The sequence below is a fragment of the Arthrobacter sp. UYEF21 genome, assembly GCF_040546085.1.
Lineage (GTDB): Bacteria > Actinomycetota > Actinomycetes > Actinomycetales > Micrococcaceae > Arthrobacter.
Genome location: NZ_JBEPNF010000014.1, coordinates 57,672 through 106,878 on the forward strand (window position 1 = coordinate 57,672; position 49,207 = coordinate 106,878).

41 protein-coding genes, 1 tRNA gene, 2 pseudogenes and 1 riboswitch are annotated in these 49,207 nt (G+C 61.3%); of the genes and pseudogenes, 24 read left to right on the forward strand and 20 right to left on the reverse strand.

What is annotated here, in order from left to right:
* Positions 1 to 51 precede the first annotated feature (51 nt).
* The 3 genes from ABIB27_RS14600 to ABIB27_RS14610 are packed head-to-tail and all read left to right on the forward strand — an operon-like array spanning position 52 to position 3,538.
* On the forward strand, positions 52 to 783 hold the full coding sequence (locus ABIB27_RS14600; RefSeq protein WP_354216611.1) for an ABC transporter ATP-binding protein: 732 nt from the start codon (positions 52 to 54) through the stop codon (positions 781 to 783).
* Positions 780 to 2,801 (forward strand): YhgE/Pip family protein, encoded by a 2,022-nt coding sequence (locus ABIB27_RS14605; RefSeq protein WP_354216566.1) that lies wholly within the window; start codon positions 780 to 782, stop codon positions 2,799 to 2,801. Before ABIB27_RS14600 ends, ABIB27_RS14605 begins: the two co-directional genes overlap by 4 nt.
* On the forward strand, positions 2,798 to 3,538 hold the full coding sequence (locus ABIB27_RS14610; protein ID WP_354216565.1) for a TetR/AcrR family transcriptional regulator: 741 nt from the start codon (positions 2,798 to 2,800) through the stop codon (positions 3,536 to 3,538). Before ABIB27_RS14605 ends, ABIB27_RS14610 begins: the two co-directional genes overlap by 4 nt.
* A 592-nt stretch (positions 3,539 to 4,130) precedes the next feature.
* Here the strand turns inward: ABIB27_RS14610 and ABIB27_RS14615 are convergent.
* The 3 genes from ABIB27_RS14615 to ABIB27_RS14625 all read right to left on the reverse strand — a co-directional run bounded on the left by ABIB27_RS14615 (position 4,131) and on the right by ABIB27_RS14625 (position 6,754).
* Positions 4,131 to 5,165, reverse strand: coding sequence for an EamA family transporter (locus ABIB27_RS14615; RefSeq protein WP_354216564.1), 1,035 nt, complete (start codon positions 5,163 to 5,165; stop codon positions 4,131 to 4,133).
* Positions 5,166 to 5,251: 86 nt separating this feature from the next.
* Positions 5,252 to 5,776: a SixA phosphatase family protein gene (locus tag ABIB27_RS14620; protein WP_354216563.1), complete on the reverse strand. Its 525-nt coding sequence runs from the start codon at positions 5,774 to 5,776 to the stop codon at positions 5,252 to 5,254.
* Positions 5,777 to 5,887: 111 nt separating this feature from the next.
* Positions 5,888 to 6,754: a winged helix-turn-helix domain-containing protein gene (locus tag ABIB27_RS14625; protein WP_354216562.1), complete on the reverse strand. Its 867-nt coding sequence runs from the start codon at positions 6,752 to 6,754 to the stop codon at positions 5,888 to 5,890.
* 681 nt (positions 6,755 to 7,435) lie between these two features.
* Here ABIB27_RS14625 and ABIB27_RS14630 point away from each other — a divergent pair.
* From ABIB27_RS14630 to ABIB27_RS14645, 4 genes are all read left to right on the forward strand, one after another.
* A complete protein-coding gene (locus tag ABIB27_RS14630) occupies positions 7,436 to 8,176 on the forward strand; it encodes a response regulator transcription factor (RefSeq protein WP_354216561.1) in 741 nt (246 codons plus the stop codon).
* 7 nt (positions 8,177 to 8,183) lie between these two features.
* On the forward strand, positions 8,184 to 9,719 hold the full coding sequence (locus tag ABIB27_RS14635; RefSeq protein ID WP_354216560.1) for a sensor histidine kinase: 1,536 nt from the start codon (positions 8,184 to 8,186) through the stop codon (positions 9,717 to 9,719).
* Between the two features lie 93 nt (positions 9,720 to 9,812).
* Positions 9,813 to 9,967: riboswitch (cyclic di-AMP (ydaO/yuaA leader) on the forward strand.
* Between the two features lie 5 nt (positions 9,968 to 9,972).
* A complete protein-coding gene (locus ABIB27_RS14640) occupies positions 9,973 to 10,677 on the forward strand; it encodes an aggregation-promoting factor C-terminal-like domain-containing protein (RefSeq protein ID WP_354216559.1) in 705 nt (234 codons plus the stop codon).
* A 145-nt stretch (positions 10,678 to 10,822) separates the two neighbouring features.
* Positions 10,823 to 11,266, forward strand: coding sequence for a YdeI/OmpD-associated family protein (locus tag ABIB27_RS14645; protein WP_354216558.1), 444 nt, complete (start codon positions 10,823 to 10,825; stop codon positions 11,264 to 11,266).
* Between the two features lie 210 nt (positions 11,267 to 11,476).
* Here ABIB27_RS14645 and ABIB27_RS14650 read toward each other — a convergent pair.
* The 3 genes and pseudogenes from ABIB27_RS14650 to ABIB27_RS14660 all read right to left on the reverse strand — a co-directional run bounded on the left by ABIB27_RS14650 (position 11,477) and on the right by ABIB27_RS14660 (position 13,273).
* A pseudogene (locus tag ABIB27_RS14650) lies at positions 11,477 to 11,787 on the reverse strand (VOC family protein).
* Between the two features lie 116 nt (positions 11,788 to 11,903).
* Complete coding sequence (gene upp, locus ABIB27_RS14655) at positions 11,904 to 12,539, reverse strand: uracil phosphoribosyltransferase (protein WP_309812175.1); 636 nt, start codon at positions 12,537 to 12,539, stop codon at positions 11,904 to 11,906.
* A 41-nt stretch (positions 12,540 to 12,580) separates the two neighbouring features.
* On the reverse strand, positions 12,581 to 13,273 hold the full coding sequence (locus tag ABIB27_RS14660) for a phosphatase PAP2 family protein (protein WP_354216610.1): 693 nt from the start codon (positions 13,271 to 13,273) through the stop codon (positions 12,581 to 12,583).
* Positions 13,274 to 13,403: 130 nt separating this feature from the next.
* Here ABIB27_RS14660 and ABIB27_RS14665 point away from each other — a divergent pair, with 130 nt between their 5' ends.
* Positions 13,404 to 13,910, forward strand: a complete 507-nt coding sequence (locus ABIB27_RS14665) for a nucleoside deaminase (protein ID WP_354216557.1) — start codon at positions 13,404 to 13,406, stop codon at positions 13,908 to 13,910.
* Between the two features lie 70 nt (positions 13,911 to 13,980).
* Here ABIB27_RS14665 and ABIB27_RS14670 read toward each other — a convergent pair whose 3' ends face one another.
* The 4 genes and pseudogenes from ABIB27_RS14670 to ABIB27_RS14685 form a co-directional block, all read right to left on the reverse strand.
* On the reverse strand, positions 13,981 to 15,051 hold the full coding sequence (locus tag ABIB27_RS14670; protein WP_354216556.1) for a glycosyltransferase family 4 protein: 1,071 nt from the start codon (positions 15,049 to 15,051) through the stop codon (positions 13,981 to 13,983).
* A 2-nt stretch (positions 15,052 to 15,053) separates the two neighbouring features.
* Positions 15,054 to 15,449, reverse strand: a complete 396-nt coding sequence (locus ABIB27_RS14675) for a 6-pyruvoyl trahydropterin synthase family protein (protein ID WP_354216555.1) — start codon at positions 15,447 to 15,449, stop codon at positions 15,054 to 15,056.
* 3 nt (positions 15,450 to 15,452) lie between these two features.
* Positions 15,453 to 16,496: a zinc-dependent alcohol dehydrogenase gene (locus tag ABIB27_RS14680; protein ID WP_354216554.1), complete on the reverse strand. Its 1,044-nt coding sequence runs from the start codon at positions 16,494 to 16,496 to the stop codon at positions 15,453 to 15,455.
* Positions 16,497 to 16,633: 137 nt separating this feature from the next.
* Positions 16,634 to 17,014 (reverse strand): annotated as a pseudogene (locus ABIB27_RS14685) (HNH endonuclease signature motif containing protein); the annotation flags it as partial.
* 522 nt (positions 17,015 to 17,536) lie between these two features.
* Here ABIB27_RS14685 and ABIB27_RS14690 point away from each other — a divergent pair.
* From ABIB27_RS14690 to ABIB27_RS14725, 8 genes are all read left to right on the forward strand, one after another.
* Positions 17,537 to 17,623: transfer RNA gene (locus ABIB27_RS14690), tRNA-Ser, on the forward strand.
* Positions 17,624 to 18,457: 834 nt separating this feature from the next.
* A complete protein-coding gene (locus ABIB27_RS14695; RefSeq protein ID WP_090579349.1) occupies positions 18,458 to 18,643 on the forward strand; it encodes a hypothetical protein in 186 nt (61 codons plus the stop codon).
* 337 nt (positions 18,644 to 18,980) lie between these two features.
* Positions 18,981 to 19,307 (forward strand): DUF6804 family protein, encoded by a 327-nt coding sequence (locus ABIB27_RS14700; protein WP_354254135.1) that lies wholly within the window; start codon positions 18,981 to 18,983, stop codon positions 19,305 to 19,307.
* A 114-nt stretch (positions 19,308 to 19,421) separates the two neighbouring features.
* Complete coding sequence (locus ABIB27_RS14705; protein ID WP_354254137.1) at positions 19,422 to 19,550, forward strand: hypothetical protein; 129 nt, start codon at positions 19,422 to 19,424, stop codon at positions 19,548 to 19,550.
* Positions 19,551 to 19,919: 369 nt separating this feature from the next.
* Positions 19,920 to 21,425 carry a DUF262 domain-containing protein gene (locus tag ABIB27_RS14710; RefSeq protein WP_354254139.1) on the forward strand — a complete coding sequence of 502 codons (1,506 nt, stop codon included), beginning with the start codon at positions 19,920 to 19,922 and terminating at the stop codon, positions 21,423 to 21,425.
* Complete coding sequence (locus tag ABIB27_RS14715; RefSeq protein WP_354254141.1) at positions 21,422 to 23,371, forward strand: DUF262 domain-containing protein; 1,950 nt, start codon at positions 21,422 to 21,424, stop codon at positions 23,369 to 23,371. The genes ABIB27_RS14710 and ABIB27_RS14715 overlap by 4 nt, the downstream gene beginning before the upstream one ends.
* 259 nt (positions 23,372 to 23,630) lie before the next feature.
* On the forward strand, positions 23,631 to 24,056 hold the full coding sequence (locus tag ABIB27_RS14720; RefSeq protein ID WP_354254142.1) for a hypothetical protein: 426 nt from the start codon (positions 23,631 to 23,633) through the stop codon (positions 24,054 to 24,056).
* Between the two features lie 775 nt (positions 24,057 to 24,831).
* Positions 24,832 to 25,203, forward strand: coding sequence for a hypothetical protein (locus ABIB27_RS14725; protein ID WP_354254144.1), 372 nt, complete (start codon positions 24,832 to 24,834; stop codon positions 25,201 to 25,203).
* A 26-nt stretch (positions 25,204 to 25,229) separates the two neighbouring features.
* On the opposite strand, the gene ABIB27_RS14730 is transcribed toward ABIB27_RS14725, so the two are convergent.
* Both ABIB27_RS14730 and ABIB27_RS14735 read right to left on the reverse strand, forming a co-directional pair.
* The gene (locus ABIB27_RS14730; RefSeq protein ID WP_354254145.1) at positions 25,230 to 25,556 is read right to left on the reverse strand and encodes a hypothetical protein; all 327 of its coding nucleotides are present in this window, start codon (positions 25,554 to 25,556) and stop codon (positions 25,230 to 25,232) included.
* A 1,038-nt stretch (positions 25,557 to 26,594) separates the two neighbouring features.
* On the reverse strand, positions 26,595 to 26,960 hold the full coding sequence (locus ABIB27_RS14735; protein WP_354254147.1) for a hypothetical protein: 366 nt from the start codon (positions 26,958 to 26,960) through the stop codon (positions 26,595 to 26,597).
* A 519-nt stretch (positions 26,961 to 27,479) separates the two neighbouring features.
* Between ABIB27_RS14735 and ABIB27_RS14740 the strand changes: the two genes are divergently transcribed.
* On the forward strand, positions 27,480 to 28,724 hold the full coding sequence (locus ABIB27_RS14740; RefSeq protein ID WP_354254149.1) for an AlbA family DNA-binding domain-containing protein: 1,245 nt from the start codon (positions 27,480 to 27,482) through the stop codon (positions 28,722 to 28,724).
* A gap of 152 nt (positions 28,725 to 28,876) precedes the next feature.
* Here the strand turns inward: ABIB27_RS14740 and ABIB27_RS14745 are convergent, their stop codons facing one another.
* The gene (locus ABIB27_RS14745) at positions 28,877 to 29,155 is read right to left on the reverse strand and encodes a hypothetical protein (RefSeq protein WP_354254151.1); all 279 of its coding nucleotides are present in this window, start codon (positions 29,153 to 29,155) and stop codon (positions 28,877 to 28,879) included.
* A 517-nt stretch (positions 29,156 to 29,672) separates the two neighbouring features.
* Between ABIB27_RS14745 and ABIB27_RS14750 the strand changes: the two genes are divergently transcribed.
* The 6 genes from ABIB27_RS14750 (at position 29,673) to ABIB27_RS14775 (ending at position 41,593) form a co-directional block, all read left to right on the forward strand.
* A complete protein-coding gene (locus tag ABIB27_RS14750; RefSeq protein ID WP_354254153.1) occupies positions 29,673 to 33,224 on the forward strand; it encodes a tetratricopeptide repeat protein in 3,552 nt (1,183 codons plus the stop codon).
* A gap of 287 nt (positions 33,225 to 33,511) precedes the next feature.
* Positions 33,512 to 34,462: an IS1595 family transposase gene (locus tag ABIB27_RS14755; protein WP_354254155.1), complete on the forward strand. Its 951-nt coding sequence runs from the start codon at positions 33,512 to 33,514 to the stop codon at positions 34,460 to 34,462.
* A gap of 130 nt (positions 34,463 to 34,592) precedes the next feature.
* Complete coding sequence (locus ABIB27_RS14760) at positions 34,593 to 34,994, forward strand: hypothetical protein (protein ID WP_354254156.1); 402 nt, start codon at positions 34,593 to 34,595, stop codon at positions 34,992 to 34,994.
* 218 nt (positions 34,995 to 35,212) lie between these two features.
* Positions 35,213 to 37,174: a type I restriction-modification system subunit M gene (locus ABIB27_RS14765; RefSeq protein WP_354254158.1), complete on the forward strand. Its 1,962-nt coding sequence runs from the start codon at positions 35,213 to 35,215 to the stop codon at positions 37,172 to 37,174.
* Entirely contained in the window at positions 37,171 to 38,523 is a 1,353-nt protein-coding gene (locus tag ABIB27_RS14770; protein ID WP_354254160.1) for a restriction endonuclease subunit S, read from the forward strand. Before ABIB27_RS14765 ends, ABIB27_RS14770 begins: the two co-directional genes overlap by 4 nt.
* On the forward strand, positions 38,510 to 41,593 hold the full coding sequence (locus ABIB27_RS14775; protein ID WP_354254162.1) for a type I restriction endonuclease subunit R: 3,084 nt from the start codon (positions 38,510 to 38,512) through the stop codon (positions 41,591 to 41,593). The genes ABIB27_RS14770 and ABIB27_RS14775 overlap by 14 nt, the downstream gene beginning before the upstream one ends.
* Positions 41,594 to 42,314: 721 nt before the next feature.
* On the opposite strand, the gene ABIB27_RS14780 is transcribed toward ABIB27_RS14775, so the two are convergent.
* The 4 genes from ABIB27_RS14780 to ABIB27_RS14795 form a co-directional block, all read right to left on the reverse strand.
* Positions 42,315 to 42,875 (reverse strand): hypothetical protein, encoded by a 561-nt coding sequence (locus ABIB27_RS14780; RefSeq protein ID WP_354254164.1) that lies wholly within the window; start codon positions 42,873 to 42,875, stop codon positions 42,315 to 42,317.
* A gap of 559 nt (positions 42,876 to 43,434) precedes the next feature.
* Positions 43,435 to 44,220: a hypothetical protein gene (locus tag ABIB27_RS14785; RefSeq protein ID WP_354254165.1), complete on the reverse strand. Its 786-nt coding sequence runs from the start codon at positions 44,218 to 44,220 to the stop codon at positions 43,435 to 43,437.
* Entirely contained in the window at positions 44,213 to 44,692 is a 480-nt protein-coding gene (locus tag ABIB27_RS14790; protein WP_354254167.1) for a hypothetical protein, read from the reverse strand. The genes ABIB27_RS14785 and ABIB27_RS14790 overlap by 8 nt, the downstream gene beginning before the upstream one ends.
* 413 nt (positions 44,693 to 45,105) lie before the next feature.
* The gene (locus ABIB27_RS14795) at positions 45,106 to 45,549 is read right to left on the reverse strand and encodes a hypothetical protein (RefSeq protein WP_354254169.1); all 444 of its coding nucleotides are present in this window, start codon (positions 45,547 to 45,549) and stop codon (positions 45,106 to 45,108) included.
* 194 nt (positions 45,550 to 45,743) lie between these two features.
* On the opposite strand from ABIB27_RS14795, the gene ABIB27_RS14800 reads away from it, so the two are divergent.
* Complete coding sequence (locus ABIB27_RS14800) at positions 45,744 to 46,022, forward strand: hypothetical protein (protein ID WP_354254171.1); 279 nt, start codon at positions 45,744 to 45,746, stop codon at positions 46,020 to 46,022.
* 441 nt (positions 46,023 to 46,463) lie between these two features.
* Here the strand turns inward: ABIB27_RS14800 and ABIB27_RS14805 are convergent, their stop codons facing one another.
* The 3 genes from ABIB27_RS14805 to ABIB27_RS14815 form a co-directional block, all read right to left on the reverse strand.
* The gene (locus ABIB27_RS14805; protein ID WP_354254172.1) at positions 46,464 to 47,825 is read right to left on the reverse strand and encodes a relaxase/mobilization nuclease domain-containing protein; all 1,362 of its coding nucleotides are present in this window, start codon (positions 47,823 to 47,825) and stop codon (positions 46,464 to 46,466) included.
* Positions 47,816 to 48,265, reverse strand: coding sequence for a hypothetical protein (locus tag ABIB27_RS14810; protein WP_354254174.1), 450 nt, complete (start codon positions 48,263 to 48,265; stop codon positions 47,816 to 47,818). The genes ABIB27_RS14805 and ABIB27_RS14810 overlap by 10 nt, the downstream gene beginning before the upstream one ends.
* 188 nt (positions 48,266 to 48,453) lie before the next feature.
* Positions 48,454 to 48,744 carry a hypothetical protein gene (locus ABIB27_RS14815; RefSeq protein ID WP_354254176.1) on the reverse strand — a complete coding sequence of 97 codons (291 nt, stop codon included), beginning with the start codon at positions 48,742 to 48,744 and terminating at the stop codon, positions 48,454 to 48,456.
* Positions 48,745 to 49,207 lie beyond the last annotated feature (463 nt).

Sequence of the window (49,207 nt, forward strand, 5' to 3'; positions counted from 1 at the left end):
AGTCAGTTCGGTTAGGCTGGGGTGCAGACAGTCATCGTCGAAAGGCCACCCTTGCTCTCCGTACAGCAGATCCATGTGAAAGGCCGGCGCGACGATCTTCTTCCGCCCACCTCTCTGCGCGCCAGCCGGGGCGAGTTGCTCCTGGTGGCAGCCGATCGGCAGGACCAGCGGACCGCGTTGGCCTTGACCATCAGCGGCCGCATGAAGCCCACCGGCGGCCAGATTTCCTGGTACGGGAACCCCCGGATCAAGAACCTCCGGCTCGCCAGCGCGCTGCTTGACGCCCCGGGCGTGAACGAACCGGAGCAGCACCTCAGTGTCCGTGACCTCGTGACAGAGGACCTCGCCCTGGTCCCCCGGCGTTACCGCGGCGCCCTCCTCAGCAAGCCCTGGCTCAAGGTCAACCGGTTCGAGGACATTGCGGATCTCTGGACCGAACAGCTGCCCGCCGGGAAGCGGATGGAGCTGCTGACCGCCCTGGCGCTGGCCAACCCGCACACGGACCTCCTGGTGGTGGATTCCCCGGACAGGCACAGTGCCAGCGCTGCGGACTGGCTCCCGAGGCTTGAAGAGCTGGCGTACAACGGCGGCCGGCCACTCGCCGTCGTCGCTACCGTTACTGCCCTCCCGGACTCGTGGACCGGACCGGCAGCCGTAATCGGCAACGCGGCGGTGCAGCCGGACGACGTGCCCGGGCAGAGCGATGACCCCGCGGGGGCAGAGAACGAAGCAGCCGACGACGAAACAGACGCCTTCCTACTCGAAACCGAGGATGCCAAGTGACAGTGCTGCGGCTGGCCCGTTCCGAACTCAAGCGGATGACCGGCGGACTGCTGCCGAAGCTGACCCTCCTGGCCCTGATCATGGTGCCGCTGCTGTACGGCGCCGGGTACCTGTATGCCAACTGGAATCCATACGGGAACCTGGACCAAATCGACGCCGCCCTGGTGGTGGAAGACGCCGGCGCCACGTCTTCGGACGGAACGGACATCCAGGCGGGTAGGAAAGTAGCAGACGGGCTGATCGACGGCCACGTTTTCAACTGGCAGCCGGTCCCCACCGCTGCAGAGGCGGATGCGGGTGTCAGCAACGGCAAGTACGCCTTTGCGCTGAAGATCCCGAAAGAATTTTCCACCAATCTGGTCTCCCCCGGCAGCTTCGATTCCGCCAGCCAGGCGATGCTCAACGTCACCACGAACGACGCCAACAACTACCTGCTGAGCACCATCGTGGACAAACTGACCACGGCCGTCCACACCACCGTGGCCAAAGAGGTGGGCGAAGAGACGGCAAACCAGCTCCTCACCGGCTTCGGCACCATCCATGCGCAGATGCTCAAGGCCGGCGACGGTGCCGGACAGCTGGCCGACGGCGTCGCCGCGCTCCGCGACGGAGCAGGCACCCTGCACGCGGGAACCACCGAGCTCAGCACCGGGGCCGGGGAGCTCTATGACGGTCAACTGAAATTGCGTGACGGCGCCAACCGGCTGACCGAGGGCGCCGGGCAGCTGAGCAGTGGCCTCACCGTCCTAAAGGACAAGACCGCGACGCTGCCCACCGACACCCAGACGCTGGCTAACGGGGCGGCGAAGGTGGCCGCGGGCAACGCACAGCTCGAGACCACGGTGCAGAACGTTGCCACCCAGCTGGATGCCGCGGACCAGGGGATGCGGGCACGGGTTGAAGCTGCCGCGCTGCAGAGTTTGACCGCTGAGGCAGCGGTAAAGCTGATGAAAGCGTTCGACGATGCAGCCGCTTCCAGCCCGGTGGCCACCGCGAAAACCACCATCCAGGCCGATGCCGCACAGATCCAGCAGCTGGCAGACGGCTCGGAGGCCGTGAGCGTGGGCGCCGCCCAGCTCGCCGCGGCCACGCCCGCGTTAAAAGTCGCTGTGGCCCAGGCCTCCGGGGGCGCGGACCAGCTTCATACCGGGGCGGCCACCTTGGCCACCGGCCAGCAAAGTGCGCTCGACGGCGCCGGGCGTCTTGCGGACGGGGCAAAAACGCTCGACGCCGGTGCGGGGCAGCTTGAGGCGGGTGCCCGCACGGCCGCTGACGGGTCCAGGATGCTGGCGGACGAAATTGCCAAGGGCGCCGGGCAGGTGCCCAACCCGGACGATGCGCATAAGGACAGCTTGGCGCAGGTGATCGCCGACCCCGTTGCGGTCAGTAATGTCTCCGAGGCCAAGGCGGATTCCTACGGCGCCGGCCTGGCACCATTCTTCCTGACCCTCGCTCTCTGGATCGGCATCTTTATGCTGGTCCAGGCCATGCGCCCCATCACCCAGCGGGCCCTGGCGTCGAACGCCCGCGCCTGGAAAATCGCCGTCGGCGGCTGGCTTCCGTTCCTGGCGGTTTCAGCTGTCCAAGCTACCCTCCTGACCCTGGTGGTGAACCTGGCGCTGGGACTCAACCCCGCGCATCCGGTCCTGATGTGGCTCTTCATGCTGGCCGCGGCCATGGCGTTCAGCGCCATCATCCAGGGGGTGGTGGCCTTGCTGGGATCACCCGGCAAGCTGGTGGTGCTGATCCTGCTGGTGCTGCAGCTGGTGTCCTCGGGCGGCACGTTCCCGTGGCAGACCACCCCGCAGCCCCTGCACGTGGTGCACGAGGTCCTCCCCATGGGCTACGTGGTCACCGGCATGCGGCACCTTATCTATGGCGCGGACCTGTCCATGATCGTGCCCACCGTCCTGGGGCTGCTCGGCTACACGTTGCTGGGCGCTGCAATGTCCACGTTTGCCGTCCGGAAGCACAAATACTGGACGCTCAAGACACTCAAGCCTGAGATCGCGGTATGAGCGCCGTGATGCCGGACCGTGGTCCGGTTGAAAAGAAGCTTCGCCCTGCGCGGACCAATGCCACGCGCCAGAAGCTGTTCGACGCGTCCATGGACCTGATCGGTGAGCGGGGTACCGCCGGCGTCACCGTGGATGAGATCGCCGCCGCGGCTGGTGTCTCCAAGGGCACTGTCTATTACAATTTCGGCAGCAAGTCGGATCTGATCGCACAGTTGCTGCGGCATGGCGTGGACATCCTGAAAGCCCGCCTGCTGAGCGCTGCCGCTGGCCCCTGGGCTGCGGGTGATCCAGCAGCTGCGGGTGATCCAGCAGCTGCGGGTGATCCAGCAGCTGTGGGTTACCCCGCGGCTGCGGGTAACTCCGCGGCCTCCGGTGATTCCGCACTGGATCCGCTCGTGGCGATGGAGGCGATGATCGGCCAGGCCATGGACTTCATGGCTGAGTATCCGTCTTTCGCGCGGCTGTGGGTCAGCGAAAACTGGCGCACGCCCAGCGTCTGGCGGGACACCTTTGCAGTGCTCAGGGCCGAACTCCTAGCCATGATCGGGGACGCCGTCGAGTCCGTGGCGGCCGCCTATCCTGTGGACCGAGCCATTTCGCAGGGCAGTCTGGAGACGGCGATCCTGGGTGCCTGCTTTGTGGTGGGCCTGGACCGCCAGACCTATAACCCCGAACGGAGCCGTGACCAAAGTGTTGCAGCTATCATGGCCATTATGCGCGGCTACGTCCTGAAGTAACTCCGCCCTCAGGGATGATTGATCCCATGCGCCACATAGGTATCAGCGGGAAGTTCGCCTTGATCACGGCCGTCGCCGCCCTGGGCATGCTGGTGCTTACGGCCATCACGCTCGAGGAAGCCGTGACGGTCACCTTCCTGGGGCTAGCAGCTGTGGCCTACGTCGCCGCGGTGGCTGAACTGTTGGGGCGTCGCCGGCACCTTGCCCTGCTGGCCACCGGCGTGGGCAGCAGCCTGACCATTGCCTTTTTCCTGGCTTTCCTTAGTACATGGGAGCTTGGGTTCGCGGATCAGTCGACGATCGTGGGTACACCGCTCCCCACCGACGATCCGGACAACTACTTCTTCTGGGCCGCCGCGTCAGCCGTTGCCACGGTGCTGGTTCTGTCCCTGGGTGTGGTGTGGCCTTCGGGAAAACGGCTCGCGGCCGGGGGACGTCTGGTGGCTGGGGGACACAAACCCTCGCCAGCGAGCCGCCGGCCGGCAACCCGGGGTGCGGCCGCACGGAAGCCAGCGGGCCGGGGCGCGGCAACCCGGAGTGCTGCCGCCACTGGCAGTGCCGCCCAGCACGGTACCAGTTCCGGCTCAACCGCTCAGCGCGCCTCCGGCTCGCGCGCACCGGCCCGGCTGCCGGCGGCGGCACGGGTACCAGCAGTGGGAGCCAAGCCGCCGTCGTCGTCCGCTGCACCGGTCCGTAAGACGGCACCCAAACCAGCACCCAAGTCCGGCGCCAAGACGGCATCCCGGCGCTGACGCTGCTTCCCGCCACCGGCGACCACCGCCGTCGCCACCCCTCCCAGCAGGAGCGCCCCGCCAGCCAGTTCAGCCGGCGTCGGCACCTCCGCGAGGATCAGCCATGCGGCGCTCATCCCCACCACGGGGACCAGCAACGTGAAGGGAACCACGGCCGACGACGGATACCGGGCAAGCAGCCTGTTCCAGATTCCGTACCCCACCAGCGATCCGAAAATGGCGGTGTACAGCGCACTGACCATGGTGACCGGCTGAAGGTCGGCCAGCGTGCCGAGCACGGCATCCGGGCCGTCCACCAGGAATGAAAGTCCGGCGAGGGGCAGCGGCACCACGGCACCGGACCAGACCACCAGTCCCAGCCCTGACGCGGCCTTGGCCTGGCGGGCGATGACGTTTCCGGCAGCCCAGGACAGCGCCGCGCCCAGCACGATGATCAGCGGCAGTGTGGGCGCCACGGCACTGCGGCCCACGGCCACCACGGCCAGGCCGGCAACGCCGAGAACAACGCCGAACAACTGGCTTCGGCTGGGCCGCTCCCCCAGGAAACCGGCCGACAGGAGAACCGTCAGCAGCACCTGCGCCTGCAGGACCAAGGAGGCGAGGCCGGCCGGCATGCCCAGGGCCATGGCCAAATACAGGAGGCCAAACTGGCCGGCACTCATAAAGAGCCCGACGCCGATAATCGCCTTCCAGCTGACGTCCGGCTTCCGGATGAAGAAGACTAAGGGGAACACCACCAGGACGAACCGCATGGCCACGAACAGCAGTGGCGGCACCTCACGGCTGTCCGTGTGCAGTCCCATGTCGATGGCCACGAAGTTCAGGCCCCAGAGAACGGCGACCAGCAGTGCCAGGAGGGAGTGTCGGAGGTTCACCGTTCAACTCTGACAGACTGCCCCTTCGATGTACCAAAGCCGAACACAGGCTGGACGCGGGGTCAGCGAAGCGGCGCAGCTCCGGGTCAGTGGCGCGGAACCTTGAATTTGGTGATCCGGGCGTCCTGGCCGTCCAGTTCGGCCCAGGACTTTTCAGTTTCCAGGACGGTGAGTGCACTCGTGGGATAGCGCGTTGCGGCGTCCATGTAGGCGTCGTGGTTTGAGTCCCGCGACGCCAGGTGCATCGCCAGGTCCTGGACTCCGGGCATGTGCGAGATGAGCATCAGGGTGGTGACAGTGTCCGGCACATGGTTGACCACGGTGAGCATCCGCAGTGCGGAGGCGGCGTACAGACCGTCCTCAAGTTTCGGCGTCGGGGCCTTATCCCCCAGTTCGGAGCACACCCAGGTGCACGTCTGGCGGGTGCGCAGCGCACTGGAGCAGAGGATGAAGTCCGGCAGGATGCCGTGTTTGACCAGCCATTTCCCGGCAAGGGGCGCTTCGCGGTGCCCGCGTTCCTCCAGCGGCCGTTCGTGATCCGCCACGTCGCCGGGCCAGTCAGCCTTGGCATGGCGCATGATCACCAGGCGTTTAATGTGGTGGTCGTTCATCTCCCAAGCCTAATGCCCACGCGCCCGGAGCCCCGGCGCCGTCGAGCACCGCCACGGTGACCAGTCGTCACGGACCCTAACGGGCAGGCGCTTTCGTGCGTCGCTAAAGGCCTAGATCGAGTATTCCGGAGCGGCCCAGACCACTACTTCGGGGTGCTCGTAGAAGCGGTAGCCCTGGCCGCGGACCGTGCGCACAGTGTTGGCCAGACGGCCAAGCTTTGAGCGGAGGCGGCGGATGTGGACGTCGATGGTGCGCTCGTTGGGGACTTCCTCGGCGTTGCGCCACAGGCCCTCGAGCAGCTCATCGCGGCCAACGGTGCGAGTGCCGTTTTCCACAAGGTAGTTGAGGAGCTCGAATTCCTTGAAGGTCAGGTTCAATGATTCGCCGTCGAGGTGGACTTCACGGCGGGCCAGGTCAATGAGGACGCCGGACGGACGGGGCTCGGCGGACTGCTGGAGCCGGGCGGTCTCGGTGCGCTTCTGGGCATTGACGGTGGGGTCACCGAACGTGGAGCGGACGACGTCGAGCGCGGAACCCGGGGTGCCGGTCGGGGCCATGGCCACGGCAGCGTAGCTTTCGGCACCGGTCACCAGGGACTGTGCGTAGGCTCGGATTTCCTGGGCGAGCTTGGCGATGGAGGTTCCGGCAGCCGCTGCGGTTTCCTCATCGATGCCCATGTAGAGCACAAAGCCGCGGGCCGCGTTGTCGTTGGCGACGGGCCGCACGGCGTTGGCCCCTGCCACAACTGGCGTCGGCGCGGTGAGCGGCGCGGCCTCGTTGGGCTGGACGGCGCGGAGCTGGCCGTAGGAGTTGGGGTTGTAGCCCTGAGGTACGTAGCCGGGGGCGGGAAAGCTGGTTCCGGGGGCGGCCGGGGCGAACCCCGAACGGGTACCAAAACCTTGGCGGAGACCCGGGGCCTGGCTGGGCTTACCTGCGTTACGGACGGAGATGTGGACGTATCCGGATGCAACTGACATGAATGCTTACCTCAATGTGAATGGCCGTTACGACGGCTCGAATGCTGGGTTTCCCGCACTGAAAATCTGGGAGGGGCACCCGAATCCGGACTGGGGGCGAATGCCTAAGAACTTGGTGGGATCTGAAGGTCAGGCGTGCATTCGACAACAGCGCATGTCGGCAGCAGCGGATGTGCTGGGCCAATATTCTGCGGCTGCAGGTGCCGTTGAGTTCTTGTTCACAATTGAAAGTGTGCAACGTAACAATGAGAACTTGCAAGTAACAAAGGCCCTAATGTTCCGCATTGTGAGACAAGCGGTCCAACTGTGTTGTAGATCACAATTCTGTCAGGACCACAAAATAACAGTCGTTATCTGCGAAAGAAGCCAAAGGGCACCCTCCTCGCGAACATTGTTCGGCAGGTACCCCAGTCCATCTGGTGAAATTCATAAAGGCATGGATTACTGAAATCGCCTATGCCGTTTTGCTCCCTGTCCAACCGCGAAGGCGCCCGGCGGCTGAAAATGCCCCTGCGACTGCCTGTTGCGGATTTGGAGAGTGATTCGTGCCACCGCGGTGACGCTTTCCGCATAGGACCGCCCAGCGGCGCCCCGGTCCGTCCAGCTCGCTAGGCTGGGATTCACAGCTTGCGCACAGGAACGCCGCAGGGTGAACTAACCCACAGATCAGAGAGTTGTCCCATGGCTACTTCGCACTCCATGACCAACAACCTGCCGCAGCTGACGCACCCCGACGGCTCCCCTATCCGCGCTCTCGTAGTCGACGACGAACCCAGCCTTTCCGAACTCATGAGCATGGGGCTGCGGATGGCCGGCTGGTCTGTTGCCGTAGCCGCGGACGGCCCGGAGGCCGTCAAGCTTGCCAAGGAGTTCCGTCCGGACGTGCTGGTACTGGACGTGATGCTGCCAGGGTTCGACGGCGTCGAGGTGCTGGGCAGGATCCGCGCCTTTGCGCCGGAGGTACCTGCGCTCTTCCTGACCGCGAAGGACGCTGTCCACGACCGGATCGCGGGCCTGGCCGCCGGAGGGGACGACTACGTCACCAAGCCCTTCAGCATGGAAGAGGTCCTGCTGCGGCTGCACCGCCTGGTCCAGAGGTCCGGAGTTGCCGCCATGGACACCGCCGAACTGGTGGTGGGTGATCTTGTACTCAACATCGATACGCGGGAAGTCACCAGGGCCGGGGACGAACTCCAGCTCACGGCAACACAGTTCGAGCTTCTCCGCTACCTCATGGAAAACCCCAAACGCGTGATCAGCAAGGCCCAGATCCTGGACCGGGTCTGGAATTATGACTTCGGCGGGCAGGCCAACATTGTGGAGCTTTACATTTCCTACCTGCGCAAAAAGGTGGACGCCGCGCAGCCGCCCATGATCCACACCGTGCGCGGCGCTGGATACGTCATCAAGCCGGCGGAGTAGCAGCTCCATGTCCACTCCGCCACCAACAACCACGGCACCGGCCCGCAGCTGGCTGAAACCGTCCACCTGGCATCTGCGCACCCGCCTGATCCTGCTGGCCATGGCACTGCTGGTGGCCATCTGCGGCGCGGTCGGGCTGTTCAGCTATGCGTCTATGGGCTCTTTTCTGACCAGGCAGCTGGATGACCAGCTGAGCCAGGCTGCGAAACGTTCGAATGATCCTGGCCGCCAGCCCTTGGGTGGCTTCAACGGCAGGCCCGATCCCCTGGACTCCCGTGGGCAGAGTGTGGGGACGCTCAATGCACGCATCCTGAACGGCCAGATCATCAGTGGCGGATACCTGGACTCGGACACCACGCGCCTGGCCCTCGACGCCAAAGACAAGGAAACCCTGCTCGAGCTGACGCACAACGGCAACCCCGTGGACCGCTCCCTGTCCAACGGGGATTACCGGATTCTGGCTGTCCAAACCAGATACGGCGATCTCCTGGTCACCGGACTTCCGCTGGCGGCCAAGGAGGGCACCCTGGCTTCGCTGGTGTGGACTTTCGTGTTCGTTTCCCTGGGCGGACTGTTGCTGATCGGGCTGGCCGGCACGGTTCTGATCCGGCGCACCATGAAGCCCCTCGAGCAGCTCTCTGAAGTAGCCACCCAGGTGGCCAGACTCCCGCTGGACGCTGGCGAGGTGGCACTCGCCGTGCGGATCCCGCCGTCGAACGCCAATCCCGGAACTGAAGTGGGCAGTGTGGGCCACGCCCTGAATCTAATGTTGGACAACGTCGCCAATGCCCTCCAAGCGCGGCAGCGGAGCGAGACCAAGGTGCGGCAGTTCGTAGCCGATGCCTCCCATGAACTGCGCACACCGCTGACCGCCATCCGGGGCTACACAGAGCTGATGCGCATGACCGAGAACTTCACACCGGATGGCAGGAAATCGCTCGCACGGGTGCAGAGCCAGTCCGAACGCATGACCACGCTGGTGGAGGATCTGCTGCTGCTGGCCCGGCTCGACGAGGGGCAGCCCCTGAAACTCAGCGAGGTTGATCTCACCCAGCTCGTCATCGAAACGGTCAGCGATGAAAAGGTGATCGCGCCGGATCACCACTGGCACTTAGAACTTCCGTACGAGCCGCTCTCCGTCAACGGCGACGCGTCCCAGCTGCGCCAGGTACTGGTGAACCTCCTTTCCAACGCACGCAAACACACCACACCAGGGACCACCGTGGTCAGCAGCGTGCGGAAGTCCGCCGATGGCAATGCCGAAATTTCGGTGACGGACGACGGCGGGGGCATCCCGCCGGACTTCGTGGACCACGTTTTCTCGCGGTTTGCCCGCGCAGACGCCGCCCGCAAGGGCACAGCGCCGGAGTCCGGGCCGGGGGCTTCCGAGGGCACCAGTGGACTGGGCTTGTCCATCGTTCAGTCGATTATTGAGGCGCATGGCGGCACCGTGGAGGTGAAGTCGCGCCCCGGACGCACGGAGTTCGTGCTGCGCCTACCCGCCGGGGCCGCTGCGCTGCAAGGCAACGCGCCGTCGCCGTGATTCCTGTTACCAAAATGTGACTTCAGTGCTGAGCTCCTGTACCGTCGATAGAGTGCGGATCCCATTCGGGCCGCATATCCGGATGACGCCAAGCTCTGCCGCTTACCGGATTCCGCTTGACCAGGCAGAGGCGGGGGACCCAGAGTCCCGGGCGTAATGCCCTTGGGGTAAAGCCAGCACTGAATTTCCGTGTGGCCGGATGCCCTCATCCGAACCCGACAGCTAACTCCGCAGGTGTGAGAGGCGATCCATCATGTCTAAATCCAAGGTACAAACACGCCCAGTCGGCGGCGGCACCACGCTTCGCAACAAGTTTCCGTCCCTGGGGAAGCGCGTAGCCGTGCTCACCGCGGCGAGCGCCATGCTCATCGGGTTGGGCGCAGCGGGCCACGCGTCCGAGTCCAACACGATGACAGCAGCCAGCGACACGCAGCAGTTGTCCACTGCGGAAGCCGACTCGAAGCTGAGCATGGAAAAGGCCGAGATGCTGGCGAATCCCGTACCGGCACCTGCAGCGCCCGAGATCAGCGTTGCCCCGCAGGCAGCCGAACCAGCACCTGCGCCGGCTCCCGCACCGGCTCCTGCACCGGAACCCGAGCCAGCCCCCGCTCCCGCTCCGGCACCCGAGCCCGCGCCGGTTGTGGCCGTTAACGATCCCGCCGGAGCCCAGGCTTATGCTGCGGGCCAACTGGCCAGCCGCGGCTGGTCCGCTGACCAGATGCCATGCCTGCAGACGCTGTGGACCAAGGAATCTGACTGGACCACCACCGCCACCAACGCAAGCAGCGGCGCGTACGGCATCGTCCAATCACTGCCCGCCGAGAAGATGGCGAGCGCCGGCGCTGACTACCTCACCAACTACCGCACGCAGATCAACTGGGGCCTGAACTACATCCAGGAGCGCTACCAGTCACCGTGCGGTGCGCTGAACTTCCACCTGTCGCACAACTGGTACTAAGCACGATTCTCCGGAATCCCAACAGCCACAGCAGGCCCTGAATCCCCCGGTTCAGGGCCTGCTGTCCTGCATCCCCGGCTTACTCAGCAGGTTGTCCTCGGGATCCGCGCTTCCCTGGCTTCGGGCGCCGCGGCATACTGGGGCCATGAAATTCACCACCACGGTTCTGGGCAGCGGCAACAAGGCGGGCATTGAAGTTCCCGAGGAGGTCGTCGCGGCGCTCGGTGCAGGCAAGCGTCCGCCGGTGGTGGTGACCATCAACGGCAGGAGTTACCGGAGCAGCATTGCCGTCATGGGCGGGCAGAACCTGGTTGGCGTGAGCGCCGCCAACCGTGAATTCACCGGAGTGGCGTCCGGCGACACCGTCGAGGTGGACGTGGAACTGGACACGCAGCCGCGCATCATTGAGGTCCCTGACGACCTGGCCGCAGCCCTGGCCGCCGAACCGGATGCCCAGGCGTTCTATGCCACGCTGAATTACAGCACCCAGCGGCGGTACGTGGAGCCCATCGCCGATGCCAGGACAGCGGAAACCCGCGCCCGCCGGATCGCGAAGGTTGTAGCCGATCTCAAAGCCGGGAAGAAATGATTTGTTGGCCCTCGCCGTCCGCCTCCAGGGAAGCGTCTACCCAGCCGTAGTCCGGGATATATAGGACTCCGTCAAGCAGTTGACCGGCGTTGGGGCCTATGGCTACCGTCCGAATGCCCGCAGCGCACTCGTTTCCATGTCGAAGAGGGCTGCCCGGCAGGAAAGCGCACGGGCGGCAAAGGGCTGGGTTGTTCATCTCTCCATTTTGCCCTAGGCCTCACGGCCAGGGATGTTACTGCACAGCCCACTTGTTGCCGTCGGGATCCCCGAAAGACACGAAATGGCCCCAGTCCTGAACGTCCACTTCACTCACGGCGACACCCTTGTTTTGGAGGCGGTCATGGGCGGCACGGATGTCGCTGACCACGAGCTGCGGGCTGGGTGCCGTACCTGGCGGCGCGTCTGTGAGTCCCTCGCCGATGCAGATTGCGCACGCGGAGCCGGGGTGTCAGCTGGACAAAGCGGATGGACTCGCTGGGCCGCTCATCGAAGTCCGCATTGAAGCCAACCCTGTCCGTCACCGGCGGGTACTCGCAGTCGGAACCATCGAGCCCGGCACGCGCAGCCGGGGCTGCCGCCCGCACCTACCCTCCTAAACCGCACCGCACCGTGCCGTGCCTTCTGAGGGTCCGCTGCTTTAGCCAGCGATGCCGTACAGCCGGTCCCCTGCGTCGCCGAGTCCCGGCACAATGTAGGACTTCTCGTTGAGCTTCTCGTCGATGGAGGCCAGGACGATGGTCACGTTCGCGTCAGCAAGCTCTTCTTCCAGTTTCGCCAACCCTTCCGGCGCAGCCAGAAGGCAGATGCAGGTCACGTCCGAGGCGCCTCGTTTGAAGAGGAACTTGATGGCTTCGCGCAAGGTGCCGCCGGTGGCCAGCATCGGGTCCAGCACAAAGATCTGCCGGTCCGTGAGGTTCTCCGGGAGACGTTCGGCGTAAGTGATGATGTCCAGGGTTTCCTCGTCGCGGGCCATGCCCAGGAATCCCACTTCAGCTGTGGGGACGAGCTTGGTCATGCCCTCCAGCATGCCCAGGCCCGCGCGGAGGATGGGCACCACCAGGGGTGTGGGCTTGGTGAAGGCGGTTCCCACTGTGGTGCTCACCGGGGTCTCGATGGTCACAGGCTGCGTGCGGACGTCGCGGGTGGCCTCATACGCGAGCAGTGTCACTAACTCTTCCGTCAGCATCCGGAAGACCGGTGACGGTGTGTTCTTGTCCCGCAGGACGGTGAGCTTATGGGCGACCAGCGGGTGGTCCACAACGAGAGTGCGCATGCGTCAAAACTACCATCCGGGCGGGGAGCCCCTGCCAGGAGTCAGCTCGGCTGCTCGTCCCGGATGGCGGGGTGCTCGAACGTTGGCGGCGGCCCTCCGTGCTCCCGTTTCCGCAGCACATGGAACAGCCGATGTGCCAGGATCACTATGCCCACCCAGGCGAACCCCAGGAACCAGCCGGCCATCACGTCCGTCAGCCAGTGGTGACCCAGGAAGACTCGGCTCAGGCCCATGGCGATGATGAACACCAAACCTGCGGCGATCGCCGTGAGGCGGGCCCAAGTTATCTCGAATTGCAGGCACATGATGTACACAATTACGCCGATCACCACAGTGGTGTTCAACGTGTGACCGCTGGGAAAAGAGGGCGACGTCTCGTAAGGCGGGACCGCGTCGGCATGGTCGGGACGGGTGCGGCCAACCAAACGCTTGCCCACTGTGGTGGCCAGGGTGGACACGGCCGCCGCGCCGCCCACCAGGATGATGGGCCGCCAGGTCCTGCTCAGCACGGTGAGCCAGGCGGTCAGGATGCTTGCCAGGATGGGCATGCCGATTCCGCCGCCAATATTAGTAAAGGCTGTGACGCCCGCGTCCAGTGCGGGGGCCCGCAGGCTCTCGGAAAGCTCCAAAGCGGGCTGGTCCAGGGACGTCAGCCCTGCGTCGTCCACCACGCTGTCATAGACCTCGGCACCCAGCAGCGCCATGATCACCACCAGCACGCCGCCCACCAGCATGGTGACCCACAACGCGGCATACGGTCTGAACCACTGGCCGGCACGGGCCCTGAATGTATCGACGTCCACGAGTTCCTCCTGGCATCGGCGGGTGGCAAGGATGGATATCCCTCGAAACTATCATTGAGCCATGGTCCCCGGCGATAAGAAACACAGTGAGTGGATGGGTCTTGCCCTCGACGAAGCCCGGCGTGCACTGGCCACCGAGGACGTGCCCATCGGTGCCGTTGTCATAGGGCCCGACGGCGGCTTGCTGGGTTCCGGACGGAACCAGCGGGAGGAACTGGGTGACCCCACCGCCCACGCGGAGGTGGTCGCCATCCGCCGGGCAGCGGACCGGCTGCGTGCGCTGTCGAAACTGGATGGCGGCACCGGCGACGGCTGGAGGCTGGAAGATTGCACACTGGTTGTCACGCTGGAGCCGTGCGCCATGTGCGCAGGAGCGGTGGTGCTGGCCAGGATTCCCCGAGTGGTTTTCGGCGCCTGGGACGAGAAAGCCGGGGCGGCCGGCTCAGTGTTCGATGTCCTCCGCGAGCGCCGGCTCAATCATTGGGTGGAGGTCTACGGCGGCGTCAGGGAGGACGAGTGCCGGGCCCTGCTGAGGGATTTCTTTGCCGCCCACCGCGGCAAGCTCTAGGTATCGTGGCAAGTTCTAGGCAACAGATAGCGCTTCGCCCGAGAGCCCGGGTCGGTTGTGGCATGTTTGGTCATGCCTGATGGGGCACCTGCGGGAACGCACCGAGGACCGCCGCTACGTTGCGCGCGGTGGATTCCCAGTGGGGCATATGTTTCCGGGCATCAAGCGCTGCGGCTCGCCAATCCGTTCGGAAAGTGCGGTCCGATAGCCACTCCCGGATCGTCCCTGCGAGAATCTCCGGCTCGCCGCTTTCGCTGCCGGCAAGGACGACGGCGCTTCCCGGCAGGACCGGCCGGGCGCCCATGCCCAGTGCTTCCACAGCCCCGGTGCCGGCACGGACGATGACCGGGATTCCCCGGGCCAGCGATTCCGTAACCACCAAACCAAACGCTTCGGCTTTGGAGACAAGCACGCTCAGGTCGGCCCGGTTCCATTCGTCCGTCAGGGCGTGTCCGGCGAGCTGACCGGTTAGCCGGATCCGGCCGTCCAATCCGTGCGAGGATATGGAAGCCTGGAGTTGCGCCGCGTAGGCGGGGTCGGCGTCGTCCGTGCCCACCAGGGATGCCGTCCATGCCAGGTCCTGGAGCTTGGCGAGCGCTTCCACCAGGAGTATCTGGGACTTGTTGGGCAGCAGCGCGGCTACCGAAATAATGTGTACTGGGTCCGAACCCGCCGAAACCGGCGCAGGATCCGTGCCGGGCAGGGCCACCCGGCTGGTCGCAAAGCCGTGTAGTTCCCTGACGTGGTCAGCGGCTGACGTGCTGGAGCAGATCACGCCAGCGGCTGCCTGCAGGGACCGCTGCTCGCCGTCGGTATGGCTGGGGAACGGCATATGGAGCAGCACCCATGCGCTGCGCCCCGCAGCGGCGGCAGCCTCCAGCTCTTCAGGGGCACCGCACGCGATGAGCCCGTCCACCACCGTGACCGCGGCCGACTTGATCTCCGCCTCCGGTTCGCCTGCTCCCAGCAGACTGCCCAGCCGCCGTCGGTCACTCATCCCGGCATCCGGCCACTCCCCCTCCACCGAGAGAACCTCGACGTCGACACCCAAAGTCCTCAACCCCTCGACGAGGCGTGCGTTATAAACGTTGCCGCCTGAGATGTGGCGGACGTTGCCGGGAACCAGGAACCTGACGCGCATGGTCAGGCGGACAGGTCCAGGGAACAGGAAGCCCAGGCGTCAGGATTTTCGCGCAGGGTGACGTCGATACCTGCGAGCTCGCGGCCGTCAGCGTCGTCCTCGACCTGCCCTGCCACGGCCTGGGCGATATATTCGGCCAGCGCCTCGGTGGTGCTCAGCCTGCCGAAGAAGTCCGGGTGCTCGTCGAGGTTGGTGTAATTGAGCCCCGCCAGGACACCTTCAATGATGCCGCCGGCGGCTCCGATATCCAGCACTATCGCATCCTCGTTCAAAGCACGACGCCGGAACGTCACCTCCGCCACGAAGGTGGCCCCGTGCAGGGCCTGGGCGGGGCCGAAGACCTCGCGCGGGAGGCTGTGGGCGATCATGAAATGTCGGCGGATAGTCAGGCTGAACACGGGCTACGTCCTGTCTCCGGGGGCTGGATCACTGTACTTTTCAGCGTTGGGGTATTCGATCACGTGACACAAGGCTTCGAGTTGTCCGGTGGCCAGGTTCTGCACCACGTCCGGCAGGTCTGAGAAGGGAGATGCGCCCGTGAGGAAGGCGTCGAAGACGGGGTCCTTGAGGAGGGATACTGCAAGGTTCAGGCGGTCGGCGGTCGTTCGCCGATGCCGTCGTGCCCGAGCCACAACGCCCACCTGACTGGCCCTGATGGAGAGCCGGCGGGCATGGAAGTCCTCGCCGAGCGGCAAGGTGACGCCGCGGTTGGCGTACCAGGACATTTCGATGACATCGGCCTCGTCGCCGGCCAGTTGCAGGCTGCGTTCCAGACCCTCCTGCGACGCCGAGCAGTGGAATACGACGTCGCAGTCCGCTTCGGCATCATCCGGGTGGGCAAATTCCACGCCGAGCCTGTCCGCCAGCTGCTTCCGTTCCAGGTCCAGGTCCACGAGCTGCAGGCGGGCCAAAGGGAATGTGCGCAGGAGTGTGGCCACCATGCCTCCCACCAGCCCGGCACCGACGACGGCGATCCTGTCCCCGAGCCTCGGTCCGGCTTCCCACAGTGCATTGACGGCTGTCTCCACGGTCCCGGTGAGCACGGCGCGGCGGGCGGGGACGCCGTCGGGAATTCTGGTCAGTGCGGCGGTGTCGATGACGTAGCGGTCTTGGTGGGGACTCAGGCAGAAGACCTTTTGGCCCATCCAGTCTTCCGGGCCCTGTTCAACGATGCCGACAGATAGGTAGCCGAACTTCACTGGAGACGGGAACGATCCCTCCTGGTGTGGCGCACGCATTGCCTCAGCCACCCGAGGCGGGACGGAGCCGGTGTGAACCACAATTTCCGTGCCTTTGCTGATGCCGGAGTAAAGCGTACGTACCAGTGCTTCGCCCGCTCCCGGGGGATGCAACAGCTCGTCCCGGAGTTCACCGTGTTCCGGGCCGGTGGTCCAATACGCCGTTGCCTGAGCTGCCTGAGGGGTTGGTTCATCTGGAGTAGCCATCTTGCTGATGAATCTAGTCCGCTGGAGGTGGCTGGCGGAACCGCGCAACGCTGCTGGCAATGGCGCCACTCGTTAAGGAGTTTCCACCGGATAGGCAGATGATCCCTGGCCGTTGGCATTCGGGATAGCCGTCCGAGGCAGGGCTGGCCAGGGTTCGAGATCCCGGTGGTCCCGCCGTTGGCGCAGGCCAGGTCATGGTCCGCTTCGTTGTCCAGGGACTGGTTATTACAGCCCGGGAAGGGGCATCTCCCGTCCCCCAGCCTGAGCCAGCGTCGTGGGGCTTTGGTGACCCGGTAGCTGGCCCGCCCGATCTCCAGGGGTGCACCGTCACGCGGGTCCATCAGGGCCCGGTGGAAGGAGTCCGCGCCGTCGGCGACCAGCCGCCGGGCCATCGACGGCGGGATCGGACCGTACCCGTCCAACATCGCCGGCTCCTCCCTCGCACCCAGCAAAGCCATCACTGGGACCGTGATCAGCACCTGCGCGCGCGGCGACGGAACACCAGCGCCGGAGCCACCAGGACCGCCGTCGGAACCACCTATAGTCGGAGCTGCCTGGTTCGGGTTCTCTCCGGTGATGGCGTTAACGTCGATGGTGCAGTTACCCCCGAGGAGCCAGGTTGCTCGCGCGAGGGCTTCCGCAGCACGCGAGTAGCCCGCCGCAAGATGGACTCTCAGTGCCGACGTCTTTGCGTCAATCCGGGAAGTCTCAGCTAACCCGTCCAGGAAATCATCCGCCAACATCCGCAGCGGATCAGCTTCGCCACCAGACCCGTTCCGGCAGATCCTGTGCCCCGCAAAGCTACAGCAAGCGCAGTGGCAGAAGCAGCCAAAGCCTCCGCAACCTCCACCGCAGCTCTTCGTTCCATAACTAAATCATCCAGCGAGAGTCCGGCACACGATGTCAGGAAAAACTCGTATGTGGATAACTTTGCGACCGAGGCGCCTGATGTCCTCAATGGCAACCCCGGTACGTGAAACCGAGCCCAATCACCAGCCGTTTTGGGGATGTGAGCCTTGCTCCGGTACCCTAGTCAGGTTGGTGACGTGTCCGAGCGGCCGAAGGTGCAACACTCGAAATGTTGTTTGGTGTCAAAGCCAACGTGGGTTCAAATCCCACCGTCACCGCCGATGAGAAAGGTCCTGCTTCCCTTGTAAACAAAGGGAAGCAGGACCTTTTGCTTTGCCTGGGGCAGGCTCATTGGCAAAGAATTGGCAAAACTTAACTTCTGTGCCCCTGCCAGCCAGCAACTTTCCCCTTCAGCTCGGCCTTCAAACCCCGCGTCCCACGCGCAGCGTCATACACCCGTTACGGACTTACCCGCACAGGGGCGGTCACCCTAACTGAGTTGGAAACGCTCCGATCAGCGAAAAGCATCAAGGGAGAAACTCTCCGAATATGCAAATGAGCCGATTAAGAGTACGGCTATTTCGGGGGTTCTGGGGGCTAGCAGCATCTTCGATAGTCGCAGGGCAGGGCTGTTTTCTGCTGTCATCCGCTTTCGTCGGTAGAATCTGCGGAATAGATGCCGGATTCGGCGACAGTCTCACGGGGCTGGACGAAGGTCGCGGGCACTGTCCGCTCTCATCTGAAAGGCAACAGGGATGACCGTGAGTCTTTGAAGACTGACTGCCACGTTTGTGGGTTCCTTCAATGACCACGTGTTCGAGGTCAATGCGGCCGAGCGGCTCTCGCCCAGTTTGGGACGGTTGGCCTGAGTACCCATCGGCGGCCAGGGATCGCCTCGAACTCGGCGTCGGTCCGGATCTGCCATTTGTTAACTGGTGCGCGGATAAAGACCGTAGTCGGCCCTTCATCGATCTAGTAGATGAACAAAGCGGCTTACGTCTGCCCCACCCACACAGAACCCGCACGCCGTCGTTTCCGTCAGAAAGCATTGGCGTCACTCGCCGATCATATATACTTCCCGCGAGAATTCGACGCGATTTAGGGGGTGCTTGGTGGCAAAAAACACCGGCGAAGGCAAGCGGATTGGTCAGCTGAAGGACCGATATCAGCAGAAAAACGAGCGGAGCGGTCTCTTCGACAAGTATGACGGCCTCGGGAACTTCATAGCGTCGAAAGTGACGCCCGGTCCCTGGAAGAGCGTCGAGACACGGAACCCGAAGAAGCCGCCGCGGGGCTGAGCGGCCACACCGCGCCGGGGAACCACGAGGACCGTACGGGCTTACTGCCGACCTCCCCCTTCACTCAAAGCACTAGTACGCGACATGTCACGCGTGTTCGCGTCCACTTGTCACCTTTGGGAGCCAGCCCGACTCCACGCCGTTAAAAGTTCTGAGCCATCGGCCTCCGGCAAGTTGAACTGGTACCCGGAAGTCAGAACTGAGTTCTCAGCACACCTTCCTGGGACCAGTGGACCAGGACGGTCCCAGGCGGCTTTTTGCAGGTCAAAACCCGCCCGGCCGGGTTTAGCATGATCCGGGGCTCCGCGGAAGGCGCCTGCAGGCCGGGAGGAGCCGCATGGGACACGACAATTTCAGCACGGAACGGTGGCCGCCGGCGCCTGGTTTCTCGGAAGCTCAACTGAACGATGTTCCGCTGATCACAGTGCGGCCGGCAGTGATCCCGACCGTCGTCGGGTCCGTCCTTATGTTTCTCGCGCCGCAGCGCATGTCCTACCACTACTACGAGCTTCTCAGGTGGGCCGCGCCCGCGGCAGCGATCTGGATCATCGTAATCGCCAAAGGCCAGCACAGGACTTTCTGGGTCGTGGTCATGGCCGCTGTGGCCGTGGTGTTCAACCCCTCGTTCCGTTCACGATGCCGCGTGAAAACTGGGGTGCCGTGAATATCTACAGCCTCTTGCTCTTTCTGGGCGCCGGTTACAAACTGCGGGCCTCGCGGCCGGGCGCCGCCACGACCACGTCATAGCACTGGTGCAGTTATCTCTGGAGGCCCCACGTTGGGCACGTTCCTCCCCACGTCCAAGCGACTCCAAAAACACTTCGCCAGCCTTGAGCTGACCAAGCCAGGACACCGGGCCGAGGAGTCCGAGATCATCGACGCCGAAGTTACCATGCCACGGAGCTAATGATCTCAGGACGTCACCCATCCCTTCCAGATCGTGTTCCACATCCGGGTCGGGCGCTCGCGTCCCGCAAGGGCGGCTGGAATTAATGCCCCAGGTCCAGCAAAGGGATCACTTCACTCCGATGCGGCCGGATCTGGCATTAGTTAACTTATGCGCAGACGAAAGCGGTAATGCGTTGCCCGTGCGCACATAGGACCCGCACGCCGTTGTTCCCCCACAACGCATAGCGACGCCCGGCAATCATATATGCTTCCCGCGAGAATGGGACACGATTTAGGGGGTGCTCGGTGCCAAGAAACACCCGCGAAGGTAAGCGGATCGGTCAGCTGAAGGACCGTTATCAGGAGAGCGTGATACGGAGGATAGAAGATGACCGCCGACGTTAGCATCACAAGCCATCACCGCGACGGAGCGCAGAACGCTGCTCTCGACGGCGGCGAGCCTCGCGTCACGGTCTGGAAGGTCCGGGATCTGCTTGCCAACGCGCGCATCCGCATCCCCGACTACCAGCGGCCCTACGCTTGGAGTGCACGCAATGTGGCCGAGCTCGTCGATGACATCAGCCACTTCACGGGGACGGGCGACTACCGCATAGGTACCGTGATCCTACATGCACGCCGAGCTGAGGAAGGCGCGGTGCTCGACATCGTCGATGGGCAGCAACGCCTCACGACGCTGCATATCCTCGCTCGAGCGCTTCGAGATACGGGGCATGACCCGAGGGCGCGAGAACTGGCGCCCCTCACGCTCTCTCCTTTCGGCGCGGAACAAACTGCGCAGCGGGTCCGCGATAATGCGCAGCACCTGCGAGATAGCATCCGCACGTGGAGCGCCGAACATGTGCGCAACTTCGCGGAGGCCCTCTTCTCCCGATGCGAGGTCGTCGTGGTCACGTTGGCGAACCTTGATGAGGCTTTCCAGATGTTCGACTCCCAGAACTCGCGTGGACGGCCCCTCTACCCCACCGACCTGCTGAAGGCGTTCCACCTTCGTGAAATCGGCAGCGGTCTGCACGACGCGGCGGCCAAGCGAGAGCTGATCGAGTCGTGGGAGGAGATCCCCGCAGCCCATGTGAACGCACTCTTCAGCGAGTACCTCTTCAAAATTCGTCGATGGTCGAGCGGTCGTGAAGTGCCTAAGGCGGGATTCACAAACGATTCGATCGGCATGTTCAAAGGCATTCGGGAGCGAGATGTCGCGAACCTCGAGAACCGATGGGCAAGGCCGTTCGTCTACGCCAAGAACTTCACCGACGATTACCGCTCCGAAAATGCCACACTGGTTCAATTCGGCATGCTCGAACCCATCGAATACCCGCATCAGATCGATCAACCGGTCCTAAACGGCGAGACTTTCTTTCGCATGGTGGCGCACTACTACGCGCTCGGCGTGCGACTCGGCCTCTTGTCCTTCAGCGACGACGGTCTGCCCACGGAGCTGCACGACTCACGGGGCGATGCGCGTTCGGCCGTACTCGAAGCCATCGACCAGCATAGTAGACCAGGAGGCGACCAATCGCGGTATGGCTATGTTCGCGGTCTGCTAGACGCCCTGCTGCTGTACTACACCGACAGGTTCGGGAACCAGGATAGGGAGGCCTTCGCCGGGCTCGCAGGGCGCTTCGTGATGGTTCCTCGCGCGCGACTTTTCGCTGTGCGCCGAGAGTCGATCAATGACCACGCCCTCGGAACGAAAAGGGAAGATGGATCGCTCAACTTGTTCCAGGAAATCCGCGACGCACGCACCAGTCGCGAAGTCCTCAACCGTGCGATTCCTCGCCCGAAGCCGTATGGCAGCGACGAGTCACGATACAACAAGCGCGACGTGGCCGCGATCGCCGCTCTCTGGACAGTCCGTTCGGAGCCCGTCGCATGACCGGGCAGCCGCAGTTCGTGACCGTGCGCGAGCTCTTCGACGGCACGAGAGAGTTCCGCGTGCCAATCTATCAACGCGCTTACGCATGGGGGAAACCCGAGATCGAGACTCTCATCCGTGATGTCGTGAGCGTGCTCAAACGCCCGTCGTACTACATCGGTTCTCTCGTTTTGCACGAGGCTCGGGACGTCGAGTCAAATCGCCCGGTGTTTGAGGTCATCGACGGACAGCAACGGCTAACCACACTCTTCATCACGATGACGCACCCCGCGCTTCGTAAAAGGCTGGGCGAGTTGCCGGAGCCATTCGAAATTACGGATCGGTTGCTCTCGTTCGAAGAACGCAAACGATCGAATCTCGACTTGGGCGCCCTCGCCCGTAAGACCCCCGCGGGGCCTGTACTGCTGCAGGAGGACGGCATCAGGGCAGGCGCCGACGCGGTCATGAACCTGCTCGGCGACGAGAAGCGCCTTTTACGCGCGCTCCGGGATCAAGGCATGCATGAGCACGCACAATCCGAGTCCGTCGTCGATCGTGTGCTGTCATTCCTGCTTGACAAGGTTCGGATCGTCTTAACCGAGCTACCCCCTCATACTGACCTCAACCACTACTTCGAGGTGATGAATACTCGAGGAGAACAACTCGAGAAACACGAGATCGTCAAGGCGCACCTGCTTGGAGTCATCGGCGATGATGTCCAGGGCAGGGCCCTGTTCGCGTCGATCTGGGATGCATGCTCGGATTTCTCGCGGCACGTGCAGGCGCGCTTCAGTCCGGCCGATAGGTCCCGGCTGTTTGGCGACCCTGTCCAGATCGGTGACGCCGGTTGGAGCACGTTCCTCCCTGGCAACATCAAGGAGTTCGCAGCCGCCGTCCAACAACACGGCAACGAACCGGGCCACATAGCTGTCGATCTGGACTCTGTCCTCGGCACCTTGGACGGATCCTCCAGCGTCGCAGACCCTTCCAAGTTCGACGACGGTGATGCGGGCCGATATGGGGCCATCATCGACTTCCCGAACTTCCTGCTGCACGTGCTTCGGCTCCATACCAGTGGAAGCGCGAGCGACACGCAGGGGGTCGCGCTTGACGACAAGCGGCTCGTAGTGCAATTCGAACGCAGCATCACGACGGCGCAGGGGGCGCTGAAATTCGCATTCAGGCTGCTTCGAACGAAATTCCTGTTCGACAACTTCGTCATCAAGCCGCTCGACGGGCCCGGGGGCAGCGATGGATCGAACTGGGTGATTCACCACCTGCACCACACGCAACCCGAGATGCGCCGTTCGGCAAAGCTGTCGCCTCGGAACCCGTTCGAGCAGAACCAGCAGGTGCTCATGGCACAAGCAATGTTCCAGGTCACGCATCAGGGCAGGGTCTACAAGGAGTTCCTCTACAATTTGCTCTCGTACCTCGACGGCGAGTGGGCGCACTTTCGAACCATCGACGGCAGCGACTTCATCCGCCACATCCATCGGATGGCTGAGGCTGATCTCGGCGCCCTCGACCTGCGCACAGGAGACGGACTCGACAGCGGCACGGGCGTCCCGCACTTCGCACTGAACCTGCTCGACTACAAGCTGTGGTTGATGCAGCAAAGTCGCCAGGTCCCCGCCGGCCTGCCATCGGTGAACACCACAGGATTCCGGTTCGCATACCGCACATCAATCGAGCACTTCCTCGCGACGAACTTCGCCGAGAGCGACGAGCAACGCTCCGTCGTGAACGACTTGGGAAACCTGTGCCTGATGACGAGGACGGAGAACTCTCGGCGCTCGGACCACACACCGGATTGGAAGGTGGAGAAATACGGCGAGGCCGATCAGAGCCTGAAGCTCCACTACATGTGCGCGCTGCAGCGAATCGACAAGGCGTGGGGGCCCGAGCAGATCACTCGGCAAGGAGCACTCATGCGGGAGGTGCTCTTCACTCCGCTACCTGTGTAGCCCACGGTCGGGTACGAAGCGCAAACTTCTCGAGGGCGAACAAGAGAACGGGGAGCAGGACTGCCAGTCCGGTTGCCGCGAAGAGGATCCCTAAGCCGGAGCAGTCCCAGCGTCCGAAAAATATCCTGTGATTCGGAGCGGTAATTCACAGCGTTGTTCAAGTTCCGCAGCTGATCCTGCGCTTCCTTTTCGGGCTTGCCGGTCGGGTCGGGGCATTGCCTGAAGCATGTGGGAGACTCCTCGGCCAAGAAGGATAACAGTGAAGTTCTGGTATGCAATGCAGGGCGACAACTTCAAAGTCTCGATGAAACAAAAAGCTCTGTGGACGTGGCCTTGGGCTGGAAAGAGAGCACTCAAAGTAACACGCAGCATCATCTTCGAGATGCGGGCGGGAGATGTTGTGTTCCATCATTCAAAAGGCCAACTACGTGCCGTCAGCATGGTCACCGCTAGCCACATCAACTTCGAAAGGCCGCCGGGCTACTTGCGTCGGCAAGGTGAAACCGATTCTAGATGGCTTGTTAGAGTTGGTCCCATCGCGACAGGCCTAACTCTCCCGTACACGAAGCTGCGCAAGTACATCAAGCCCGGCCGTCCGGGACCGTTGAACAACGCGACCAATATGTATTTGGGTTTCCTACACGTCTCACAGAGTCGGACGGGCTTTCCCTACTCGGCGCTTTGAACGTAACGCTGCCCGTCTCCGACGATAGTCTGCTTGGTCGTTCGCCGGACTATTTGGACTGATGAAGAGACTGACGGTGAGGCGCTGGGCGCAGTTCGCACAGAGCAAGGACCCCTGAGGGAACACCTCCTCCAAGGACGTCTGGTAGCTCCATGCTCGGTCTGCGGTAGGGAGTTGCCATCGGGCCTGCTTGTCGCCGGACACATCAAGCCCCGGAGGCACTGCAGCGAGGATGAGCGACGCGACTTCCGCTACGCTGCCATGCTTGTCTGCAGCCTCGGCTGTGACGCGCTCTTTGAATGGGGTTACATCATCGTCGATGCCCACGGCAAGGTTCTGCCCGGAGTACCTGCCGCTACTCAGTCCCTTGCAGATGCCGTCATTCAGTTAGCCGGTCGCACGTGCACGGCGCATAATGAGCACACTGTCAATGGCTTCAACGAACACCGGCGGATGAAGCTCATAGGCATCCGCTAATTCCCGTGCTGCGCAGGTCTCTCCCCGGCGCAGCTAGGTACAAATGGTTCGGGGCACTCGATCACTCCGGGTTAGCTATGCGGCATCTTCCTGCTTGATGTCCCAAACTCGCTCACGAGCTGCCCTGAAATCGAATCTTCCCCCCAAACATCACCGCTGTGGCTTCCTCAAAAGGCCATTCGGTCAGCATGCAGTAACAAGCAGAGAGGATTCCCCAGTCAGATCCTCCGAGTTAGGATGCAGCAAAGTACGAGCCAGAAGCGCTCCCAACCCGCGAGCCTAACCCAGAGAGGACACAGTGGACCGTAACGAGAAGCTGAGGCAGAAGGAATACATCAGCCGGCATGTAAATGTATTGAATACCCGCCTCAAGGACTGGGAAGTTAGCTTCCTGGTGGACTTCATCGAGAGATACGACGCCGACTACCGAGGCCACAGCGAAACTCTCCGGCCGGTTGAAACGAAGGGCTTTGATAGAGGCGACACGTACAGGCGCCTGAGCACCATCAGCTATACCTTTACCGACGACATCGGCATTCACGAGGTCGATGAGGTCCATTATGATGATGGCCAAAACGACACATTCCCGAGCAACATCACGGACGCACGGGGCATCATTGCATGGTTCTGGAAGCGGCGCCCAGCTGAAGTACAGCGGTTCGCCGTGTAGCTACGGGCCGGGTGTGGCTGCCTCGACTACGGAACAATTTCCGCGGATACAACCCTCAGCCAGCCATCCGTGGTCTCGCCCTTCATGGTGGCCTCACCCATTTCCACTACCATGCGGACCTTTTCACCGTCGCGCCAGCCGGCAGTTTTCTTCTTGTCTACGAACACGGACAGATCCTGGGCTCCCCCTTGAGCCTTGAGCATCACTACGAACTCCCCGTTCACACCTGTCATCCAATACTTGGACTCGAACAGCTCACCGGTCAGCTCAAATCGGTCCCCGATCTTCATACCGCCCATCTTGGCTGAGTTGAGCTTGTCCAGCAGCTCATCGACGGTAATCGGTGTAGCCACAGGAGCAGCTGTGACAGTCAACGCTGACGGCGTGCTTGCCTCAGTTGGCGTCACTTGGGACGTAGTCGGCGTAGCTTGGGACGCAGTTGGAGTCGAGGCAGCCTCGGCAGAGCTGGTTGGCTCTTCTCTGCCCCCGAGCGCACTCATAACGAGTGACAGGGTGATAAGCAGACCGACCAGGCCGCCGCCGATCCCGAGCAATTTCCATGACATCGGGGGTTTCAGGCGCCTGAAGGTTAGCTCCGACCGCACCGTGCCCTGGGTCTGGGAGAGGAACTCCCAACCCTCTTGCTCCAACCTTGTTCTGGTCCTGGCCTCCATACCTCGAATGGTCTTCACTGTCTTGGTTATGTACTGCACTCCCGTAGTTGTCGCCACTCTGTTCCCCCTTGACCTAGGACGTCCGCATTCGAACTCCATCTGAGAGCTTAGAGTGGCTCAACTCAGTCTCCAATTCGTGTAAGCGGCATCGGATTGAAGCTGATTGATGTAGTTATCCGCGTCTCGGCTAAATTCCCCGTAAATGCCCAAGTTCTCTATGTTGCGCATAGCGAATTTCCCCTGTTGCTCTACGAGTCGTAGCTGCCCCTAGTTCGTGCTTCACGTCTTCACAGATGTCCTGGACGTGACGCAGAAGTTTTCCTGCCGCGTACAAAGCCTCGCCTAGCCTATCGACTGTGCCGTGGGAGCCCGTGTAGTCGGCTCATCGGTTTACGCAACCGAACAGAATCAGGGTCCTATTGCCCACAAAACCGAAGGACTTGCTCAAGATTCTAGAACTTCATAGAGCGCCGCCTGTACTCATTGGGGCAGCACACTCGGTCTCCGCAGAATGGCGATTACTAGCCTGTCCCCCGCGTCTGCAGAGCAGAGAAGAGGGGCTCCGCTAGCTGGCGGTGCCCCTCTTCTCCAGCTATGCATGGAAACTCAGGGCGTTAGCGCACGCGCGTCACGGAACCAGCCTGAGGAAGTCCTTGAACGTACGTCCGATCAGAAATGAGTAGCTTTTGGCGGTGACAGGACGTCTATCCTCTACTCTTACTGAACTTCCGCTTTTTCCTCACGGTCGATACCCTTGGCGGCAATCTTCATGTCCTCTATTAGGGGCTTCAAGTTTCGAGCCATCAGGTACAGATCTTTCTCCGGAGGTGCAGTAGCGGAACCATTGATGTACTCGGCTGCGCGATCAATGATGTACAGGGCATTTTCTGTCATATCGTTGCCCTCCATTCCGCGTCCGTTTAGCGTTGAGCGGAACTGCTCAATTGCTGGGCGCAATGTGCTCATAGAGGCTAGTGCAACCGCATGGTCGGAACCGGAACCGGTGGCCACCGCCAGCACTTTGTCCACGTGGAATCCAGTATCAGCTGGGAAAAGGCTCGAAACAGAGTTTGTCGAAGTCATGTTATTGAAAGTCCTTTTAGGGTTACAGGAGCAGGTACGTGCTCAGTAACCCTACTATCCGTAAATGCAAAAAAGTTCAAGAAAGTCTCAGAAACAGCTCACTGCCCTGTACTCGAATCGTAAGCGGCGCTTTGCGGTCATGCCGTCATCACCAGGAGGGACAGCGTCTACGATCGCGGGCCAAAGCTGGTTCTTGAGCAAGTCCAGCGGACATGCCAGCCGATTGCGCCCTGAGCATTCAGAAAGGTAGTCCGGCTATAGACCTGACCTCAGTGTCTCCGACAGACGCTGTACGCTGCCATAAAACGCCTTTGCCGCTTGGCGCAGCGTGCAGCGTCTCGCGCGGGACTGAGGCCTGAAGCAAACCTTAGCCTTCCGCAGCGAGCTGGGAACGAACTCGGACACCGACGGGGAAGTTGAGTCCGGTGCCCTATTCATTGCTCATCCGGCGGGCTCAGTGCCGCTTCTGAACGCAGCTCCGGATGTCGGCATGTCCGCGGCGCCGCATATCCTGTGAGGATGGACTTCACTTCCCTCCACCGCGCCATTGGTGCCGCCCCACAACCGTTGACGGATGAGTTGCTAAATGACGCAGTGGAAGCCGGCTCTGTCGAGATGCATGACCTTGACTGGAAGTCTCAGTTGCCACCGGTGAAGGGCTTGCCCCAGACGGACTTCCCCAAAGACGTGGCTGCCATGGCCAACAATGGTGGCGGGTTGATCGTCTACGGTGTGAACGAAACCCAGAAAGCCGCGACTGATCGCGTTGATGTGGGGGACATCGATGAGGGTTACGAAAGAGCCTTGCGTAGCGCTGCCATCACAGCAATCTCTCCGCCGGTATTTGGCCTAAAAGTCCACCGCCTTGGCACGAAGGCTGACCAGAACCGTGCCGTCGTCGTCCAGATAGCCGCCAGTGTTGACGGGCCTCACCTCATCTACAGGAACGAACTCTTCGGCGCTCCTATTCGTAACGACTCCGATACGGTCTGGATGAAAGAACGACAGATCGAAGCGATGTACCGGGCACGGTTCGATGAACGACGGCATGCGACCGACGCCTTGGATGCGCTGTTCAACCATGCAGCATCTGGGCGGAACACCGGTGACAGGGCATGGTTCATCGCCGTTGCTCACCCCCGCGTGCCCAAATTCCTGGAACGCCTGGACCGTGACGAGGCTCGTCTCACTCTGGAGAAGACTGAACGGCTGGCTCTGAGCTTTGCGGGTCCGACAGGCGTCCATCCCCTGCAGAATGTCGATCGACTCAACCCCCGCCCGGGCCTCCGGTGCTGGGTCGCTGCCAACACCGCAACGGGTGAGCGCGAATTGTGGAAGGAGGCATGGGCCAGCATTCACCACGATGGATCCGTAACTCTGGCCGCAGCAGTTGGGGGCCACCGGATGAGCATGAACGGCTACTTCGGTGGACATCAGGTGGAAGCCCGCGCCATTGAATGTGCTGTCGCTGATCTCATGGCACTAACGAGGACTACTGCAGAGTCGACGGGCAACGATGAGTACGACGTTCGAGTCGGGATCGAGTGGACCGGAGCGGAGCCTCTTAGGATTCTCACCATCGACGGCTCGAAATTCGTCTACGACGGGGTGTCCACTCCGTTGCACCGCTTCGTTCCCGTGGAGACAAGCGTGAGCGCCCGGGAATCGGATAGTGGATTCTACCGGGCTGTCTATGATCTGGCACGCGATTGCGTCAACCAAGGCGGCATATCGAACCTTCAACTAATTTCATCCCCCGACTGACCGTGGCGGACTACGGCAGTACGAGGTAAGCCCGCAATAGGCGGGCAGCAACCGTCACCGCTGGCCCATCCCGTCGTCCCCTGGACATCAACCCCCGGAACTGGTGCCGAGCCAGGGGGAACTTACTCTACGCCGCCGGTTCGTTCGGCCCGCTAATCCCTGCCCGGGACCTGCGGCACGATCCGCTGCAGGAGCGCATCGTGTGCCTTTTGCAGGGTCTCTGCCCGCGCCTCGGCCTCTGGCAGCCTGACCCCAGCCTCCGCTGAGTCGGCGCGGGCCTGGAGTTCGGCCGTTCTTGGCTGCTGCAACTGCGCCACCAGTTCCGCGGCCTGGTTTTCCAGCGAGGCCTTCCTGGCCCTGAGCTCGTTGACGGCTGCGTCCTTCTCGGCTGTGACCTTGTCCAGGTCAGCGACGAGTTCGGAGATCTCCACGCCCAGATCCTTCTTCTCCTGGACCAGACCCCTTCCGTTGCCACGTGCCGCTCGTCGGCGGCTGCGGACGCTTCGGCCCAGCAGGCTCCCGCCAGGCGCGCTGGCTGCTCCAGCAGCACGGCCGGCGTCGCGGCTGGTTTCCCGCGGCCTGCTTCTCCTCCATCCACTCCCTCAGGTAGCGGGTAGCGTCGCCGTTGCTGACCTCGGCGGCTGCGCGAACCGTCGAGACGGTAGGTCGGCGCTCAGCACTGATATGGGACGTCACGGAGGAATTGAGCCACACAACTGTTGGCGGTCCAGACCAACCTGTGGCGGGAGCCGTGGGTCCAACGAAAGCAGATTGCGCGGCGATGGGTAGAGATACCGACCGATTCGACGCAATTCTCGCGGAACCTGCGCGGCAACACATGCGTGGAGACCCACAGTGACGCGGGGCCGGGCGATAGCCTTGTGGTTAGCATGATTTGGCTATAGCAAGCTGGCCTCGCCCTGTTTGCGAGACTCTGGAGGGCGTGCCATGGAGTGGGCAATCGTATTCAAAGCTCTGGGACCGCTCGCCGGTCGCGCTGTAGCTGCTGCCGCGCCAAGTCTCTTTAGGTCATGGCAGGTCGCCTTCGAAACGAAAAAAAGAGCAAAGAAATCGGGAATCCGCGTCAAGTATTTCGCGCTTCGCAGCTTCATAGACGATCGGCGGATTTTCGAGCTCTTCGACAAACCGTCGTCCGAGGGCATGGATGCCGTGGCTCCAGCACTTCGAAACTGCATCCGACAGCACAGTCAAGGTGAACCGGAAACTGTAACCGCGTTGCTCGCCATCATGGCGACTGCCTACGTGCACAGTCTGCCGCCATCCCAGGCGTCACGCTTTGAGGGTGAAACCACACGAAGGCATGTCACCAGCGAGGTGTCGAAGCTCCATGAGCGCAACGCCGAGACCCGAGACTTCGAAGCCAAGTGCGACCAACTGAATCCCTTTCGAGCAGAAGAGGCGCGGCGGATCCTTCCACAGTGGTCCGCACTTCCGCGGGCGGTCGCAGCGATTGTCACGGCTAACGACCGAACGCAGCTCTTTGAAGACTGGCTGGCCAACAGGCCGGGGTGGCTGGTAGACGCCCCGGCGTCCGCGCTGTGCTGGCTATCCTCAGCTGCCCAGGACTATGGTGCATCGCACGCTGCCCAGGAGCTTCTCGGCGAAGCCATCGCTGCCGGCGCCTCCCCCCGTTCGTACTGGAAGGCCAAGGCTGCCCTCGCGTCACCCCTCTCCCAGGACGAGGCCGAGGAGCAGCTAGGGCAGGCCCGAGATCATCCGCTCGGGGCCGCATTGTGGGCTGACCTTCACGGAGACCAAAACGCAGCCATCGACCAAATCCGGACATGGGAACCGACGTCGCAAGAAGATCAGGCGACGAAGAAACTAATCCTGGCGCAGCTACTTTCCTCAACCAACGACATGGACCGCGCCATCGATGCGGCCGTCGAAGGGTACGACCAGCATGGCAGTCCGGGCTGCGCTCTTTACGCTGCCAAGTTGCTTGTCGGCAGAGGATCTCTCCGACAGCACCCGAACTTTATGAGGGACCTTGCCAGAGGGCTCGAACTTGCAGGCGCTGTGCGGACGTCCCGGCGCGCTTGGGGAGGCGACAGCTCCGAAGCCGTTCTGACGATGATCAGCGCCTACAGGCTCCTGGGTTCTCCAGAGCAGGCCTGGAGAACGGGAACAGCAGCGCCTGAAGGATCGGCAACGACGAGCGAATCGGCCGACGTCCGGGTGCTAACGGAGACCGCACGTACAGCAGCGGAGCTCGGAATGGCCCAGCGGGCCAACGACCTGATTCCCCTTATCCCGGCAGGCTCCGCAAAGGACCAAGTGGAAGCGCTTCTAGCTGAGGCAGAGTCTGGTTTTGAATCGGCTATCCCCAGGTGGACTAAAGTTCTGACATCAACTTCGGATCCCATGGACGCCCTTAACATCGGATTGCGGCTTGCCCATCACGGGCAAGCCGTTGATTGGCCGGCGTGGATCACGAAAGATTATTCCTCAGATGCCGCGGACATCGACCTTATTTCCGCGCTCTTTCGTGAGGTTCCTGGCGCTCTACCCAAGGCACGGGCAAGGGCAGCCACGTCTCGCCAGGTCTTTCACGGATTAATGTCCTTCCACGTTTCCCGTGAGGAATACTCCGCGGCCGCCGACGTGGCTGAGACCGGAGGAGGTCGATGGAACGACCCTGAGGCGTGGCTGAGGGCTGCGGAGATCCACCTGAAGGCTGAAGACCGGGATCGTGCAATGGAGGCCGCCGAGCAGGCCATCCGGGTCGGCGGAAGGGCGTGGCTGCGGGAAAGAAACGCTCGGATGATTCTCATCGAGATCCGAAGTGCAAAGGGTCAGTGGGACAAGGCACTCATCGAGGCCACTCGGCTCCTTGAATCTGAGCCTGACGAAGACTCAGCAAAATGGGCGTTTCTGACGTGCCAGTTCATGACCTCGGACTATCAAGGAGCCTGGGACAGCTTCGTCCGACTGGGAGCACCCAGCCCACGGACGCCTGATGACTCCAGGATCTGGATGCAGTTGCACTCCCGATACGCCCCTGGCCCGGAATACCTTGACCAGGCCGTGCTTCTCGCCGAACGGTGGCCGGAAAACGAGCGCCTGCGGGCCGGGATCGTGATCTCCATGATGCATTCCGATGCGAAACCAAAAACAGACGACCAGGTAAGGCAGTATAAGGGACTCCTTGCCAACTTCATCGCTGACTTTCCGGACAGCTCACATATCCGGGCTGTGAGTGTAGACGAGAACAACCCCTTCGAATCAATCAAGGCGATGCTGCCCGAACCGGCAGGCCGGGACGAGGCTCTGCAACCCATTCTCAAGGGTGAGTTGCCGCTGGGGCTGGCAACTCACTTGTCCGGCAAGAGCTATGCGGAAGTTTGTCTAGTCCGAGGTGCCGGCAAGGTCTTCGCGGGTAACCCGATTAATCTCGACAATGAGGTCGACGTTGTCATCCAAAATTTGGATAAGCGGGTGGTCATTGACACGACGGTGCTCAGCACATTCGCGCTTCTCGGAGCAGACTTAGCTAGGGAGTGGCTGGGACTATTTTCGTCCGGGGTCATACCTACCGAAGCAATCCACGATGCGCAGAGTGCCGTGCTTAGTCTTTCCGCCATGAGCACCGCTACGATCGGGATAGACAAAGCCTCGGGTGGGCCCAGGATTCACGAGATCTCCGAGAAGGAAGCAGCGTCCCGCCTGGAGCGCGCCATTACCCTGCTGGCTATTGGCAGGGAGCTGGTCACCGTCCCACACGCCGAAATCACCGAACTTCCCCGGTTGAAGTCCACGGCGCACGAATTTCAGTGGATGCTGTCGCTGGATCTGGCCAAGATGCTCGATCTTCCCTTCTGGTGCGATGACCGGGTGCTTCGTAACGTCGCTGAATCGACGGGGGTGCAGTCGTTCGGAACTCCGGCGCTACTGGAAGCATTGCGCAGGAAAGGCCTGGTAGGCGTGAGTACCGTCGAGGCATACGAAGCGACGCTTGTGCACCACTATTACACTGGCATCCGTTTTGATCCTTCTGTAATGGATCTTGCCGCCGAACTGGACTCATGGCGTCCGTTGGGTACAGCAGCAGCCATTTCGGAATCGGGACCCACGACGTCCCCGGAACAGCAGATCAGATTCGTTCTCCGGGCACTGCGGCACTGCGCCGGCGATCCGGAAGCGGTGCAGATCTGGGTTGGGTCTATTGCGTCATGGTTAAATGCTGTCTCCCCGGATACAGCTACGGCAGCTAGCAACCTCCGCTTCTGGTTTTCGACCCTCCTACAACAAGAATGGATCAACTCAAGCTCGCTGCCCCATGTACTCGCAGGTCTGCGTTCGGCAGGGTCGGAGAAAACCGATCTCGCTGTTCTCGTGCCTGAAGTACTTGGTCAGTTGTACGCAGACGTGGCGGAGCAAACCAATCACGTAGTAGCCGCTGAGTACGTCCGAGAGCTAACCCGGCTGGCCCCTGCCGAAGACAGGTCGGGAGTTCTTCAGCGCATCATTGCTCTCTAAGTCAGGTTTAGTCGCTATATCTCAGGGCGATTCAAGGGGTCAGCGCAAGACTGGAGCAGCTCAGGTACCTTGGCGGACCGCCGAGCCTAGGTTACCTTCCCTCGGCTGTGGTTTAACAGCCAAACGAAGTTGACAGTCACACCCCGCGAATCTGGAACCAAGCGGTCTTAAGGAATGACGAGTAACGAGGAGGGTTGGGCGTCGAACTAGCCAGCCGGTCTGGCGAGTCCAACTCCACACCATAACTGACATAGTGGGTATCCGGTTATCTCAGGTAGGCTCGGCAGATGGCCAGACCAGACTTCCCGCGGACGATCCTGGAGTTTCAGGCCAGGTTCGGCGATGAACAGGCCTGTTTGGACTACATGTTCGCGTGTCGCTGGCCCGAGGGCTACCTTTGTCCTCGCTGCAAGGGGCAGGTTGCGTGGCCCGTTGCCTCACGGCGGCTGTGGGAGTGTGCTGCCTGTCGCTACCAGGTCTCGCTGACCGCGGGAACGGTGCTCCACAAGACCCACACAAAACTGCATTTGTGGTTCTGGGCGGCCTACCTGATGACGACGGGAACAACGGGGATCTCCGCGCGACAGTTGCAACGCCAACTCGGACTGACCCGGTATGAGACGGCCTGGACGATGCTGCACAAGCTTCGCCGCGCGATGGTCAACCCCGAACGCACTCTGCTGACCGGTGAGGTCGAGGTCGACGAGTGTGAGGTCGGTGGCCGCGAGACCGGGCGCCGGGGCGGTAGGAACCTCACAGCCAAAGCCGTGCAGGTGGTAGTCGCGGTAGAGGCGCGTGGTCAGGGTTCCGGACGGGTGCGGATGAGGATCATCCCGAACGCATCAGGCGACACGTTGAGCACGTTCGTCAAGGAGACCGTGGCTCCGGGCGCCATCGTCCACACCGACGGGTGGATGGGATACACGCCGCTGACCCGAAAGGGCTACGACCATCGCCCACGCTCCCAGCGGGCCGCCAAAAAGGCCGGGGACCCGGATCCGGTACTTCCCCGTGTGCACCGGGCTATCAGCAACTTCAAAACCTGGTTAAGCGGCACCCACCGCTCCGTGGGTAGTGAACACCTGCAGGTCTACCTCGACGAGTTCACGTTCCGCTACAACCGGCGCAGCACCCCGATGGCAGCCTTCCAATCGCTGCTCGGCCTCGGGGCACAGCAGGCCCCGGCCACCTACCGCCAAATCGTCTCCCACGGCGCGGATCCGGACCCCACCACCTGAGCTAACCGGATACCCACTACTGACATTATGGTGTGGGTTTAGGCGTTTGAAATAATCGATCGCGGCGGGCCATCTGACACGCCTGGCTTGTAGCCTTCGAAGAAGGTCAACCTAAAGAAAGGCCTACAGCATGTCATTCGACCCCGGAACCCGGATGGTGAACAACAACCACGATTGTGACGGCACGGTGAATATGCTGCGCGGACAACGAGTCATGTTCACGGGCAAAACGTTCTATCGGGGAGAACACCGACAGCGAAAAGACCTTGAGAGGGATATTCGTCTGAAAGGCGGATTCCCACAGCACGGGACACGCAACCAGAGCGCCACCCTACTCATTCTCGGTGGGCTACATCCGGATGTCGTTATCGATAGCAGGAATACGCGCAGCCAGACCTTGGTGTTTGTCGACACGCAAGCTGAACGAGGCAATCACATTTGTATCGTGGATGATGCTGGCTACGAATTGCTGATCAATGATCGTCCGGCCCCTTGCATTCAACACAGCCGGCCAACACGCTTCAGCCGGTGACCTACCGCACGCAGGCGTACTACGGCCATGACACCGCCAAGACTCAGAAGCGCTGTGTCGCGACCGAGAGTTGCTGCGTTCCTGACGGACACGCACGTCAATCGACCCTGACGCTGGACCTAGCAGCCACTGAAAGAAGGTTGAATGGAGGCTAAGACATGCCGGTTCACCATCAGTGGCGGACCGGCGGGGAACATTCAAGAGAAACTGGGTACGACTTGAGCAAGCACGCATCATTCATCTGGGGAATCGCCGACATGTTGCGGGGCAACTTCAAGGCGCACCAGTACGGCGACTTCATCCTGCCTTTCACGGTGTTGCGTCGCCTGGATTCCGTCCTCGCTGAAACCAAGCCCCAGGTCCTCTTGGCCGTCGCCGACGCAACCGCCAAGAACCTCCCGATCCGCCCCGCCCTGCTCAAGGCCAAGGCCGGACACACCCATTCCTTCTACAACACCAGCCGCTACGACCTCTCCACCTTGGTCGGAGACGCGGAGAACCTCCGCGAAAACCTCCTCGCCTACATCAACGCGTTCTCCGAGAACGTGCGCGATATCTTTGTGAAGTACAAGATTGAAGACCGCATCGAAGAGCTCGGGGACAATAACCTGCTGTTGCTGGTTGTGCAGCGCTTCGCTGACGTCGACCTGCACCCGGGGCATGTCTCCAACGCCCAGATGGGCCACATCTTCGAGGAACTCATCCGCAAGTTCGCCGAAGCCTCCAACGAAACCGCCGGTGAGCACTTCACCCCGCGCGAAGTCATCGAACTCATGGTGGACCTTTTGTTTGAGAACGACGATGCGGCCCTGCGAGACGGGGACATCGTCCGCTCCGTGTACGACCCGACCGCCGGCACAGGCGGCATGCTCTCCGTGGCCGAAGACCACCTCACCGTAATGAATCCCAAGGCCCGGCTCACCCTTGCCGGCCAAGAACTCAACGCCCAGTCCTACGCGATCTGCAAGGCCGACATGGTCATCAAGGGCCAGTCCGTGGACGCCATCGTCAACGACGACACTCTTCTCTATGACGGGCACGCCGGCAGCACGTTCAACTACTGCCTTTCCAATCCGCCCTTCGGCGTGGACTGGAAAAAGCAGGAAAAGACCGTCCGAGAAGAACATGCAGAGAAGGGTTTTGCCGGCCGCTTCGGCCCGGGCCTGCCCCGTGTCTCAGATGGCTCAATGCTCTTCCTGCTGCACTTGATCTCCAAGATGCGCGAACCGGCCAAGGATTCCGCCGGCGGACGTGCGGCCATTGTCCTGAATGGTTCCCCTTTGTTTACCGGTGGCGCCGGATCCGGTGAATCCAACATCCGTAAATGGATCCTGGAGCGCGACTACCTCGAAGCCATTATCGCCTTGCCGACCGACATGTTCTACAACACAGGCATCAGCACCTACGTTTGGGTGCTCTCCAAGGAAAAGTCCCCGGAGCGCCGCAACAAAGTGCAACTGGTTGACGGTTCCAGGCTGTTCCGCAAGATGCGCAAGGGTCTGGGTTCCAAGCGCAACGAACTCGGCCCCGAGGACATCAAGGCCATCGTGAACCTCTACGGCGACTTCGCGGTCACAGACCAGTCGAAGATCTTTGACACCACAGATTTCTTATATCGCACCGTAACCATCGAACGCCCCCTGAAGCTGAACTTTGCCACAACGCCCGACCGCATCGATGTGACTCTGGCAGCCAAGGCCTTCGAAAAACTCACAGCCGTGACCCTGACCGGCCTGCGCACCGCACTGGAATCCATAGACCCAACCGTGCTCTGGAAGAACCGCGAGGGGTTCACTAAGGCCCTGAGGAAGCAGCTGAAGACCGCCGGAGTCGAACTCAGTGCACCCCAGTTGAAGGCGCTCATTGGCGGTCTGTCAGAGCGCGACGACACTGCCGACGCCTGTGCCGGAGCCAAGGGCAAGATCGAGCCTGACGCCGACCTGCGCGACACCGAAAACGTCCCCTGGAACCAGGACATCCACGCCTACATCGAACGCGAGGTGAAACCCTTCGTGCCCGATGCATGGATCGACGAGGGGAAGACCAAGGACGGCTGCGAAATCCCCTTTACTCGTCACTTTTACCAGTACGTGCCACCTCGGCCGCTGGAAGAGATCGACTCGGACCTCGACGCAGTGCTCGGCCGCATCCGTGCACGACTCGAGCAGGTTAAAGCATGACACTGAAACCCTACCCGCAGTATAAAGTGAGTCATTCCCCGCTTCTTGGAGATCTACCAAGTCACTGGGAAGTTGCCAGGCTGCGATCCGCTCTCAGCATCAAGAAGGAGATTGTCGGAGATTCATGGTCGGATCACCTACTGCTGTCCCTGACACTGCGGGGCGTCATTCCGCGCGATATGGAGAATATCTTTGGTAAGCTCCCTGCAGATTTCACCACGTACCAGCGCGTACAACGCGGCGATCTAATCTTTTGTCTCTTCGATGTGGAAGAAACGCCGCGGACGGTAGGGTGGGTACCCCAAGACGGAATGCTAACTGGCGCCTATACCGCAGCAAGCTCAACTCCGAATTTTGATTCAAATTACGTTGCCTACCACTTTCTTTCATACGACCAACGTAAATCGCTGCGCGGGTATTACGCGGGTCTGCGAAACACCATCCGTTCCGCGGATTTCGCAAACATACCGATCTCTTTTCCGCCCTTCGAAGAGCAGCAAATGATCGTTGACTATCTGGATCGTGAGCTGGCTGAGATTGATGCGTTCATCGCCGATCAGGAAGAACTCATCGCGCTTCTCGGAGAACGCCGTACAGCAACTGTCACGCGAGCAGTCACCAAAGGTCTCCATGCGGACGCCCCGTTGAAGGAGAGCGGATTTAGCTGGCTTGGAGGCATCCCTTCCCACTGGGAAACTCGCAAAATTAAAGCTTTTGTTTCTACCCCGATCACTGACGGACCACATGAAACTCCTGAGATCCTTCCATCTGGGGTTCCTTTCGTGTCCGCAGAGGCAGTCTCTTCTGGAACTATCAACTTTGATAAAGTCCGGGGTTTTATTTCAGCGGCAGATAATCTCCGTTTTTCTCAGAAGTACGTACCCCGGCGAAACGATATCTACATGATCAAGTCCGGGGCGACGACCGGAGTTTGTGCCATTGTGGATACTGATATCCAGTTCAATATTTGGTCGCCACTCGCGGCAATCCGCTGTAATGAACAGACATCGCCTCGTTTCGTGCTCCACGCTTTAAGGTCCATGAATTTTCAAGAATCGGTGCGACTCTTTTGGAATTACGGTACACAGCAAAACATCGGAATGCAGGTACTCGAAAACCTTCCGATTCCCTACCCAGATCTAGTAGAGCAAGCCTCCATAGCTGAGTATCTTGACCTGGAATGTTCCGAAATCGATGCTGCGATTGCCGATGCGCGTGAGGCCATTGCGTTATCGAAGGAGCGCCGTGCCGCGGTGATCAGTGCTGCGGTGACAGGGAAGATCGATGTCCGCCGCGCCCTGGCGCCGGCTTCAAACGATTTGGAGGCTGAGTCTGTTGGCGTTGCATAACGAGATCGAGTTCGAGAACAGCATCTGCGACCACTTGGCCGCCCACGGCTGGCTCTACTCCCCCACCGATGATGGCTACGACGCGGAGCGGGCCCTCTACCCGGACGACGTGTTCGGCTGGCTGGAGGACACCTCACCGGAGGAGCTGGCCAAGGTCCTGAAGCCCGGGCTGAACCCGACGATGCTGGCCAAGGCCAAGCTCCGGGTGCTGGACCGCCTGGCATCTGTGATGGGCACCGATCCTTTCAATGGAGGGGGCACGCTAAACGCGCTCAAGAAACCTGTCGGCGTGACCCCGGCAACGCTGCGGTTGTTCCAGCCCAAGCCCGCCGACGGGCTGAATCCTGCCACAGTGGAACGCTACGGGGTCAACAGGTTGAGGGTGATGCGCCAGGTCCACTACTCCCAGGCGAACAACAAGTCCCTGGATTTGGTGTTCTTCCTCAACGGGATACCGGTGGCCACGGTCGAGCTGAAGACGGATCTGACCCAGGACGCCGAGGCCGCGCTGAAGCAGTACCGGCAGGACCGCAACCCCAAGGGCGAACCGCTGCTGTCCTATGGCCGCGGGGCTCTGGTGCATTTTGTGGTGTCCAACCAGGAAGTGCACATGACCACGAAGCTGGAGGGCCCATCAACCCGGTTCCTGCCGTTCAACGTGGGCAAGAACAATGGGGCCGGCAATGCCGAGCGGGAAGGAACTTCCCCGACCGCCTACTTCTGGGAAGAGCTCCTGGAGTCCGAGGCGTGGTTGGCCGTGATGGGCAAGTTCATCCATTACCGCTTCGAGGAAGACAGTGATCCGATCACCGGAAAGAAGTCCTTCAAGGCCTCAACCCGGTTCCCGCGCTACCACCAGTGGCGCGCCGTCAACGCCCTGACGAGCGCAGCCCTGGCCGAGGGGCCCGGGCACAACTATCTGATCCAGCACTCGGCCGGCTCCGGGAAGACCGACTCGATCGCGTGGACCGCCTATCGGCTGGCTTCCCTGCACCGCGCCAACGGGTCCAAGGTCTTTGACGGAGTCATCGTCATCAGCGACCGCACGGTGCTGGACGGGCAGCTGCAAAAGGCCATCGAGCAGTTGGAGACCGTCGCCGGCGTGTTCGCCCCGATCACCCGCGGCTCCGAAGGCTCCAAGTCAAAGCAACTGGCCGAGGCGCTGCTCAAGGGCCGGCAGATCATCGGCGTGACCTTGCAGACCTTTCCCCACGCGCTGGAGGAAATCCGGGCCAACAAGGGCCTGGCTGGGCGCACCTATGCGATCATCGCCGACGAGGCCCACTCCTCCCAATCCGGTGAGGCGGCCACCTCTCTGAAGAAGGTCCTCACCACCATAGGGCTGGAGGAGGGCGAGGACATCAGCACCGAGGACGTGCTGGCCGCTGAAATGGCAGCCCGTGCCGGGGCCACCATGAACATGTCGTTCTTCGCCTTCACCGCCACCCCCAAAGCCAAGACGATCGACCTGTTCGGTCGCCCCGATGCGAACGGGAACCTGCAGGTCTTTGACCTGTATTCGATGAAGCAGGCCATCGAGGAAGGCTTCATCCTCGACGTGCTGCAGAACTACACCACCTACGAGATGGCCGCCCGGATCGCTCAGGCCGACCAGGACGCCGCGGAGCTTGAGGTGGATCGCGACCAGGGCGCCAAGGCGCTGATGCAATGGGTCAGACTGCACCCGCACAACATCGCCCAGAAGGTCGCGATCATCGTGGAGCATTTCCGCGAAAACGTCGCCCATCACTTGGCCGGCCGGGCCAAGGCTATGGTTGTGACCTCATCGCGAAAGGAAGCTGTCCGCTACAAACTCGCCATCGACAAGTACCTGCAGCTCAAGGGGTACCAGATGGACGTAGCCGCCCTGGTCGCGTTCTCCGGCGAAGTGACAGATCCCGTATCCGGACACAACGGGTTCACCGAGCACACCATGAACGCCGGGCTCAAGGGCCGGAGCTTGACCAAGGCCTTTGGCAGCGACGATTACCAGATCATGCTGGTGGCCAACAAGTTCCAGACCGGGTTCGACCAGCCGCTGCTGGTAGGCATGTATGTCGACAAGAGGCTCTCAGGTATCGCCGCGGTGCAGACCCTCTCACGGCTGAACCGGGTGATACCGGGCAAGGACAAGACCTACGTGCTGGATTTCGCCAACGACCCGGGCACCATTCTCGAGGCCTTCCAGACCTACTACGAGGACGCGTCCATCCAGGAGGCCTCCAACCCAGACATCATCCACGACATGATCATGAAGCTGGATGCCGCGGGGATCTACAACGACCGTGACGTGGAGCTGGTGGCCGCGAAGTGGGTCGCCCAGCGCAACCACAACGGCCTGGTTTCGCACCTGCAGCCGGCCATCGACGTGTTCCACGACCGCCACAAGAATGCAACGCTTAACCACAACACGCTGGAACTTGAGCAGCTCGAGGAGTTCCGGAAAACCGCGGGGACCTTCAACAAGTCCTACGACTTTTTTTCGCAGATCATCGACTATGGAAATACCCGCATCGAGAAACTTGCGATCTACCTCAAGCTGCTTTCCAAGGCCCTGCAGACCAGCGCCACGGGCAACAACCTCGATCTCTCCGACGTCGTGCTCACCCATTACGCCCTGAAAAAGCAGGAAGCCCAGGACCTGAAACTTATCGATGGTGAAGGCAAGGGACTCAAGGGGCTCACGGCCGTGGGCTCCGGCGTGGTGCGGGAGAAGACCGTCGGCACCTTTGGGGGGCTGATCGAGCAGATCAACAAACTCTTCGAAGGCACCGGGATCAGCGACGAAGACCAACTAAACGTCTTTGAATCCGTCCTGCGCCATGCCGAATCCCATGAGCAGCTGCAGCGCGAGGCGGTTGCCAACGGCGCCACGGACTTCAGCTCCTCCCCGACCCTGACCGAGACCGTAGAGGAAATTATTTACACCGCGGGCGATGGCCACCAGAAGGCCACCAACGTGCTGCTGGAACTGGGCGGCCCGGAGAAGATCGTCGAGGTCCTCCTCGCGGCCGGGCTGCAGGAACGGCTGCGGGAACGGGCCCAAATCGACGCCATGGCCAACGACTAGATATTCCAAGATGGAATTTGTCTTACACAAATCCTCCGGCCGTAACGCTCGAGGGGTGTTGACTGGGTCTAAACTCGGACTTTTTGACTGCCTCTGGGAGCTTGCCGGCCCTTTGGTTTCCGGACTAAGGCGCATTCTTGATCAAAGCTGTTGTGCCCAAATCAGATTGGCATTGTCACGAGTGGGCACTGGTGGTTTCGGATGCGTTGGCGTTTGAGCCAGCTGTCCAGGACAAACACATCGTCGCTGGCAGGCTAGTACACACTGGGACGGCAACCACGCTTCACCTCGAGTGCAGCGCACGGCTCCGCTCGTCTGTCCCACCGGTCAGCGTTCTCGGACCATCCCTGCCATGCTTCGGGCCCGGGTCTGAGTCATTGGGGTGCTTGGAGAGACCAACGATGCCAGTGTATTGAACCGCCGGTCTCATCGTGACGGATCTGCCTCCGTGCAGGTATTAGACAATCATGCGCGTCTCCCTGTGGCAGGTCCGGGCGATGCGCGCCGGCTCGGCACCCTCAAGAGACAGCTGCATTCATTCATGACCTGGCTCCACCAACATCTACGCTAGTAAGTTGTGCCCGCCGTGGATGCGACCGCCCCAGTTAGAGTTTGGTTCTTGTTTTCCTGCGACAAACGCACTCGAGACCAGTTGCCGAAACAGGCGCACTGGTGCGTAAGCGACGGGCGGACCGACATGCCCGCAAGAGATCCGGAGTACTCATGTCTGAGGGGCTGCTGAATTCGTCCCCTGCGTGCTGGCGCCAGAGAAAGCTCCGGAATCGAGAGACGGAGCGGCCGCGGCTGCCCCTGCCGGAGCCGCCGGAGTCGGCGCGGTTGCCGGAGCCGGCGGAGTTGGCGGAGTTGGGATCATTTTAAAGTCACGCTTTGCGAACCAAAATGGTGGTTTGCGCTCCGGGCCAATCGACACTGCGGGGGTCTCATCCGGGTGTTTTTCCGCAACATGCTTTGTGTAGTTGTATCCGACTAGCAAGGAGAACAGCAGGACAAGGGCAGCTCCGCCATACAGCCAAGACAGGGGATCAGGGAAATTAGTGAAATGCAGCACCCAGACAACAAACGCGGTTAGCACGGCAACCGAGAGTGCGAACGTCACAACCACCTCGACTTTTTCAACCTGTTCTTTTGCCTTCCGACTACCCGCAATAGGCCCCGTCGCTTTAGGCACCACTTTCAGGAGAGATTTGATGACCGCACTCACCACAACTAAAAAAAGGAGTACGTGACCAGGGGCCCCGATGGCTTCCAAAATTTCTTTCATTTTTCCTCACATTCGTATGCGATCTACAGTAATCATGGCGTGGTTAGAAAGTGCGACAAATCCGTGACTCATACTGAGTCGACACACGACGGCACAGAGGCAAGAAGAACCCGCGAGTGCTGTCGCCCGCCCCAGCCGTAATTGGCCAAGCGACTTCTTTCAAGAACAAGCCCCAGAAATGTCGAGAGGGACGCGGCCAACGCCCATGATTCCTCCGTTAGCAGCGAAAATGTCGAAATTCCCCACCGTTTCATCTCGGAAGCGAACTCCAATTAGGGGAGTTTTCGCTCGTTGCCTTCGAACCTCGGATAGTCTACCGAGCTACACCTGTGGAAGCGCGACAGTCCACTGTATCGACCAGAAGATCATCATCAGCTCCGCCTAGTGACCAATGAATCACGTGACTTTACGGTCGAGCAATTGGCGGCCCCCATCATGGACAGGTGCATCGCCGACGGCGACGTCTTAGGTTCAACTGTCCGGCGAGGGCGGCGTTTAGCCGCGAAGCGAAGATCTCGCGAGGCAGAGTGCCAAATACCTGATCCTTATGTGTCAGGTTCTACGTCCTGCGGCTAGTCACTTCACTGATTCGATAGTACGGCCTGACGATCGACGGCAGCTTGGCCAGTTGCTGCACCATTGAGGAAGTTTCACGGTTCAGCTGCTCGTCGAGGGTGACTTTCAGCCGTGCAGCGAGGATTTCGCGGTGCAACGTGGCGAACACCTGCTCCTTGCGCGCCGGGTCGTCTCCTCGGGGGTCCCCATGAGGTTCGTCCTCGTTGCTTCCCTTCTCTCCGGATACCGGCGGATCGTTTGCTGTGCCAGGCCGGCTTGATACTCGTTCAGAAGAGTCCCCGATCAGCGGTCCACTCTCCTCCTGCCGGGCGACGTCCCGGAGTTGCTCCAGGAGACGCCGGATCTCTTCGTCCCGCATTTTCGTGCAGGACCCTTCCCAGACAGCATCGAACAGCAACTTTTCCTCGGAGCCGGCCAGATCACTCCTGGCCAGAACCCCGAGGATCCCGACGCCGTAGGAGTACATCGTGTCGTTGGTCGAGGCAGTGGCATTCAGGGCCCACTGTGCGCGCCTCCACCATTCGGTCATGGCGTCACTGTCACGCGTCCGCCACAGATTTCTCGCGTCACTTGCCACGTTGGGCTTGGAAGCACTCTCTTGACGTCTCAGGTTCCGCAGTCCGACCACGGTGACCACGATGGCCGTAGCCAGAAGAACGATGGGCGCGAATGCTGCGCCGTATGTCCACCACCCTGGATCGCGTGATGAAAGCCCCTCCAGGGCAGCAACAACCCTGTCGGTAATCTCCTGCATCTGCTGATCATTCATCGCACCCCACCCCATATTCACTCCGTCCAGGAAGTGCCGGCGCTTCCTCATCAAGAACTCTGGCTATTGCCCGGAAGGCTTCAGGATCCAGCAGACCGAGGGCTTGGGCGGCGTAATGTCGCACCTCCGCGTGCCTACTCATCCGGGCTTGTTCAAGGTTGGCTTTGACTTGATGGGGCAGTTCCCCGTCCTCTTGGAACAGGTATTGCGGAGCTATATCGAAAACAGTGGCGAGAGCAAGCAGTGCCTCTTCCGGGACCGCCTGTTCTTTGCCGCTCTTGAGCAGGGACCACCGGGTCCGTGAGATGTAGTAGCCGGCCTCTTCGTGAGCGGCATCACGTATCGCAGGGTAGTCAAACGGCTGACCAGATTCGGTCCTGATGGTGTCCAGCAGAAGATTTATCTTGCTGGCCAGTGTTTGCGCCCGCCGCAGCCCCGCAGCACGCTGTCGGGAAAGATCAACCTCGTTCACCTATGACTCCAAGTCTTGGCGGCAGAAACGGCAGACGACTCCCGGCGCACTGTCGGACCCTGGGCAGGGCCGCGGCATGGCTTTCACGTCTGCTCTTCAATCCCGATTTTCCGTTTCCAGGATCTGCTGTTGCTCTCTGGCCCTAAGTCGTTCTGTGACCAGCTGGGGCGGCGTGGAGTGCCCCCGAAGACCCTCTGCGTATGTGACAGAGAAGTCAGGGTAGTTCCATAGGGCCTGGACCGCCAGCGTAAGGATTTGTCTCGGGGACAATGGTGAACCGGCGGGCGACGTCCACGAAGGCAGGTCCTCGCCTTCATCGTCGGGCAATGGTGCAATACCGCTTCCGTCACCGATCTTTCGGCATGCTCGCTCCAGGACTCGCAGTTCTTCGGTGACCAGACGCAGCGCCTCTCCTACGGCCATGTCGGAGTCACGAAGGTCGAGACGCACATTACACCTACAAGCATGTTGCGGACCCGTTCTAACTGTCCCGCCGCACCGGCAAGGGATTGGATCAGTTCCGGGAAAGTGCACTCGATCGCTGCAGGCAACGCTTTGGATAGTTCTGGTTCCTCGGGGAATTCCCAGCGTCGGACGTGCTTGTAGATGCGGGTCACTTCGCAGGAGAGATCACCTTCCCGGTCCTGGTTCTGAACCTCGGCGATGAAGTTCATCACCGTTTCGTCCTCCGCTGCGGCCATCTCCCGCATGAGGAGATTGAGAAGTTCCTCGCGTGGGAACAAGCCTTTCCGGTATTCATCAAGGGAATTTTTCATATATAGGAAGCCGGTGTCCGGAATTTCTTGCATAATCAAACCATAGCCATTTCGGAGCGCCGCTTCAGCAATCCAATTCATTACAGATTCGCGAGAAAAATATGCAGATCGTGTGATTTTATGGTCGTTTACCAGCGGAAAATCCCGTTCTAGCCATGACTCTATGGGGCTGATGCGATCCAGGCCTATTGGCTGGTAAACCAAAAGAATCGCGCAAAATATGGCGCCTTTATATTTCGACTTTTTGATCGATCCCGCGGGTGTGTCGCACGCGCGTGAAATCGAGCGCCCACCTGGTTGACGCGGCCGCCAACGGCTACAAGTTCAGGACGCCTGAGGCCCAGAAATGGTCAGCAGCGGGTCACTGGTGGTCACATAGTGGCCATAACTGGGACTTCCCCCACCGCTATCCCGCGTCCCGCTCACAATTGGCCCACTTCGGGGCTGACGTTGGAGACTATCTGACCAGCCAGTCCGAAGCGGACCAACCGTGGGCGGATCTCGGCCAGAATGTGCCCGAATGGTCCGAACTGATCCCGGGTATCGAGGCCTAACTGCCACCTCGCTCTCCAGGTCCCGGTGACTCTGCAATCCCTTCTGAATCAGTGACGATCGTGAATTTAGTTTCGTTTCGTTAGTTTCGTTTCGTTAGTTTCGTTCCATGCGTTGGTTACGTAAGTGAGTTGGTGAAGTTCAGATCCCTGAGTTCTCATACGCGCGCATGTAGAAAATTAAGGTCTAGAACATCACTAACGTCACCAGTCTCTCCTTGAGCACTCGGTCAATTTGGCTAACCCGGCCGGAGCCGGCAGTTCCTGACTCTAAGTACCTCGGGTGGGGGTGTTTGGTTGCCGTGGAGTATCGGAGTAACGAGGGAAAGCTGGGAAAGTGTGCACGGCGGCCCACTTCCCAACCTCTTTATTAGCGTCTGGGTTCCGGATATTTCCCGCAGCCCCAGGATCATTCACACCTGCGTGCGACAGGTGCGGGCCTTGCTACAGGGAGCGGTCGTCTTTATCACCAGGTTTCCCTTCGTCTTCGATCAGAGCCAAGGCGCGCTTGTGCTCTGGCATCCTGACAACCGACACACGCTTCACAGCTGGAGTACGTGCCACAGTCGGCTCTCTCAGGCGTTCTGGAGCCACGGCAGGTTCTCGTGCATAGTCAGGCGGCTCCGGCGCTGAAACAGGCTCAGGGCATTCGTCATCGTCATCCAGCACCAAATTAAGACCGACAATCACATCATCCCTCCATGAACTATCGGGCTCCGGGGCCACCGGCGGGACTATGACGCTCTCTTGAACCACACCAGGCTCAGGAACGACCAGCAGCGGCCCTGTACGTCCCTGTGGGGCTCTGGCTCTCACTGGCTTCGCAGCTACAACCGGCTGCTGCCATGCCTTGACCTTGGCGCCCTGGTTGCGTTCCACCATGGGCACCGTGGCTTCGCGGCCGAAGGACACCCCCAGTCCTCGGACTCCCAGCGATCGTGCCTGGCGCGCCTTTCCGTCGGCGTCGATAAACCCGTAGGAGAAGTGCTTCTCCTTGCCACGCTCCCGCAGCTCGACGCGGCGAGCAGCGAGCCGGTCCCGGAAATCATCCACTGACACGGCCCGCTGCTGCTCCTCGGAGATGATCAGCTTGAGGTCGTCACGCCAGACATATTCACCCTGCTCGCGCTTGGCACGATCATCCTTGGTCACCTTTTCTGACGGCGCTGCCATGAGCGCCTTGTTGTCGTAGGCCGTCAAACCCAGGCTTTGCATAAACTCCATATCGGCCAGCAATTCGTCGTTGACGTGCGCCAGACGGTGCCGGTTTCCCATCGCCGATGAGAACGCGCGCCCAGCGGGGCGCTCCTCACGTACCTCGATCAAGCCATCAGGACTATCCCCTTTCATCAGTGCAAGCTTGTCGCGGAATGAGTTATTACGCGGCTTCCGCCGGTAGACCAGTTCGGCGTCGCGGTCTGAGACATTGGAGACGACGATGTGGTTGTGCAGCAGACCAGACTTACCGTCGCGCTGCGTTACGACAAGCACTTGATGGCCGGGGAAAGTACGTCGTGCGAGCTCCAGTCCGAGCTCATGAACACGCTCCGCGGATGCCAGTTCATTCATGTCGAATTCTTCCCGGCTGAATGACTGAACGACGGAGTAGGCCTGTCGCATGATGCTCTGCTGGCTGCGCACGGCCCGAGTGATCGCGAACGCTTTCGCCGCGATCGGAGCGAAGCAGCCGATCCCCGACGCGAACACATAGCGGCGGTCTCCACTGCCGTCATGCGCCGCGCCATTGAGTACGTAGTTGCACAACCGCGAGGAACTCGTGGTTGCGGTGATGGACGTTACTGCCATGAGTCATCCTCCAAAAGCTCAGCAAGCCCGAGCCGGCTCATGATCTGCCCAGGCTTCTTTTCGAGCGCCCACTGGGCACTCGAAAATTCCCGCTGACAGGCGCGGAGCGCCTCGCCTGCTTCCGCATCCACGGCTGCACCGGCGTTAACCCTTCTTGCAATTTGGTTGAGCAATACACCCTGCCTGTCGAGCGACCGAGACAACAGCCCAAACGCACGCACAGCGTCGTCCAGATCCGCGCGCAATTCCTCGATAACCGGCGAGGCATTAGCCTCTGCCGCACCGCCGTCGGCGCGCCTAAGCATGAGCCTGGCCGCCTTGGATGCAGTCACGCCAAGCGTGTCTGCGACGTGCTCGACCAACTTCCTATCCGTGTCCGTCAGCCGCAAAGACATGACGTGTTCCGCCCGCTCCTTCGGTATCTTCGTTTCCTTCGTCATCTCATCTCCCTTGTATCGGTTTCCACCCGTCACGTGTCCAGTTGCTCCTCACTGTCCCTTCGGTAATTGGGGTGAGTAGCAACTGGACTGGCAAGCATCGATTTTGTAGTCATTTCGCTTCGCTCATTCCTACTAAATCGGCTTGCCAGGGGCCGGGGCTTCGCCCCGCCCCTGGACCCCAACCCCTTCTACGCGACAGCGAAATCAGCGATCAGTGCGTCGAAGATCGCGTTGCGATTCTTCGCTGACCAATCGCTGCCCAGACGCTCCGCCGCGACCCTGCGCAGCACCATGAGCTCCTGCTCTTCGCGAAGCTTGAGCTTGCGTTTCCGCAACAGTTCTTCGGCCTCGGCTACACGCTTCGCGGTGGAACGCACAGATTGCTTTTCGCGACGCTTTGCGGGACGCGTGCCACTCTCCTCAATAGGTTCCGTGCGTCCAGCCGCCGACGCGATGGTGGTGTTCTCGAATGTGTCCATGATGTGCCTCCTTGGCAGTGTTTGGAGTTGTTGATGTGTCTCTCCTTGGGAGAAATCGGAACCCTGCTGATCACGCTGCGACAACGGCGCCATCCGCACCTAGGACCACACTGCTGGCCCGTAGCAAGCGGTCGTATTTGTCGCCACTAAAGCCGCGCTGATCTGCAATCCAAGTCAGAGCGGCTGTCAGAGTTATCCCCGTCCTTACCCTGAGTTTCATATCTAAGAGGTCCGGTGTTGTTCGGCCTGCTTCGATGTGCGCCATCCTGCAATCCTCGGCAAGCCGCTTCAGGGTAATGATGTGATTTGCGTACAAGAGCGGGTCCGCTTCACGCACCTCCCACAGCGCCAAATCCCCGCTGAGTACTCCTAGGTGCGTGGGTCAGAAATGACAGGCCCTAATTCTTAAAACGCCGACAGAATAACCATGTCCTCGTAGGGGCGGCTGGGAGAATCGTGGGCA

Coding starts and splice junctions, on each gene's coding strand:
- ABIB27_RS14610 (WP_354216565.1), top strand. CDS start 2,798: ATGAGCGCCGTGATGCCGGACCGTGGTCCGGTTGAAAAGAAGCTTCGC.
- ABIB27_RS14620 (WP_354216563.1), bottom strand. CDS start 5,776: ATGAACGACCACCACATTAAACGCCTGGTGATCATGCGCCATGCCAAG.
- ABIB27_RS14625 (WP_354216562.1), bottom strand. CDS start 6,754: ATGTCAGTTGCATCCGGATACGTCCACATCTCCGTCCGTAACGCAGGT.
- ABIB27_RS14630 (WP_354216561.1), top strand. CDS start 7,436: ATGGCTACTTCGCACTCCATGACCAACAACCTGCCGCAGCTGACGCAC.
- ABIB27_RS14635 (WP_354216560.1), top strand. CDS start 8,184: ATGTCCACTCCGCCACCAACAACCACGGCACCGGCCCGCAGCTGGCTG.
- ABIB27_RS14640 (WP_354216559.1), top strand. CDS start 9,973: ATGTCTAAATCCAAGGTACAAACACGCCCAGTCGGCGGCGGCACCACG.
- ABIB27_RS14645 (WP_354216558.1), top strand. CDS start 10,823: ATGAAATTCACCACCACGGTTCTGGGCAGCGGCAACAAGGCGGGCATT.
- upp (WP_309812175.1), bottom strand. CDS start 12,539: ATGCGCACTCTCGTTGTGGACCACCCGCTGGTCGCCCATAAGCTCACC.
- ABIB27_RS14660 (WP_354216610.1), bottom strand. CDS start 13,273: ATGCTGGTGGGCGGCGTGCTGGTGGTGATCATGGCGCTGCTGGGTGCC.
- ABIB27_RS14665 (WP_354216557.1), top strand. CDS start 13,404: ATGGTCCCCGGCGATAAGAAACACAGTGAGTGGATGGGTCTTGCCCTC.
- ABIB27_RS14670 (WP_354216556.1), bottom strand. CDS start 15,051: ATGCGCGTCAGGTTCCTGGTTCCCGGCAACGTCCGCCACATCTCAGGC.
- ABIB27_RS14680 (WP_354216554.1), bottom strand. CDS start 16,496: ATGGCTACTCCAGATGAACCAACCCCTCAGGCAGCTCAGGCAACGGCG.
- ABIB27_RS14700 (WP_354254135.1), top strand. CDS start 18,981: ATGGGACACGACAATTTCAGCACGGAACGGTGGCCGCCGGCGCCTGGT.
- ABIB27_RS14710 (WP_354254139.1), top strand. CDS start 19,920: ATGACCGCCGACGTTAGCATCACAAGCCATCACCGCGACGGAGCGCAG.
- ABIB27_RS14715 (WP_354254141.1), top strand. CDS start 21,422: ATGACCGGGCAGCCGCAGTTCGTGACCGTGCGCGAGCTCTTCGACGGC.
- ABIB27_RS14735 (WP_354254147.1), bottom strand. CDS start 26,960: ATGACTTCGACAAACTCTGTTTCGAGCCTTTTCCCAGCTGATACTGGA.
- ABIB27_RS14740 (WP_354254149.1), top strand. CDS start 27,480: ATGGACTTCACTTCCCTCCACCGCGCCATTGGTGCCGCCCCACAACCG.
- ABIB27_RS14750 (WP_354254153.1), top strand. CDS start 29,673: ATGGAGTGGGCAATCGTATTCAAAGCTCTGGGACCGCTCGCCGGTCGC.
- ABIB27_RS14755 (WP_354254155.1), top strand. CDS start 33,512: ATGGCCAGACCAGACTTCCCGCGGACGATCCTGGAGTTTCAGGCCAGG.
- ABIB27_RS14760 (WP_354254156.1), top strand. CDS start 34,593: ATGTCATTCGACCCCGGAACCCGGATGGTGAACAACAACCACGATTGT.
- ABIB27_RS14770 (WP_354254160.1), top strand. CDS start 37,171: ATGACACTGAAACCCTACCCGCAGTATAAAGTGAGTCATTCCCCGCTT.
- ABIB27_RS14780 (WP_354254164.1), bottom strand. CDS start 42,875: ATGAAAGAAATTTTGGAAGCCATCGGGGCCCCTGGTCACGTACTCCTT.
- ABIB27_RS14785 (WP_354254165.1), bottom strand. CDS start 44,220: ATGAATGATCAGCAGATGCAGGAGATTACCGACAGGGTTGTTGCTGCC.
- ABIB27_RS14795 (WP_354254169.1), bottom strand. CDS start 45,549: ATGAATTGGATTGCTGAAGCGGCGCTCCGAAATGGCTATGGTTTGATT.
- ABIB27_RS14805 (WP_354254172.1), bottom strand. CDS start 47,825: ATGGCAGTAACGTCCATCACCGCAACCACGAGTTCCTCGCGGTTGTGC.
- ABIB27_RS14810 (WP_354254174.1), bottom strand. CDS start 48,265: ATGACGAAGGAAACGAAGATACCGAAGGAGCGGGCGGAACACGTCATG.
- ABIB27_RS14815 (WP_354254176.1), bottom strand. CDS start 48,744: ATGGACACATTCGAGAACACCACCATCGCGTCGGCGGCTGGACGCACG.